Source organism: Paenibacillus radicis (ex Xue et al. 2023), from assembly GCF_024722015.1.
Classification (GTDB): Bacteria; Bacillota; Bacilli; order Paenibacillales; family NBRC-103111; genus Paenibacillus_S.
In genome coordinates this window covers 1-57,671 of sequence record NZ_JANQBD010000015.1, presented here as the reverse complement: position 1 = coordinate 57,671, position 57,671 = coordinate 1, and the positions used below count along the sequence as shown (strand labels likewise).

Genomic DNA, 57,671 nt, shown 5'->3' with positions numbered 1-57,671 from the left:
TATCGATCATTGCTGCAGATATTTTTGCAGTTCCTGCAATGAGCTGATTTGTGATAACTTGGCCAGAATAAATACCTGTTGGTCCGATGTAAGTAAGCATAGGTGAACTTGTTGCTAGTGCCCCCACATCAGCAGCCGAATTCGGTATATGAGGTTGACCTGTGACATTGTTCCAGGAGATATATGCGTTCGGCCCCATTTGTACATTGGAGCCTACTATTAAATTTTCAATCAGTGCTGATGAAATTTTAGCAACACCGGCTATAAGATTATCTGTTTTAACTTGGGCGAACTGCCCTAATATACCTACAATATATGGAGCAGCCACGCCGTCAGCGGTGATGGCTGCTTTGGCCGTTACTCCCCCATCTGTAGTAATAACAATGCCAGCTGAAGAAGCGATAACTTGCCGTAGGGCATTTGTCTTGTCCTGGTACACATGCCCTCGCTCGTCCCGTATGACTTCTGTTGATGACTTGTTTACGGCATCTATCGCGTATTTGGCAAACTCCTCGAAAGCATTCGTGTTCAATTGCTTGTTCGTTAGTAAACCTTCCCATTCCCGTTTTGATGCGTTAAGATCGGCAATGATATCGTTATAGTCCTTTAATAAATAGTTGGCCAGCGTAATTTGTGTATTTTTAGATGGGTCAAACGGGTATTCAGTGAGCTCCATGGCACGAGCCGTTATATTGTCCAACTCCATTAACTCGTCAACCAAATGAACGGTCTCCCCAAGCTGAGGCCGCACTTCCCGAGAATTAACTTTCCATAAGTCAGCTGGTTCGATTTGAATCTGAATTTCGGGAACCTCCGCCGCGGCAAGTTTTTTTCTGATTTCTTTTAATAAAAGGACTTTTCCGTCCACTGTATCAGCTTCAATGTCGGTTGATGAAAACTCGCCATCGAAAAAGGTGTTATCCGGAGTTGCCCAGGCTGTAGCATATTGGGATATTAAATAGGGAACTTTGATAATCCCCCCAACGATCGCTCCTGATATAACGTTAAGCCTGCTTAACTCGTCTGCTGTTAAATATGATGCCGGTAGATCGATAATGGTCAACGAATCCTTGGCAAGCCCGGTCATCCGGGTGACAAGGGTGTCTGTATTGGTTTCAAACGAGTGATTAATAATGTTTTTGGCATAGCGGTAATGAGCGCCATTGTCGATGTTAATTTTACGAAATATCTTGATGTGGTAATTGTCCGGTATAAATTCAGCCTCATATAGTGTAATGAGATCCTGCAAGCCTTTCAGACAATTGGAGTAGCCCCATTTATAAACGTCTTTGAGTTCTAGGCTGTCCATAATTTGGAAAGTGAACACGCCACCTGTCGCTGCAGAGAGAATGTTCGTAAACGTTTGGATGTTAGCACCAAAAGATTCGTCAATGGCTGAGGTGTAGGGTATACGTATGTCCATTAATCGACGCATTACATGAGGGCAAATGATTTCTACTAGCCTCCCTTGTCCATCTCTTCTGCGCTGCTTTTTCTTGATAATATAAGTGTGGCCTTCGCATTCGATTAGACCTTCACTTTCAATTAACGAATACTTGGGGGAGGAAATAGAGATAACGAATGATAACTCATACGTGCTATTTAGTCTCTTTTTAATCGTTACATCCGCAACCTCCGCATTGTTGCCGGATGTAAATAAGCCGCCGACCTTTTGCTTTTGGCGATTATATATCGTTAGCATAATTCCCATCCTTTCATAGGAAAAGGCCAGGAAACTTTTCCTGACCTTTTAAATGAGTTTACAGTATGCCTTCCTGTAACTTCTTTTGGAGGTATTTAGTTTGAACTATTCGTGTTTCGGCTTTCTTCTCGATCATCAGCGGCAGCTTGTAAGCCTGCAATGGGTCATCCATTGAATTGAAATCAATGGAGCTGTATTGCAAGGCTCCAGCCAAAACATCAAGCTTTTGTTGGATATCTTCTGTGATTTTATCGGGATCCACTAGCGTAAATAAATCTTTCACTAGGGAACCGATTAAATCCATTTGGTGTTCCACGTAAGCAATGGAAATAATCGCATCGGGCAGCATAGCTTTTGCAGTTTCCCGCAGTTCTTCTTCACGGTCCATCCTCTCACCTCATACCAGGAGCGCAAAAGAAAATAGGTCTATTCTTTTGTCGCTCGAATTTGTAAATCTCACGTACACTTCTGAAACCTGATCAGGGAAAGTGACTTCGTTACGAGCGTCAACGGGTATCAACTCCGATGCTAACACCCCGATTTCAGTCTCCAGCCCATCGCCTGATGTTTCTAGTCTCAATCCTATAGTTGCCGCGGCTTGTGGCAACTGCAGCTTTATTGTCCGGGCCGTTCCATCAGGAGGAAAGGATATCCGATCCGTCCATAAGTCAGCATTGTATCCGGATAGACTGTCAGAGAAAAGGTCTTCCATATTTTCAAACAACAATGCGATTGAATAGAACGTTTTGCGGATGAGCTGTCGTTCTTTGTGCTGTCTTATATCTTCAAAGTTAAATTCGCTCATATCTTCCTCGATCGTGACGGTCTTCGGTTGGATAAAATCTTCGAGAGCAACGTCTAAGCCTTCAACATAATCCAGATGGTTATTTGCAATCTCTAGTGGTGCAACGGGTACAAAAATGGTTTCTTCAATCTCTTTTTCTTGCCAGTAAATCAATTGACCTTGTTCATTTTTCTTCTGCTGTAGTTCCTCATGAGTTGTAAATAAAAGCAATGGCGGACCAATAGGGATTTCCTCTTCCCCGATGATACTGCCTTCCTCGTCTAAAACATCAACTTTCTGAATCGGTTGATACGATTTTTGTTTGCCATTTTCCATCAGTGGCACTTGAACCATAGATAGAATCATGCAGGGTTCGTTTGTCAATTCAGCGGACTCAGACCGGATAGTTTGAAAACTTTGCTCCTCCTGATCCGGCTGAGGCAGTAGATAAAGGGTGTTCCCTTCTTCGTCTCGCTTTGGTCTGCTTTCGTTAAGTTGGATTATCTTGGTAAGCCCGGCAGCATCTACATTTCTAATTTCAATTTCAAAAGGAAAAGGCGAGCGATTAAATCCGCTCACCTTCAGGCTATCTCTATTAAAAGTTACGTTTGGCATGTGTTATACTCCTTTCACAAGTGGTCTGCCCGGCAATTTGAATACATCAATTGCCTGTTGCGGATATCTGCTCTCGCTAATTTTATTAGTTGTTTCTGCGGTTGTAACAACCATAAACATTAATTCCCACGTTGAAATATCGGCTACTAATAAAGGTACGGCAGTAAGATGTGGCGCTGCCTTTGCCAAAACATTTGCTATTAAGAAGTTTTGATAAGCGTAGTAAGAGGTTGCAGATGTGTTAGGTTTAAACCCTCTAAAGGCAATTGATCCAGCTAGATTTGCAACGATTGTTACTAGATTTCCTACTGGGCTACCATATCGGTAACCATCTATGCCAATTCTTCTTATGTTTAGAACACCTTGTTCGACAATGTCAAAATCAGCAGCTGTGATTGCATCGTTTTTCAATATCATATCGTCTGCCACGAATAGGTAGTCGGCCAGTTGCGAAGGAAGATTTGGAATAATTGGTTTAGTTACAAATGGGACTGATGCAGCGTAAGGAGATATTTTCGCAGTCCCTAAAGATGTTAGATAAGCATCACCTAAACCAAGCACCTTGTATGTCTTGGACGCATCACCTAAGCCCTGATAAGGAACGTATCTATACCATAATGCTATTTGCTGCTCCGGTTGCCCTCCACCTAAGTATCGTCTCGATGTGGCAGGAAAGAATGTTTTGATTTCTTTTGTCTCAGGACGCACTTTGACGATGTTAGATGGCACATAGTCCATGTAATCAGCAAGTTCTACATCTAACTTAATGTAATCCGTATAAATCTCTGACTGTGAAGCAACTCCTGCTGGATAAGTTGAGTGAACAAGGATATAAAATTTCTGGTCTTTTGTTAACACTATTCCGCTATCGGCTGGGAAAGTGTAATGTGATGGCGAAGATACGGTAACTGTCGTAGGGGAGTTAGTGGTATTTGTATGAATTGCTCCTCCATTAGTCCATGTAGATGTATCGCTTCTCCACCATTTCAAAGTAGCACCGAAAGTAGCAACCCCTGCATTATCCCCTTTACCATAACCTGTCCACGAAACTGTAAATTTACGTAGAGCCTTCTTGAGTTCACTTAGAGACATTCCTAGTTGAGATAAATCAAATTCAAAAAGTTGTTGAGCATATTGTCCGATGCCAGTCCCTTGGTAATTTGCAAGCACTCCATCTTGCTTGGAAAGTGAAGTGTAGGACACGTTACCGAATTCGTACCAAGTGCCAGATATCGGATTCTGGAAGGTATCCAAAGCTCTTGCCAAAGTCCTGCTTGGGTTATTTGTAAGATTACCCTCCGACTTATTTAAGTAATTCAGTGTGACCTTCTTTTTGCGTCCTGCTGTCCAATCTGTAGCAAGTGTACCTTCTTGCGCTTTTACAGATTCGACATGGAAAGCAGCACCTGTAGCCTCGTACAAACGTAGAGAACTTTGCGCTGTCACTCCAACAAGGTTTGGCGTGTTGGAAATGTACTTCCGTTCACCTGATTTTAATAACCATGCCTTGTTCCCACCTCCACCGTGTGAAATGCTTATTGTAATATCTGTTGTGCCAGGATTGTAAACCACAGCGCTAACGGTATAGTATTTACCTGCTACCTGTGAAAAAGCTACGTCAAACTTATTCGTAGAGGAGTCAATTGCATTTGTAACCCTAATTGCTTGTCTCGGAGAATCTACAACAGACATAATGGCTGATCCAGTAACAATAAACGCCCCGGTATCAACAGGAAGAGCCTGATTCGCTGTCAGCAAGTTCTCACTCATTACAGGAAACGGATTTGTTGGCTGTAATACTGTATATCCTATCTCTGCCGTATTTAGCGTGAGGGACAATTCAACATAATCAGTATTAATCGTAGATGCTGTTGTTCCATTAGATGCATCGGCGTAGGCTAGGACATGGACGAAACCAGTTGCATCAATCATTTGTGACCAAGCATAGCTTGCTGAAAAACTTTGTGATATCAATGTTGGGGTTGATGCAGTATTGGTAGCTGTAGTCCCCCAAGACAGAGTTTGAGCATTCCATAGTGCTAATGTAGCCTTATTACCTGTTGGTGAAGAACCATAACCATGCCAACTGATAACTCTGCTGCTAACGTTATTTACCAACCACGCTACCTTTGCAGCTACTCCATCAGCAGGAATTTCTCCGTATTTGTCTTCTACTGCTCGAATAAGGTCGAAAGAGAAGATTGTTTGTGCTATATCTAAATTGACTGTGCTTGATACCATATAAGACGAACTGTTTAAGCTAGACACATTATCTTGTTGTGTTTGTGAAGGAGTCCCCCATGTTCCGGTAGGTGCTTGAAGCACAGGATTGCCTGAGGCTTTCATGATGTGAGGGACTAAATCCGTACTATTTATTACCTTACCAACATAATTAGCCTTCACACTCACCGTATTGCTTGGCTTTACTTCATCGTCATTAACTTCAGCTTTCAGAATATCAGTGGGCACGTAACTAAAGCCTTTTCCAGCAGGATAATTAACTGAATATTGCATTGAAATGTTGGCTTTATTGTCTGTTGGTGCTGTGCCGATCGTGTAGGTCGCAGCCTTTGTTCCCAAGTTTGTCCATGTTCCTACAATTCCTGCGGCTGTTACAGTAGGTATGGAAGATGATGTTGTGGTTTCAATCATATAAATCCATCCACCATCGAAAGCATTCTGTGTATAAACCACTCCAGTAAATGTTACTTGTTTTGTTGTGGTATCAATAGCAGTAATTGTTCCAACTTCTGGTGGAGTTTCAGCAAACCTTGACAGTTTGAAGGTGTCGTTAACTGCCAACTTTGAAACATCGTCAACGATAAAGACACTATCTGATACTCTACTTAAAATTTTTGCATATGCAGTATCCGAATCAATCAAACCTGCTACTACACCATCATTAGATGAAATGATGATTTTATCTCCAACTGCCCATTGACCTTCTACGGCTTGAATAACTTTGATATGTGATTGTGGCGTTTTTAGTGCTTCCACAATATCGAGTCTTGTCTCGCTTGTTTGTGCATCAGAGAAGATAGAACGTTGTGCAGTAAGTCGTCCACCATTCACGCCTTCATATCGATTGACGCAATTGTTCCCAAGGTGAGTATTGAAACCTTGGTAGTCCTTATCAAGATACCAGCGGCCATATGGGACAAATGGATTAATGGTTGAACCTATTTCTAATTGAATATTCTCATATCTTTTTGTTTGAACAGCAGCCGTACCCGTTGATCCATAAAAATATAATATCAACTCAGTTTCAATTCCTGTGTTAAATGTCACCGTTCTTTGTCCTGCTCCAACAACAGATGCATGTGGGGCAGAGTTACTTCCTTTTCTAATATCCACGGTTGGAATATCTACTCCGCTAACAGTAGTACCTATATAACTAAATGTGTAAGTAGTGTTAGGTAATACGGTATAACGTCTTGAACTAGCATAACTTGATGCAGTCGCAGTTGACGTGACCTCAACCGTTGAACTGTTAGGTTCTATGTACGATCCACCAACTGCGGTAAAACCTCCAGAATATAAATTCTCCACAAAGTTAGGCAACGAATCTACATAAGGGAACTTAGCCGCTATGTTGTCTCCACCTGTCCAATTTGGATCAACGTCTATAAGGTTATAGGTCGCTTGGTCAATTTCATAAATTCGTGCAGAATCAATATATGCATATTGTCCCGATCCCCCATTCACATCGAAAGCAAAGTTTTGGGTAGTCGTTCCAATATTTGAAGGTTGCAGTTTGATGTAAGCCTTTGAGAATGCGGCTGAAGATGTAGTAGTTACCGTCCCCACATTCGATGTTCCATTGTAGTAACGTGTTACAATATTCGTAGCGTTGCCGTTTTTCACATCAGCTATTAAAATATAATATTTCATATTATTGAGCTTGCCGCCTAGAATATAAGCAAAAGTCGAGTTGGATACCGTTGTTAGTTTTAATCCGTAATTACCTGTTGTTTTATTGTTAGGATCAAGTGTTGCCGTTGCATTAGCGGATACTGAAAGTTTTGATGCATCTTCGCAACTCCCATCTGTGCCTAACAAATTAACCAAATCAACATTCGTACCATCTGCACGTTTAATCGTTGTTGATTGTAATTGCTGTGACAATCCAAGTGGAGCACGTTTCAGTCCATACGTTTCTTTGATGGATGTTTTCGTATCCTTTGTGGTCAAATCTCCGCGCAGCAATCTATCAAAATTTTCTTCAAGAGATTGTTGATAATTCACACCTGTTAGTGAAACCTTGTGACGTAGATCAATAATGTCGGATGCGTCAATAATGTTGGAGTATAGTCCGTCTGGTCTATGATTCACCACAGGAACAACGAATTGCGTCCAATTTGATGGGTTATAGGAAAATGAAAGCCCTTTGTCCAACATAATAGTTGTTCCGTTCACTGAAGTGATTACATAGGAAATTGCATCTACCATTATCTTATCGCCAACATATAAATTGGTTAAGGTTGTAGCTGTCATTGATGTTGATCCTATAGTCATTCCAGCTGTAGCCTGTGTTTTGCCAGTAAAGTCAAGGGTGTAATAATCCCTAGCCCCATTTAAGTTATCCTTGCGATATCCTCCACTATTCCTACGTTTGATGCGGAACAATGGAATAGCGTATACGTAGCCATCTGCTGTGAGCAGTGTGGATTTTGATGTTGCATCACCTGTACCGGCAATATAAAGTCCTACATCGCTCTGTAAGCCAAGAAGATCAGCCCGATTAAAAGTAAGATAAGTGGTTGGTGTCATTGGCACAGAAGATTGACCACCCTGTGCTAAGACTGCGCTGTTTCTCCCGCCTGTTCCCGCGGAGAAACCATCCATGTGCCATATATTAAAATCCACTCCAGCAACCGTTCTGATTCTCCAACTGAGCTGCCCCTTTGTCCCTGTCTGTGGAAACCACGCTTCGAGGAAAACTAAGTCCTCACGTGTTCCATAGGTTGGAGGCTCTGGTAGAATTAAATCGGAAACATCAAGCCCATTTGAATCCTTTCCCGTTGTGGCTACATGTAGTTTGTAACCATTAATAAAGGCGTTAAATCCACCAATAAGGATCTTATTTGATGATTTAGAAGCCGAATTCGTATAAAAGGCTATACCACCGTTACTGTAATCAGAAAAAGGAGCATTGTTAGCATTGTTAGAGATTTTGGTGGAATAGTCATTCACTCCACTATGAGCCTGTAGTCTAATTAAATCAGCTCTGGCAATATCAACAGCTGTTAGGTACCCTAGTTCAGCATCCTCACGCGCTTTAAGGGTAGGATAGGTTACGCCTGCATTATCTTGTCTTGCATCAACTACTTCCTGAGAGCCACCACCAGTCCCGGCAATGATGTTAGATACGCGAGTGTTAACCTCTTTGATTGCCGCGCCTGCCTTTGCAGAAGAAAGGCCGCTTGTGCCTGGAGTAAAGGTGATACTATCAGCATCATGCGCGCTTGTACTGGTAGCATGCGCATTGTCAGCAGCGAGACGAGCTGCAGCTTCCGTTGCATCACCCCCGGATCGGGCAGCGGCTTCAACGGAATCAGCATTGATTCTGGCCTGCGCCTCGGCATCAACCGCGGCTATACGCTCCGACTTTTCCGTGCTGTCTGCTGCGATACGGGCGGTAGCCTCGGCCTGATCCGCCGCTATACGGGCTTGCTGCTCCGTTTGAACAGCAGCTGTACGCGCCTGAACCTCCGCATCAATGTTGGTTTGCTTTTGAATTATTCCAGCCTCGATTGCATTTAAGGCAGCGTCAGCCTGGGACCAATTCGTATTGTGCTTGGCTAACTCCGTCAACGATGCTTCCGGCCCTATGGTTTGAAATCGATTATTTGCCATGTCTAAGCCCCTTTCCTAATATAAGTACCTGTGTCTAAAGGGAGTAAATGAAACGGTAAAATTAACCACACCGGAGGCTGTGAAAGTGAATGTGGTTGTACCTCTTGGGAGGCTAAAGAAGACAGCGTTCGTTTGGGAATAAATATTTTGGGTGCCGTTTAAATACACGGTGCCTTCCTCGCAGTCGATTTCAATCGTATCGTTGACTCCATTCGCCCTGGTAATCGTCATCACATGACCGCGTCCATCATTCAGGCTGAGGTTGGTAAACTGTCCGGTGATTTTAATCTTAGGCGGCAGCGGCGCTGTCCCGGCGTGGTAAATCGTAAAGGTTGTTCCACTTACCGTAACTGCTTTACTGTAAGTGTCCCCGAATCGTAGCCCCATTCCGTAGGTGTAACCTTCGCCATAGCTCCAACCGTTTGCAACATCCGTAACAGTTTCTGTAAAAGGAAAATAGCAGACCAACGGAACCGTTAGCCTGCCATCAAAGATCATCTTTTCCAAATTCATTTGCCCGGTGTATTCACCAAGGAATCGTTTGCCGGGGATATCCCCAAAAATCCAATACTCAGGGCCACCAATGGAATCTAACAACCACGCTAATTCCGCGACTTTGGATTGATAATCAATCGTGGCATCATCGGCCATCAGCAGCAGCTCCAAGTCGAATGTACGCTCTTTGTACTGCGACCCCATACGGACCTTTCCGGCTTTTCCCGGTATTTGGAACGTATAATCCTCCTTTTCCGGCAGCGGAGGGATGTTGTGCTTGATAAGCGCAATGCCGTATTGTTCTAAATCATAGGTCATGCCGTTTTTGATGATATTACATGATATCGGCATCTTATCTCACCTTCTCCCCTAATGAACGTTGCCGTTCGATTAACCCGGTTCGTTGATCATAGAGTCCGGAAACGCCGTTTGTGCCGGTCAACGCAACCTCACCGATTGAATTATCAAACGAATAGTAATGGTTTACGGTCTTTTTTGTCCCGGATACAGCTACATCAGGCATCTGAATTTGCGGCATGCTGACATTCAACAGCTTAAATAAGTTTGCCTGCTGCCCTTCGTTCAAAAATAGTTCTCCACCATGAGCCACTACCGGTACGGCTTCATTGCGGAGGCCGCGAACGATGCCGCCTTGTTTGAAATGCTGTAGCTTGCCGCTATCTTCCGGTATGTTGTATTTCCTTCGTATTTCCTCGTTCCGCTTGTTATACATTTCCATTCGCAGTGCATTGCCATCCGCTTTTGCTTGTTCCCATAAGTCTTTATTCCGGTTGTATTCTTCGAGGTCCAATTCTTGCTGGCTTTTCGTTGGGCTACCTTGTCCTACTGAAATGCTGCTGGAGGTCGTGTTGATTCGAGACATTTTTTCTTGATACTTGGCAATAAAGGCATCCAGATTCGATAAAATTTCCGTATTTTTCTCGGATTCTTTTAAAATTTGAAGCTGCTTTAAGGCTTCTGCCCGACCTTCCACATCATTTTTAAACGTATCCAGTGGTACGAGAAGATCATTGTAATGCTTCTCTGCCGCCTTTTTCTGTTCATCAAATGCTTTGGACCGTTCACTTTTTTCGTTTTGCAGTGCTTCCTTCTGTGATTCGAGGCCGCGTTTACGAAGCGTGCGGTTATGGTCCTCCTGCAGCTTGGCGATTTCCTTCAGAAGGTCGCTACGTTCCTTTTTGCCATCTGCACCAACAGAACTTTCCAATACCTTAACGCGAGCCTGCTTCTCAGCCAGTTGTTTTTCATAATCCTGATCCTCGTTAGCGGTCTGCTCTGCCTTTAGCAAATCTTCAATAGCTTGTATCTTTGCATCCTGGGCACTAATAAAGGCATCTTTTGCCGCTGTAATGGCATCGATTTCTTTCTTTTTGGCCTGATCGATATATTCCTTTTGCTTCTTGAACAGCTCATCAATGTTCTTTTCATCCTCTTGAATGGTTGCTTTCTTGAGGGCGTACAGCTGTTCTTCAGCTTTCATTCGTTGATCAGTGCCTTCTAAGTAACGACCTTGAACGCGTTCCCATGCTGCGATCTCCTGCTCAAGGGAGAGCTGACCTATCGCCTTTTGATGCGCAATCCATTTCTCGGAATTGGACATGTCTTCATTTGTGAGGGCTTTTCGTGCTGCATAAACCTGCTCATCGGCTTGTTTCCTCAGCTCTGTACCTTCCATATAGCGATCTTGGATTCGCTGCCATGCTTCCAGTTCTTCCAAGACGGACATTTCCCGGATCGCTTTTTCATGGGCAATCCATTTTTGCGAGAAGGAGAATGTATCCTGCAGGGCTTTGTCTTTTGCATCCTTGATGGCTTTGGCATCGTTCCACCAAGCTACAGCATTGCGATTGATTTCATCGGTAAATGATTTGATGCGGCTCTGTACATCTTCCGTACTTTTGTTGTATTCATCCGTTGTGATCTGGCCAGTCGCATAGAGTTCGTTTAAGATGCTCTGTTTAGTGGCAAGCGTTTCAACCGAAGTGCGTAAGAGTTTGTTGCCTTCTTCCAGCTTGATTTGATGGGTCGCATATAACCCGGTTTTTTCGGATAATGTTTCTGTGCTGTCACCTAACGAAAATTCCTTTGCTGTAAACTCGTCAATGAGAACGGAGATTTCGGAAAGCATCTGCTCCACTTTGATTTTTTGGGTATCAATATCATTCAAAGGAAACTTGAATGCATCCTTACCCCCCATGCCCTTGGCATTCACTTTCTTTCCAGAACTTGTCCGGTAAATATCCTCATCAATACTATATAAGTCTTGAGCATTTAAATCCTTGAATTGATTTCGGATTTCATTCAATTTGACCAGTTGATCGGATGCATTCGTGTAACCGGCAGATTCGATATTGACTAAATGCCGGAATTCCGACATCCGTTCCTCAAAGGCTTGTTTTCTTTCCTTGTACTGATCTTCAATATCACTTTCGGTTAGACTACCGGCATGTGTCTTTTCACCTTTTGGATGCGAAGGACCAAGCATGGGCTGCAAGATGTTAAGGGCGTTTTGCTTTTTGGTTTCTAGTTTCTGCCTTTCATCCAGATCCTTGACAAGCTGATCCTCGATCCGCCCTCTCTCATGATCCATAATTTTTCTTTCTTTGATTCCCCAACCGTTATTCAATGATAGGGTTCCGGTTTCAATTGCTTTGGTGCCTGTCTGGATACGCTTATCTACATCGGTGATGCCCTCGTTAGCTTCGCGTAAGTCACGTTCTGCAATAGCACTTAGTGCGGCTTGTGAAGCTTCACGCAACTTATCGTATTTGGCAATATTCACATCCAGGGCTTTTCCATGCTCATCCCATTTTGAAATGATGCTCGGCATAACCGTCTTCATGTTTTGCATAACACCTTGAAGCTCAGTTTCAGCCTTTTTGCGCTCATCCGCTGACGTTGTATTATCATCGATTTTGGTTTTAAGTTCCTTGTACTTATCCCCCAAAGTAATGATTTGCTGCTGATTTTGGGCGCTCTCCACTCGGGATTCATTGACCGTCCCATTATAGTAGGACCATGCAAGTGTCGCGGCACCTAATATGACCGATAATGCGGTAAGCGTTGCGCCGATTGGCGTAGCAATAAACGCTTTCTGTGCTACATTGGCTGTTGTAGTGGCAACGGCCACCCCGGTCATAGCTCTTGATGCTGAAACCAGTCCTGCGACCATAGCAACTAGCGATTGACCGGTTAGAAGCCGCATGCCCGTATTTAATGCGGCAATAGCTGTTCCAAGGCCAAGGGTGACAACGATGGTGTTTCGTATAGGCGCAGGCAGCGAGTTAAATCCATCCACTAATAGTTTGGATTCATGCACGATGGCCTTGAGGACGGCTAACAGGCCGCTTTCTCCGATGGAAATCATCAGACCTTCCCAAGATGCTTTTAGCTGCTCGGTTTGCTTGCTTAAGGTCGTCATGGCTTGTGCATTTTCTCGCTGGGCTGAGCCTAACGAGTTTTCAGATGTTGTCGCTACTTTTAGCACTTTATCGTAATTATCCATCATGGCGATAAACCGGGATGCTTGGTCGCCTCGGGCTACCGCTTGGGTGACTTCAGCACGTTGCACATCGGAAAGGGTTTTCCACTTCGCTGCAATCTTATCCATGATTTCAGAGAACGGCATCATTTCACCGGTTGCTTTTTTAATCGTCCCCACGTAGGCTTCGAGTTTATCAATCGCAATATCGCGGCTGGAGAAGGAAATAAAAGATTTGATTGCATTACCGGCGACTGATCCTGAGAAGCCTGCTTCATTCAATACAGTTAAATAGCCGATGAGCTTATCGATCGGTACATTCGCGTTTTTAGCGGCAGCACCTACCCGATTAAAACCTTGCAACAACTTGTTTGAGTCCGTTGCATAGTCATTGGACACTTGATTGAGGCTGTCGAGTAGCCGCTCGGAATCTTGGGCAGCTAGTCCATAGTTGAGTATCGCACCGGTTAATAGTTGCTGTGCTTGTTCAGCATCTTTGAATGAGGATTCCACGTTCTTGGCCATGAGTGCTGTTTTTGCAAGAGCAGCTGTATCCTTTTCATTAAAACCTTGTTGTGCGATTTGGACATAGACAGCACCTACATCCTTGAGTGCATAACCGTAGTCTTTGGCATCCTGAATGATCGATTTTTCGACAAATTTTATATCTGCCCCGGCATCCATGACGCGCTTTACATTGACGATACTATCTTCAAATTCTTTGATGACTTGAATCGCTTGTTTGGCTCCGTTGACCGTGGAGTAATACAGGCTGCCAGCCATTAAATATTGCGAAGCATTACCAAGTACGTTGCGGTTGCTGAAATTATCTTGGTATCGTTTCATCATGGCTGAATGACGTTCCGCTTCCATCTCAAGCCGTATGTCACCGTTTTTCATTATTTGAAATTCACGGTCAATCTTGGCTTGCATCAAGTTTTCTTGTCCGCTTGCCGCCGCTGTTTTCTGTTCGAGCGTTGCCATGCGCTGCTGATGTTCTTTCTCCTGCTGTTCGATAGCATCTTCTCTTTTTTTGACGATCGCTTGCTGCGCCTGCAGTTTTGCATCCACGATCTGGTTGGTTGCATCTAAAGCGTTCTTTTTGGCATTTAGCAGCTGCGTGGTCGCTATCCGTTGGGCAACCAGGGCGTTGGATTCGGCTAATATCTTTTGCCGCCGTTCTTCGGAAGTGAGCGCGACCTTGTCCATCGTTTTAGACATTTTATCAATCGATCGTTCCGTTGAGGTTATTTCTCTGTTCAGGGTCTCGAAGGTTTCCTTAACGAGTTTGGCGGAGTGATCAATTTCCTTAAATGCTGGCAATATTTTAGATGCGTCTAACTGTAGCCTCGCGGCGACAACGTCTTTACTTTCATCGGACATAGTGTATGCTTCACCCCTTTTCTACGGGTAAGGGAGTCCTTGCCTCGGGATTGTTTATAATGCAAAAAAGAGGCATTTCAACGTTTGTTGAAACACCCCATAATTTCCGCGATTGCCGAACGCGTCAGCTTTTTCGGTTCTTCGACTTCTCCACCGTGTAAGCGGATTTGTTCTTTCATTTCTTCTTGCATATCCTCAAAGATGGCATCCAGTTCAAAATAGTTGTGGTCATACCATGCTTTGAGAAGCGCCCTCCTGGAGAGTCGCCCGAAGATTTGGGCTAACGCCAGTGGTTTGCTTTCGGCGGCACTCTTATTCTTCTTCTCCGGCCCTTGGCTAACTAAAAAGAAATCGTTCGACAGCGTCTTCCATTTGCTCCGGGAGGCTGTCGTTAAACTCCTCTCGCGTAAAGCCCTCGATAAAGATGAGGTTCAAGAGTTCCACCCAAGCAGTAATGGCCGTTTCTTCACCTTTAAAAATGGCATGCTTGGGACGGATTAAGTTGTTTTTGTACAAACTTCCGACATCTTGTAACTGTTTGACGGTTCCAATACGTAGGGTTTTGGTTAGGCCATCAGCCAGGGCGTGCTCGGGGCCAATGCCTAGAATTCGGTTCATATCGTTATTTTCCAATGGAGTCACTCCTTCTTAAAAAGAGGAGGAGCAAGCCCCTCCAACTTTTCCTTATGACGCTATAATATCGATAACCTTTCCATCCGGACGGCCTGCATCCAAAACGGCTAAATCCATGGTGTTCGTGGTTGCACTTTTCCGCTGCAAGTCAATCGAGAAGGTTCCTAGCATCTGCGTTTTATAAATGATGATCGTTACATCGAAATACGTATTCAATTCATCATCAAACGCTTTGCCATAGGCGACAAATTTATATGGTTTGTTCTTTGTTGTGGTAACAACAGACGCTGTCTCTGCCGTTGCTGAGGTGTAATCATAGAACACTCGGATATCTTTACCCACCAGCGTTGCATCACCCAATACAACGACACCAGAAGCCGAAATGGTGTACTGCTGTGCGGTAGGGGCTGAGGCTACCTTAGATAGTTGGGTGCCGGAATTGGCAAGGCCCTTTGTTGCAACAAGGATTTTTTCGGATCCGGATACGAAACTTGCTCCTCTCGACAACGTGACCGTTGCACCGGTCAGTACTGTTAATTTCTCTTGGGTGGGGACACTCGTTGAACCAGTGGTAATGGATGCCCCTGTAGCAGCAACCAACTGATTATAGTCCATGACCGCATTTTCAATCTGTACGCCGGATTCGGAATCCTGCTCGGTCAAGTGAAAGGCAAACTTACTCGTCCCGCCATACTCACGCTGCTGCTTAGCATCAACAGTAATGGTCATTTTTTTAAGCTTTTCAAAAAAGGCGACCGGATCATTGGTAGTTAGATCAAACAAAGCAGCATTTGCGATGTCATCGACGACCCACTTTTTGGTTGATTGTGACAATAATAAAACCTCCTTGATGAAAGTAGATTTAGTTAACTTAACGCATTGAAAAAAAGCACTTAGCCGACTACAATCTCGGTTAAGCGCCTGTCAATGTCTCGTATGCGGTTGAATTCCTTGGTTTCCTCGTAGCCTTCGATGGGCTCAAACCGACCCCATATGCCCAGCTTTTCCGCTAGTTTCTTCTTTTCTTGCTCCAGCTTTTGTTGTTCGCCTTGGGGTTCATTTTCTTGCTCTGACATGTTGCCTACCTCCTGTCGGGATTCGTTCGTATGTAATCAACATCGAACATAGCGGTGTATCCCTTAATCCCCGTTATCCCCGTTGCCATATCTGCATCATAAGCAAGGGTACAACGGAAGGAATGAAAACCAGCTGCTTGAATGTTGTCATCATGGAATAGTGCAAATGATCGTTCAAACAATTGTTTGACCTGATACGATGTTTTGCCATAAAAGTCGAGACAAAACTTACCTTCGAAAACCAGGTGATTCCTTCCAAAACGCCCTGGCTTCACGTACATACAAATTTGGGGGGCTGTCTTTTCGGTTATCGGTTTATGCGGTTCAATCCCCCTGTGTAACCGGGCAACAAGATGATCATCGGATGAAGAAGGATTCAATCCCAAGAGCGCAAGTAAAGCTGGATCATCGGATAAAACCGTAAATACCGCATCGATTAAGTTTGCGCTCATGACTTCGTCCCCCCGATGAAATATTTGTGATAAGGAAAGTTTGTAATAATCGCTTGCAAACCGGTCAGAATACGATTTTTGTTCGCTTGTAATGCCACTCGCAAAAAGAAAGTGGGAGGCGTAGGGCCAAAGCGCCGATCGATATCTCTACGTGCTGCAAGCTCCTCCAAATCAACGCCTGCATAGGAACCGCCTGATCTTCGGACCGTTCCGTCAATACTTGTATATTCGCCTTTCGTACGACCAACTACGACTTTGTGCCCCTTAGATCGTAATTGATTCCATAGAGGGGAAGTCATATACTGCTGCAAGCCGGGATTTTCATTTGCGCCGGCCATTAACGACCCTTTACCGAATTGCTCTAACCATGCTTCCCAGAAATCGGCCTGTACTTCACCGACAATGATCTTGTTGGCCAGCATGAATATAGACCGTTCCAGATGGTTTTTCACTTCCGGATAATGCCGTACATTGGATTTTGCTGTTTCCAAAACCAAACCGATAAGCCCGGCTGCCTCTTTAGCCAACAGATTCTCCAAGTCACGTGCTGCGCGTTCAGCATCATATCCGGTTATCATCGGACATCCTCCGACAATTGCAATTGCAGTAGATTTGGGTACTTGACACGGTTCACATCATTGACCTGGTAGGCGACACCACCTAATAGGATACGGTCTAGGGAGGTCGTTTCCGCCTCTTGAGGCGTTTTTACATCAACAGTCACAGGAATAATAAGTACGTAAGATGTGGTCGGTAATAACCCCATATCTTCCATCCGCATACGTGCCGTCACATGCTGGGCAAAAGCTGGGATACCTGTTTGCACCGGTGTAAATGCTCGGTCAATAATGTTTTTGTTTTCTCCGTATATATTGGAGTACCTTTGAAGCTCTGCTTCGATATTGGTTTTAATTAATGAGCAATACTTATCTTCAGATGTTGTAAGGCGTAGGGTCTGAACAAAAAAAGTGTCAGCTGTCTTGATGATGGAACCTCGGGTTACGGCAGAAACAGGAGAGAACACGGCGTTGTACAAGTATTCTCTTGAAATGATCGAAGTGCTTTTGCTATCCCTTGATAAAATCACCTTTCCAGGTGAACCGTCCACGGTGCAATCCGAATGTCGGTGTGAGAATTCCTTAAACATGAGAATCACCATTACTCTTACATCCTTGCTCTCCTGAAGCAATCGCTCTTGTAGGACCTGACAATCCAAAAATCGGTATATTAACCTCAGTTTGAATAGAGATCATGTCAATCATGGAATAGGCCTCATCTACCAATTCAGTCGCTCTTGCTGTCCAATTCACGGATTGGTTTTCATAGGAGAAATCAAAGTCCTTTTTAGATTTCTTAATTCTTCCTGGCATAGTTGGCGCTAATATAGCGGCTACCATACAAATAGCAGCCGCGTATAAGTAAGTTACATCATCAGCAGTAAGATCGGCGTATTTCGGAACGCTTGCAATAATCTTGGCTTCAGCAATTGGCATAACAGAAAGAGCGTCTATATCGGAATTGGATACAGTGTCATCTCCAACACCTAAACGCCCTCTTATTTCCTCGTGGTATGTCTCGGAAGTGAGGATCTTATTTGTCATCACCAGCACCACCGGCAGCTTCGATAGCTGTTTTAAGCTCATCGGCACTCATTTTGGTATACCCTGCAATCTTCAACGCCTTTGCAGTAGTTTTTAGTCCACTCAGTACTTCATCCGGCTCATCCTTTTCTGCCAATTGCGCAAGCAGTTCAGCCTCTCTGTTTTTGGCGTATTCGAGTTGTGTCAATAACTCTTGTTCCCGCACTTTCCACTCTACTGGATCGTGCTCTTTAAATTCTTCGTCCACGATCTGAGCCAGTAGTTGCCCCGTAGCTGCGTTTCTTGTTCCGAACAAAGCGATACCAATAAGACCTGCAGGGGCATCTTTTACGATGTCCCCCGCATTGTAATCCCCAACTGCATCAACAAGAACTCTTACTGTTGTCATAATTAGGCGACCCCTTTCTTAGGCTACAGTAGCGTAGATATGCCAATTTACATATTTCATTTTCGGCAACACAGTAATACCGTTGATGATTTGCCATTGATCTGGATCGCCAACAATCAATTTAGCTAATGCAAACTTTCCAACATGGCCCTTGAAGATATTTTCATAGTTGTTTGGAGATGTGATCAGGTCCATCATAGTTCCTGTCATACCTTCACCTACAATGATACAAACATTGTCAGGAATGAAAGGATAGAACGTTCCCGAGTCGTCAATATATCCTGCGTCATAGACCTCATATTCTAAACCATCCAGTTGTGCTTTCATTACAAAGGCAAGAGAGTCAGCAGATAATACATCACGGCCATATGTGGTCTTTAATAAATCGCGGATTTTCGCGTTTGCTTTCAGCATATTGTCTACTTTTTGGTTTACTATGATCTTTCTAGCACGTGCGCCTGATCCTCGGAACTTTAACTTCCAACCATCGATATCAGCAAGTGGATCTGCATTTGCCGTATCACTCCATAAAGTGGCCGCTGTCGGTTTGTTAGCTGCAGGAACGCCGTAATCGATTGTGACTGCTGGCTTTGTTGCAGTTGCTGGTACAGTCAATGTTCCAGATAACGGCTTCCAGCGCATCCATTCAGTTCTTGTTTGCAATCGCTGATCGAGGTTGACCATCATATCGTTGATGTATTGTTCGCCCCAACGTTTTTCTAAATCTGTTCCAGGGGCACGAAGTAGATCGATCTTTTCCCGGTCGATGATTGATTTTTCTCTCCATTCTTGGTTGGTAAACGACATGTGTTTAACAATTGGAGCTGCGTGAATAGGTGAAGGATCATTCAGTCCAGTAGGTGGAGTCATTCCAGTGTCGTCGTACGTTACATCGTATTCGATGGTCATCCCAAGGGCTGGCTTTATATCAGCCCCGCCTGTAAGCAATTGTGCTCCTCGAAAGGATTTCGTATCGGTACGAATATTTTCTACAACTTCGGTCAAGTAATATGGATCAAGTAAATTAGCCAATGTTAAAACCCCCTTATACGAAATAGCAAAGCTTCAACGCCGTTTTTGCAGCAGCGTCAAGCCCTGTCAGTTTAGATGTATCAAAAATACCAGCAATCCACGCCGATGCGCCTATGTCCTCATCCGTTGTATCTTTGTCATTATCAAGAATACAAACGGCGGATTGAGAACCATCGACTGCAGATGACGAGTAAGGTTTGTATTTCCCCGTTGCCGTAACCTTGCCAAGAACTGTCCCTTTTGCAACTACACCATTTCCTTGCGCTAACAAAACGCCACCGGGAAGTTTAGCCTGTAATTCAGTGGATGCGAGTACTTCTTTAAACTCTTGTGTGTAAATAGGACCCGGTCCTGGCTTACCACCATAATTTAATCTCTGCATGATTATTTATCTCCTTTCAGTAAATCTCCATGGCCGGTTCTTGCTAGGGAGGCGCGAGCTTCCTCTTTTGCAGCTGCTCGTAGTTGTTCTGGCGTTTTCTCTAACCCTTCGGCATTGGGATTTCCTGGAGCCACTCCACTCAATGCTCCAGCGGGTAGTTTAACTTCCTCACCTTGCGTATGCCTTCCGCCCCCGCCTAATACAACCTTAGCCTGTGCTTCATAAGAGGCTGAAATCTTCTCAATCTCTGCTACTGGCAGATTCGAAAGTGAAAGCTTCATGACTTCCACATTGAAGGCTTCTCCCATTGCTCTTACACCAGCTCCACATGCTTCTTCGGTAATTTTTGTCTTGTAGGTTTCACCATCTTTAGCCTGAGCAGATAAAGCAGTAATCTTGGCAAGGATACCTTCATTCGAAGTAGCTCCCAATGCTGCTGTGATTTGAGCTAGTAAACCATTTGAAACATTAAGAGCTGACTGAGCTTGTTGCAAATCTAGCTCTACTTGTTTTTGTGCATCTGACATGCTTTCATCTCCTTTGGTCAATGCTTTGACCTCTTCATTTGTTTGCTGCTTTTGAACAAATGCTGACATTCCATTTTTGTTGCTAAAAAAGTAAAAGACACTTCCATCACTTGGTAGTGATTTTGTGTCTAGTGAAAGTGGTTCGTATTCATTTTCAACTTCTCTTTCGACTTTTTTGGTAATACTCAAGCTCCCCCGAGTAAATCCTGCCCCTTCATAACCTCCATCGAATACAATAGAGTTTTCCATGATGTAGCCATCATCAGCCAAGATGATGCATTCTTTACCATCATAGAAGTTACCGCGGACATGAGAGCAATCAGGATTGCCAAAGTAGTTTCCGCTACAAATACCACAGATGTGCTTTTTAGTTACAAATCCAGCAGATGTATCGAAAATCGTGCCTGAGTCGATCCCCAAAGCAAGCTTGTCAGTTGAAATTCCGTCCGCTTCCTGCCCCTTCACCATGTAGTGATCGCCATACAATTCGAGTTCGCCACCTTCTTCAACTATGCGGCTGTCGAATGTCCTTCCATAAGGAAAAGATACAGCTTCCCATTTCATCCATGGATGGTCAACCAGTAATGCTACTCCCTCTCTGACCTGATCGGCCATCTTTCGGAGAAAGTTAGGAGTGATTTTCATTTTATACTTTTCAATTCGCTTCGTGCCGATGACACGAGCCTGAAATACGTGGACTTGCTCCTCGGTCATAGGCACTAATGCAAGACGATTGATCTTTCCGAGTTGTTCAGTTGTCGGTGCTGCCATAGCGTTTATTCACCTCCTTTCAAGCCAAGGAAATTTTTCCTCACCTTACTAATTGTTTGGTCTATTAGGTACAACCTCATTTGGATCGGGCTCATGCTTTTTCTCCAGTTTAGGCAACAGTTCCACTGGAATCTTTGGATCAAGTCCAAGTGTCCATCTCACTTCCGCTGCTGCCTCTTCTGGGGTGATGTAGAAATTACTCTCCGACATGACGTAATTGCTAATCTTTGCCTTACGATCTTTTTCGACTTCATTCTCTGTTCGAAGATCTATAGGATTGTAATCTGCCTCCACATTGGTTTGCGTTCCCTTTACCCTTGCAGACAAAGAAAAAGCCCGTTTCCAAAAGCGTTTGGTTACACTTCGGGCGGACTCTACATTCTTTATATATATTTGGGTATCAATAGAGCTATACGTCTCGGTCGATCCTTGATGCCTTGAAAGTAAGGTGAGCAGTGTCTTCAATGACGTTGCCATTTGTGTATCTATAATGTCGATGAGTTTCTTCACATCGATCATTGGGCCGCTGTTACCGCCTTTGAGATATTCGACCTTTACACTATCCCAGTGGAACATGGAATCATCAGGATTCAATGATTCAAAATGCTTCTGGGCTTCTTGCATTCGTTGAATCAAATACTCTTTTTGCTTGACCGGATCAGCTGCTATGTTCCTTGGCATGTTTTTAATCATGATTTCTTCCAGCATCGAAACATCTAAGCGTGGATAGCCTTGGTTGTGAACGACTGCCTTTAGATCCTGCAATACCTGCATATGAAAGAATACAACTTGTAACACTGGTAGGAAAGGTGTTCGTCCGTAAGGGTCATCGACCATTGGATCAAACTCTTCATACAGAAAAGTTGGCGAGTCGATCTGTTTATATTGACCGAACCAAGTTTCTCCCTGTCTCATTCGTGGGTTCTTTACATACTGCCAAGGAGTTAGACGGTTCGTATCTGGCTCTCGCCTAAACCATATGAGCGCTGGATCAACTGGCACAATGTCTACTACCTCGTTGCAGCGTTCGTTCAGGACAACCTCTCCAGCACAAGCACCACGCACCATAACCATTAGCCTTTGTACCGTGTCCAGCTTGTCCAATGAACGTCCATGCTGGTAGCCTGGTGATGACAGCGGTGTATTAAGCAAGGCTTTTATTTCATCCAGCACCTTTTGTCCATTCTTATCATCGTTGCCATTAGGCTTTTTGGCTGTAAAGGTCAACCCGGTGTCACCCATTCGTAGATAGGTATAAATCGCATAGGATACGTCAGGATGAACGGATATTAGCAGTTCGAGCAATTCCTCCGCTGTATAGCTTTGTAGTTTCGTCAGATCTATATTGTGAGCCTGCTGATACTTCTTTGGAAGCCAACTGAAGTAGTTCCATGGGTTTGCATTCTTAGGAACCGTAGCCCTTCCTACTCCCATCATTTGCCGTTTTACTGCTGCTGGAAGGACTGCATTTGCTAATGAATATACGGCTTTATGATACCATTTCAAGTTTTCACCGCCTTTTTACGACAAAATAAAAAGCACCTTTTATGGTGCTCTATTAAACTTACCGAACATATACATAATCAAAATAATAATTCTCGTTTTCATTTTTAAAATTTAATTTTATTAATGTATTAGCTTCGTTACTATCTTTTCCTAGTTTTACTGATGCAAATTCATATTCATCCAAAGTATGATTTTCAAGAAATTCTTTAGCTTGAATCTTTCCTTCTTTAATCGCCTCTTCTTCCGACTTCTCTCCAAAAGGGACTGTATCATAAAAATGTTTTGTCACAAAATAGCTGATTATTTCTTTTTCATTAAGTCTCTTAACTTTAGTCGTTTCTTTATAGACTAGGCTATACTTATCACAAATAACGGGTCTCAAAAACAACCTAAATGCCGTATATTGCATTATTTCCTTCTCATCTTGATCATAAATCCCAATATATGACTTTGGATTTTCTAAAATAGCTTGCTCTAACATGTAATACTTTTCATCTAAAAAATTGATAGGATATTCATCTCTCGGGGTCACAATCAACAAAACATGTCTTTTTCCAGTACCTTCCAATTTGTCTAAATAAGTATTAATCAAAATACTCGCCCTCCTTTTGTACTTATTTAAACATTCGGCAAATATTGGGAGATTTCCTGCGTCTAAAAAGCGCTTGACTTATTTGTCAGCGCTCATTCTTATCCATCTATAGAATAACATTTTGTTTGTACGTGATTACTACGGATTTCTTAATGCCAACCCAACCTATTTATAAGTTCTAAGTATTTATTGGAAATAAGCTTGAATCTTTCATAAGAACCTCCAAACAACCCAGCTTTAATTGGAGGCCATTCAGCCTTCTGTATCTCTGCTTCTTTTATTAATAAAATTAATGGACTGTCGTCGAAAGAAGTATGCTTCCAAGCGAACCGCCCTGGAGGTCCCCAAATATGATTCGCTGATGGATCATTAAAATCGGCATAGACAAGTGCCAATAATAACTCAAAACGATCAAAGAGCGTCTCGTAACTCTTACCCAAAAACAGTAAGTCATCTAATCTAGGCTGGAGCGTTTTAAATAAATACTCACTTCTAGGAACATGGTTTCTCTCGTGTCCTGGAATAACCTTGAAAACATCATTAGTATCTTTTATTTCCGACATAGTTGCAATTACAAGTTCCTGAGTTTTTTGTCGACGATCATTCTGTACTCTTAACGTAAGTAAGGTAGTGAGCATATCGTATTTCCCGCTTGCAATCGCGCTTATCCCACCGAAGTATAACAGTAACATTACTGGATACCAGCGCATTTGTAACCAAACAACTAATCCACCTGTTATTTCGTTTTGTTCTGCAAGACGACTTAGTATCTTTTTCATTGATGATAATTGTTTCTCATTTCCCCAATGAGCTATAGATGATATTATGACCTGAATATTTTCTATGATCTTTTCATAGTCTTTAATTCTTTGGATAAATGCTTCTGGGGTGAAAGTTTCATTTGCAGAAAAGTTCTCTTGCAATAGCGACATTGTTTGCCTTAATTCTTTATTAATTAACTCATCCAACTTAATAAAGTGACGATCTTCAGATAAATATTCTTTTACTTTATCAATTACTTGATCTTGATCACTTCTATTTTGTCCGTTATACATTAATGGAAGTACAATCAGTTTATCTTGATCGACAGTTTCACTATCCAAAGATTCCAGTCCCGGCGCTTTGAATATAAAATCACCATCACCTTCAAAATACCCGAAGTGAGGGGTTTGTCGTGAATATATGTCCTTTGATACCTTTTCGCATACATATGACATAACACCATTTGCAGTAATCGTCCCATCACCTTGTGCAGCTTTTCCCATAAGAGCTTCGATGAAGTGACCTGTAAATATTGAATGCCCAGGAATTGGTCCTCCAGCATCAGCTACAGTTTCGTTTGCTTTCCCAGCAGTTAGCACTTGGCGAGTGTACCTTCTAAGCATATCTTTGAGAAAACGGGTGCTACCTGGTTGAAGTGACCTGGTTATTGCAAGACCGCCATAACATGCATCCATAACAAATAGAACATGCTTGGCAAGGAACAACTCAGCATTTCTTGTTAATTCATCCCAGCGGATAAATGTAGATATATCATCAATCGTTCCATCTACAGGTATAAGAAAGCCAATTTCACCGCGGTTACCAGTTATGGTGTGTCCATGTCCGGCATAGAAGACAACCAGTCGATCATCTGCTCCTGTATTACCGTTTGCGTGTTTTAAAAAGTGCCTCATGATATTTGCTTTTGTTGCATCAGCATCGAGGAGAAGTGTGACGTTTTCAGCAGGAAAATTAAAATCATTAATTAGCAAATCAGCTATTGCTTGAGCATCGTTGCATGCATACCCTAGCCGTCCAACATGTGTATATTCATTAATTCCTATCACGATAGCCCAACTATTTTTATACTTTGGTTGATAGATAACTGTGGTCAATGAACATCACTCTCCATAAATAGAAAAACAACTGCTTTAATACTTCAACTATACTGTAATAATCTGTAATTAATTATATCACGTTCTGTTTATCGTTACACTACCAATCATAGGTTAATATGCTTAGTGCTTGGAGGTCGACTCAATCTCATTTGATGATCTATTCAATTACGTGATCATCACTGCACCTCGTTTGCCCTTGGAAGGCACTTTGGTTTCCCTTTACAAAGGGCTCGCATACTAATTCTCTATCCCTTTTGAACACCTCTGAATTTGATAAAATGCTATTGTTTAAATACAAAAATAAGTGTTCGACTAACAACTGCTGCTACAACAAAAATTACACAAAGTTTTGTTTGTCCAGAATAATATAAGGCAATTGCGGCTGAGCCAAAGACAATGATCTCAATAGCTAACTTTGCCAGTTCACCTACATTGTATGTTGCTTTTGGTGAAACAAATAAGCCCCAAACAACTGCAGCAAGTACCGGAGTACCAATGCCAAAAATAGTCTTTGCAATCCATCCATTTCCGGTTTTGAAACCCCAGTAGCCCAGCGCTGCAAGAGCACTCAATTCCAATATGAATCGTAAAACCAAATTTGCTAATTTGATGACCTCCAATGCCATCCCACCTTTTCATTTCCTTGATTATCCCACTCACTTTGGAATACAAAAAGCGCCAACTAATTGTCAGCGCTCATTTTATCATCTAAACTATAACATTATAAAAATACAGGTTTGCTACGGATTTTTACTATCAGGCAATAATCTAAAAACAGTATATTTTTCGTCATATTCGCCCTCAGTCATTATTACTAGCTTCCCATCATTCTCGAGCTTCTTTAGTCTATCTTCTAAATCTTGAATCGATATACTAATCCCTCTACTATATAATAGAGACCATAATTCTTGAACGAGGACTACAGAATTCCCATAAACCTCTTTAATCAAATTAATTAACGCTATATTTCCAAATATGGTAACACCAATCTGCAGTTCATTATTATAAATACTTTTAACTTTGTTAATATAGTTATTTTGTAGTTCCTTCACTTCCTTTACTACATCTTCTGTGCCGATTTTATAATCTTGTATATCCAAACTTTTTACGTTTTCAGTGAAATCAAGTGTGAATTTCTCGACTTGTTTTATCTTTGCAAATTGTTTTTCGTTTTGTTTAAGGAGATTATGGCTTATTACATTTAAAGACTCGATTTTACTTGTTACTTGTGAAAATTTATCAACCATTTCTATGCTTTGTCTTGAACTATCGGATGATTGAACAAAGGAAAAGATAATTGCAATGACTGCTAATACAATAGATAATAACGTTCCACCAAGAGATAACTGATTAGCTAACATACCAGGATCGCCAGTACGCCAAGTAGAAATCACTACAATAAAAATTGACAAGATTATTATCCAGTAGGTCATGTCCTTCTTGTCAGGAAACCCCTTGAACCTTTTTAACATCTATTTAGTCCTCTCTCTTTTATATTAATTCCTCTATATAATAACACCTCCAATAGAAGGGAACATTCATTTGCAGCATCTTCTAATCCAATATGGAAGATTCTCTCAAGTTCGTTTTACCACTACACTACCTATCATAGGTGTCATAATACTCTCTTTACCTCTGAAACCGAAAAATCATCTGAGGCCGGCCAGTATGATAAGCGGGGGATTTTTTATTTCCAGTTTGCACAGTTTCAATGACTTAGTGTTTCATTGCAGCCGCTTGGATAGTTTGCACATCCATAAAAATAACCATTAATACCTGTACGGAGAACCATTTTAATCCCACACCTACATTTGGGCATTCTTTCGATTGGGGCGAAATTAGACATCAACCTCTTTGTCCCAATTGGTTCTGAGAAAGCAATTTGTATTTCTTGATTCTCTCCTTCACCAATTGCATTAATTACAATACCTTTGCCCCATTTACGATGAAAAAGTCTCTCTCCTATTTCAAAATTAATAAAATTTTGTTTTATTGGTTCTAATATCTGATCATTTGTATGAATGATATAATCTTTGAAATCACTTAAGTCAAGTTCTTCAAAATTTAAATTCGAATTCGATTCCTTTAAATCTTGAACTTCTCGAATTGCCTCTTCGTCTACTTTTTGCATAAGGAAGTTTTGAGCAAATTCTATAAAGCGATACGATTCATACATATAGAATTTTTGATTCGTTACAAATGCAAACTCATCGATTAACTCATAACGAGGTCCAATAGTTTTACCGTGTTCTCTTTGCCACCAATCGTCTTTAGTATCGTCAGTAATAAAAATAATAGATTTATTTGCTTCTCTTGCTTTATCCATAATCTGTTTCCAAACTAATAAATCGCCATATTGGTCCTCAATAACCAATCCACGATAATACCTACGTTTCTCCTTTTTATCTGATGCATCCTTATATCCAGGAGGGTATTTCTCTTTAAACCTCTTCTCTCCCTCTTCAAAAATACTTTTAAGCACGTTTGCATCATATGGTAATCCTATTTTGCCTGTTAACTCATCTTCAAGAAATCTTCTAACAATGTCATCATTTATATAATCATGATGATTTCTTTCATCATCTAAAAGCTCTTCATTGATTGTTTTTAAAAAAATATCAATTCTAGTTGTTATTGAATTTACTTCAATTACAGGATGTCTTCTTTTGTAAGACTTTAATTCAGTTTCTAAATGTGTTAACAAATCAGTAGAAGCCTTATTTATGCTTTGCCTTACCCGATTGTAAGCATCTAATTGCTCGTAAATTACGCCGACTCTATTAGCTTGATATTCGAGAGCTGCTTGATGTGGTATCCAAATACGATTAGATAATGCTTTTATTATATCCATAAAAGTTTCTGTTGTTTTATTTGAATACCTGTATAGATTCAACAAAACATTTGCATCGAAAACAATGATACTTTCATTCCACAATTGATTGAACTCATCTGGGTCTGGTGTGTAATACGTTTCAAATAATTTTTTCAATGTCGAATTACCTCCTAAATGGATATTAGGTTATTCGACAATAAGGAAACATTTCCCTTTATTTTTTTCAAGCATAAACATCTATCTTTTTATCGTTACACTACCTATTGAAGGTATCATAATATGCTTAGTACTTGGTGGACGGCGTAATCTCATTTGATGAGCAATACCATAACCTAATACACGGTCATCTTTACATCCCCCGAGTGTTCCTTTACCCATAGCCTGTGGCTTGCCGGCTTTATTCCTTACGAATGTTTTCATTTCCCCGATAAGATTAACATCGTTGATTCGCCATACCCCTTCACGTATTCCCTCAATGAGCGAATCAACCAATATAGGGCGAGTAACAACTGTTGTTGGCCAGCCTGGTTTGGCTTCATTCTTGCCAGCTTCAGCGTTATAAGAGTCGTGATGGTATAGGTTTGGATAAAAGGTTACATTCAATAGTGTATTTATAACACTATGCCCAACGTTATTAGATTCAACACCAAGAAGCGCATCACCAAACATGCGCCCAATATAGTCTAACTGTTTGGCGTAGATATCAAGATCCATTTGTCCGTAGAGAGCCGCTGCATCCTCTCCAGTATCTGCGTCTATGATATAGGCAGCAGATCCATCTCCGCCTTCCAAGCCCTCAGCTACGTCAGCCCCTATGCAATATTCCTTATCAGGATCGAACTCATTAAATATTTCGAGTTCCCCACGTTCGTCCTCAATGAATCTTACAGTTGTCCAGTCATAACCTACACCTTCAAGAGATGGGGGGATTACAATAGAATACCTTTTACCTTTTATTGTGTGTTTGGACATCGCATCAAGTTTATCCTGATTAAATACTGTTCGACCTGTAACAAGGAATGCTTCTTCTGGAGTGGAAGGATATTCCTGTCGGAACAACTTCTCATCACCTTCAAAGTCATTTCGTATCGTGTAACGCCGCCATTCAAGTTGTTCATCATTAAGATTGAACTTTTCTTTGAGTTCGATTTCTTCCTTAGTAAGATCAAAGTCTGCCGGTACTTTCATGCGATAATCGGGCATTTCAAACCACGGGAAGAACAATGGAATGTAATCATTCTTACCAGCTACTGCGTTATCCCACATTTCCTTATATATCTCAATACCGTTCGCCGTTGATTCAATAATACCAACGGTTCTCGGTTCTTTGGAAAGTGCTGCAAACAAAGAGGCTAAATGTTTCTTCTTACGGTTCTCAGGCCAGAACGCTAATTCAGATATGTGGAGATAATGAATTGTCTCTGAACGTGCCAGTACCCTGTTCTCTGCGGACTGTACGGTAATCTTCGACTTGAGACCAGGTTCTTTCTTACGCTCAACATCTTTCAACGCTGGGTTCTCGAATGTAAGTCTGCGGCTATTGTTCCGCTTACGCATTGGCTTTATATTTTCGGGAATGTAGTCATAATATAATCGAAACATATCATAGAGGTTTTCTGAGGCGCTTGAATCTTGAGCAACAATAAAGGCGTTTTTCGCTTCTTGGAGAGAGGACAGATAGTAAATAATTGCTTCTGTCGTTGTAGAGAAACCCATTTGTCTTGCTTTAAGAATGATGATCCGTACCGGCTTGCCTTTTTTGATCTGGTCGAATACAGTCCAAGCAAGCTTTTTCTGAGCGTTATTCAGCGTTAATGGTACAATGTCCCCAGTTTTAGTCTTAATGCGGAGGTATTCAAAACAAAAAGCTTCGAAGTTATCAAGGTTGCCCTTGAATTTCTTCAAAGCTTTTGAATCATCACGAAATTCGGCTTTTAGTTTCCGGTTTATCTCCCCAGCCAATTCAATATACTTTAATTCCGATTCTTCGCTCACATTTATGGCTTCAGCAGCTTTTCGAATCTGTTCATGTATCTTATGCAGCACATCATTCACCTCCACCCGTGTATAGCTTTTGTTGATCTGCCAGTTGTTTCATTCGTGGGTTAGAAGCAATGCGGACAATTGATCGTTCGTAGGCTCCATCTTTTGATTCTTCTTGAAAAATCTCCATGAACAACCCAATGTATTCTTGAACCAACTCAAACTGGAATGCCTTTTCACGAAGGGCTACCAGGAACTTCATGTTCTCACGGACTTCACGGTTGAGAGTCGTTATTTCCAACACCTTTCTGCGAAGCTCAACTTCGAACTTCATCTGCCATCCTTCAATGTATGCTACATAGTTTAGTTCAGCTGTTCCCTCACTCAGAAGCCGGTCCATCATCTCGTCCATATTTTCCTTGAACATCTTTGGAAGGTCGTCTACCATCTCGAAGCGTTCTATTAAGCGTTTTGTAGCATCCAAGTTGGTTTGGATTATATCTATTTCTTGATGTACGGTTTTAAGCACGCGGCGACGATCCGCAATAATCGCTTCTTTTTTCGTTGCCTGTTCTGCGCTTTCTCGATCTTTTATAAACTTCGCGACAGCTGTATGGGATATGCTTTCCTTCGCCCACTCTGAACAATCTTTTGCGATATCTCTCATAGACCGTCCATTTCTAACGCCTGCCCATACTATATCTTGACATTGATAAACATCTATCTTTGACGGTTTAGGCATTATAACGTTACACCCCTCTTTTGTAACGCTTGTAATGGTATTCGTAACGTTACAAACGCAACAGATTGTTAATGTATCTAATGAAATCTCTTTTGTATTAAGGTTTTAAACTGTATCGTTTTGTAACGTTACAGCACAGAATATTTTTATAGGTAAGGAAAAATTTCCTGAACGATATGATAATTATGAATTTTGTTCCATATTTAACGTTCATACGTAATAATAGAAAAGAAAGGGGTGCATCTAATGAGGAAAAAGATATGGACTTGGGTAAAGGTAATTTCTCTTTTGATAAGTGGGTTATTTGTAATTTTAATGATTACATTTTTAGCTTTCCTAATTTCAAGCACAATTTCTGACAAAGAAGCAATAGTTGACAGTGTCCACATAAACAGATTGGCGCTAATCTTAGGTGGATTATCTCTTCCTGGAGTACTAATTTCTTTTACTTCTCTAGTTGATTTAAATTCAAAGAAAAAATTCATAGTAACTATGCCTTGCCCAAAGTGTAAGCACCTTGTTGATATCAAGCTAATTGAAGAATAATTACATAAAAATAGGGAGATGAGACATTTGTCTCATTCCCCCGACATTTTTATCTTTTCGTAAGTTTAGAGAAGTTCTAGATACCTTTTAAATTGCTTTTCAAATTTCTCCCTATGTTCTAATAATCTATTGTGATACTGCTTAATTTCTTTTGAAATAACTAATCCGTACTTCTGTCTTTCACTTTCTGAGCATTCAGATAAACTGTCAGTATATTCATCTTCATATGAATTGTATTTGTCTGCATGTAACTCAGCAATGTAACCATTGATTTTGTATTTTAATGAAGAGGCCTCTGTATAAACAATTCCATCTACCTCTATCGAATGTCTAATTAATTCATTTATCAATTCTTTCAAATATAAATTTTGTCCCTGGTAACGAGCTTCAATTCTTCCGGAAAATAGATAAATTCTCATATTTAATATTTTCGAAATATCTTGAATAGACGAATCGAGGTTATTAATCTTATTCGGATATTTTTCAACAAAACCTTCTGCCTTTTGCTTATCTATAGTCCACTTAACACCGATTAATGTCAATGCTCCACCAATTATTGAACCGAATGCCCCAATAAAAGCTATTGTAATTTCGCGTTGAAAACCAATAGTTTCTTCAATCCAAAACAGTATGGTAATTAACAATATTATACTTATCGATGATATACACATAAATATTTTGATATTATCTATTGTTTTACTATTCAAAAAATCCACTCCATTTTCTTTAATTTCTACATTTACAGTCGTTATTCGACATAAGGAAGGAATTTCCTGCAATTTGTCGAATCAGAGAACCAGGGAGGTGTCCGATGTACCCAAGAAACCAAATTCTAAAAACAACTGCTGACTTTGATAATGCCATACTATTTTCACTTAAAATTGAAGTATGGCAAGATGGACGCATAATTGATTATGCTGGTGTTATTGAATCTCACACAAATGACTCTGTCACATTTATGAATGAGTCGAAGTTTTTAAAAGCCGTTTGTGAATTTAAGGTTCGCTGATATTATCGTATTCTTAAGCTATTCTTCATTGATCATTAAGGATATCTTAATGATGGTTTGTTATTCTGTATTTACCCACCCATAAAATTAATGATTAGACCTACATCAATATCTGATGTAGGTCTAATTAGCATATATGGTATCACTGTGAGAGTGCCTTTGTTTTCCCATTTCGGTAAAAGGCATAAACCGTGTGATAGTCTCTATGACTAACAACTGAGGCCGTTGCAAGGTTTCTTTAGGAAGACTAACAAGAACGACAAAGGCAAAAGTCTCACACTGACACCATAACGGGGCATCCCACCCCACCTCATATCATACCCTTGACGACCAGCGTCTAAGGTCTTTAAACCCACAGCATGACCGAGTGCCTACCACGATAAGGGGATTTAGGCATTACCCGAAGCTTGTTAACTGCTTCTATAATGCCATTGTAATTGTAAACAACTATGAGTATACTACGACTTTAATCTATCAATTGAGCAGTTTATTTCGGTTTATTTGATTTATTTCTATATTCTTTTTTAAGTGATCAACATCCGAGAGTCCTTCTGTTTTCATGATGTTAATAATTTCATCCAAGGTAATTTCTATCTTCCCTTTCACCGGCTCACATGCCTCCGCATATATTTCATAATCAATTTCGAAGATGTTATCAGTAAAGGAAAGGCTGTAAAAATCTGTCATACTCATAAACGTACTTTTTCTTTCAAAAATAGCCACTTCTATAAAAGTTCCTGGATGAATTACATCATTAACACCTCCAGTAAAAAAATACCCATATTTTTGGTTGCTAATAGAGGTTTGTTTCAACGGTGTAAGTACCCAATTTCGATTACCATCTACGCCATACCCACTTAAAATTATATCACGGTAACCCTTTACTCTTATTGCAGGATAATTTGCAACATATCTTCCACTGTTTTGAATTCCGATAATCAGAGACAATTGAACTGTATTACTAAGTATAGTGCCTCTCGCTTCTACTCTTGATATGACATCTAATTTTGGTCGTTGACGTCTTCCAAAAGTATCCGCTAACATATGATGTTCCATAATTAGAAAACTATCTCCAACTCTAGTAATATAATTGTTTACTTTTAGCATAGCCCTGTGAGGTGGTAAATCACTTTCTGGAACATATGTAATAATAAAACCAACATCCGTCTCTCCTGGAATTACCAAAAATATGTTTTGGATTCCATTATTGGTAGGAATTAAAGCATCACTAATTAACGAATTCAAATCTGTGAGCATTTTCTTCAAATGAGATATTGGCTTTTTCTCACTAGCTGCATCCGGTTGATCTTTTTCCCTCTTGGTACTGACTCCCCAAACGATTATGCCTCCAGATGAGTTAGAGAATCCAGAGAGTGCTTTTGCATAATTTCTTTTATCATCATCAGAAAGCCCTGGGCGAGATGAATCGCTCTTTTCTTTAAAATCAAGGAATAAATGCTCTTCTTGTTTCTCATTAATCATTTTTTCGATTAAATCATAACCTTCTAATTGAAACTTTTCGAATAATAAATCTGCATTATTCAAAATATCAGCCCCTACTCATATTTATAACTGGTCATATATGATGCAATGTTGGAAGCTTAAGACCAAGTTCACCTTCTTTACTGCGCCCACGTCCAAAATCTATTATAACAAAATCCAAGGTTTTATTGATCTTTAAACTATTCGATATGTTTCTTATAACTCGCCGACGCTTTTCCGCAAATGTTGTGGCTTGGATTGGGTGGATGTCTTTTTTATAACCTTTTTCAAGGTATGCTTGAGCTTTGAGATATTTCATTCCTTCAAGAAAAAGTAGTTTTGCAATTAACCCCTCATGAGGATCTCGAACGTTGTTGACTACTCCTTTAATGATATTTGTTAGAACTACATAGAACTTATAATTAGTGTGCCTTTGATCCTTCATGATCACTGCATTTGCTGGAATATTCGCATATAATTCTTCAGTGGATGATCTCTTAGCTATGGAACTTTCGGCGCTAAGGAGTTCGTAAGCAGATAATCCGTTTTCCATTTCTTTCTGTGCAATTTCATAGTTTTTTATGACATCGATCATGTCGGTGTATCGGTTCAATAACCAGATGGTTTTACGGATATCTTCTTCTGTTACCTCGTCAAAGAAAGTAAGTTGCATAATCTTATTGAGTTCATCCTGTTCACCAGGGGATGACGCTATCCTTGTTACTCCCATCTGTACATCCTCCTTATTAACCTGTAAGGATAACTTACATGTTGAATTGTTCAGTATTACCGAATAATTCCTTATTGTGTTTACAAATCCATATCATGAATAAGAATTCATTTGTTTCAAATATTAACCATCGAAAAATCCAAATGGAGGTAAATAAGTTTATGAAACATATTGTCACTAAGCAAGTAGCTGACGAAGCCGGTATCACAGAGCCACAGACAGAGAAGGCAGTTTATGCGTTGATTGGTTCTTCAAAACAAGGCTCCCTGTCGAAACCAATAACGAAATTCAAAGTCTGATTATAGGTGAAGATGAACTGCGTTAACTCTCTGCAAAGAGAGTTTTTTATTTGTAATGGGTGTTTAATATGGTACTACTCAAAATTATTACTTTCGCCATCAACCTAAATTTGGTAAGTTAAAGTTCGGAGGTGGCTCAATTGGATATTCCTTGGTATTGGATAGTTATATTGATTTTCCAACATTTTTTTTCTGTTCCAGGTCTTATTTTAGTGCTTGTTTTTCTTGCATGTCTTGTATGGTTAATGGTGTCCTCTTCCAAAAACAAAGCATAAGTAAGAGTTGTTCGGCTAGGTGAGGTCGGCTCGATGGCCTTCAGCCTCCAATTTGCTTCTAATGTCTTCCATCCCAGTTCCATAATCCTTGCTGTCCCTTGGCTGGCACTGGATCATATATCATTTTTATATCTGCAAGCTCCCACGCATACCTTCCACGATCATACCAACCAAAGGAGTAATCGTTTCCGGTCACGGCTCTTTTACAAGATCCACTTTCAACTATTGCAGAATTTCCTTGCGTATTTCCTACCATCCAACAATCATTCAATTTACATGTAGCCAATATCATCCCTGTTGGGAGATTGTCCGCCGTATAACCATGCTTCGCAAGCACACTATGGAACGGCTCTTCCTTGCAAACTTCTTTATTCACCTTCTTGCCTGCATGGATGGCGATAAGCCCCCGGTGCTTCGTGGGCCAACTGCGTGTTTCAAATTTCTTCTCTCCAAGAGAAATAAGCGTGGCCCAAGGTTGAATGATCGTTATGGCTTTCATTCGGTTGTTCCTCCATCCCAATTCCATAATCCTTGCTGACCTCTGGCTAAAGTAGGGAAGGGAAGTATTCGTACATTAGTTAATCCCCACGCAAAGCGACCGTCATCATACCATCCAAAATTAAATTCGTTTGAATCTTTTCCCACCCATACAGCAGGCACGTTACCACTTATCAAAACTGCGTCTCCTGTATGATCGATGTGTACTTCGTACCATTCCGATAAATTAGCAACCGCCACAACCACCCCAGTCGACAGGTTGTCCGCAGTGTAACCGTGCTTTTCCAAGATTGTTTTAAAAGGTTCTTGTCGGCATATCTCCTTATCTACTTTCTTGCCTGCATGGATCGCCAGCGGACCACGGTATTTAGTCGCCCAACTGCGCGTCTCAAATCGCTTCTCTCCCAGAGCTATAAGTGTTGCCCACGGTTGATGTATGGTTAGAGCCTTCATTAGGTTGTTCCTCCATCCTTGTCTACAATTGAGGTATACGAGTACGACAAGTGGAGCATGACCCTATACGTGCTTCTGCAATTGACGCAATAAATTTCGCCTTCAGCTTCATCTATCCATCCATCCCTTCCAAATGTTTCTCCGTCTACATAATCCTTTGTTTTACCACAATTAGGGCAAACCGGATCGTCCTGGCCTTCAACATCAAATCCAATGCCGTTACATCCCCAGCAAACCTCACCATCTTGGATCTTCTCTCCATCACATATTCCACAAAGATAAACTTTTTCTGTTTGGCTCAACCTCGTTCCCCTCCATTCATGGCTATATCCTTTATTGGGACAGGCTGGTTTATTCTCTTTTCAGTAGTTCGGGGTTGTCGAATCGATTTCCAACGATTCGCATATTTTCAACACCGTAATTATCTAAACTCCATATCCGGCCATTTTTCTTAATTCCGAACCCTGCTGCTTCGTAATCCCATACAATTTCATAAATTCCATCGCCATGCGTGCAACCGTATTCGCTGTCACAATCGCAAGCTATTGCCATAATGTCGCCTTCAAAAAAGTTCAGTCCGAAATATCCATTAAACTGCCCCACTGTTACCGGATAGACTTTCAGCCAAAATTCTGTACAAAAATATTCGCTGTCCCACTCTACGATATTTCCAACTATTATATCGTTACCGATCAAACTTCCGTGTACCCATTCACCATTGTCGAATCGCTTACCCCTGAATTTCTTCACCGGCTGCATATCCTTTATATCTGTGCTCATACTAAGCCTCCTCTACCCTTATTTCGAACGCATGTTTCACGCATAAAAATTGATGAGGCGGCAGATTATCGCCATGATATTCTATTGCTGGTTGTCCGCATGCACACCATAAACCCGAAAGATTGTCTCGCAATTGCATCGTTTTCTGATTAGGCGAGAACTGTAATGTGATTGGACCATGTCCCATTTCCGGTATATTCATTCCTTATATCCCCCTATGTAGAGTGTTGTTAGGTTTAAAAACCTGATACGGTCTCAGCTGCGCTGATTAAGAAGAAACGAAGAAGTGAAAGTACTATTTAAATTTAGTACTATCAATAACATCCCAAATTTGATAATTTAAGTTTAAGATTTTCTCAAGAAAGTATGTGATGGGATATGTTTAGTGGAGAAGAATCATGGATATTTAACTCTCTATTATCATTTTTTCTAATTGGAATAGGAATCATTTTAGTAATCGCATTAGTTTCTTATTTAATCTGGGACACGATTAAAAATTATAAGAATAGAGATGACGGGTAACAGTTCTCACTTTTAATGATGGATGTGATCCAATGTTTAATCGCGAAGATGAATGGATCGAGGTGATTGTTTCATATCTTCTTATCAAATTAGGAATTCTTTTAGCAATCGGTATGGTACTTGCCCTAGTATCATTTTTCACCTGGGGAACAATTAAAAAAATACGAGAGAAAAGAAACCAAGGATTAAAACCTATACAGCTGCTGTTATATTCATTTGTATCTTTTTTCATGGATGTAATTAAATGCTTGGTAGTCAAGAGGCTTGGGTTGAAGAAATTTATTATTAGATTTTTGGTTATAGGAATTGTAATTATTGTTATTATCTTTTTGTTTAATTTATAGAAATTCTAGATATCAAATAGGCAGCAGTATAAGGGCTTCCCTTATAGATGGCTAATCATTAAAGTGTCCGTACCCTAACGGCTTCTCAACAGCCAATGCCGCACCGACAACATCCTGCATAAGCTTGGCGAAGATAACCATTTCCTTATCATCCATACCATCTAACAGACGCATTTCCTTGGCTATCAGTGTTCTGCCCGCAGCAGCGGATAATAGGTCTACTATAGGCTCTATGCGTTTTACACGTTGCTGTTTGTCTTGCTCAGCTGCATTCGCTGCGGTCTGCTTAAGATAGTGTTCCTCCCAATCTTGTTCATCAAAATAGAAGTTAGCTCCATATTTACGTTCCCATTCAGACATCCAATACTGCAGTTCTTCCTCATTCGTTTGGATCCTGTCATGGCAAACCCAATTTAATCGCATACCATTTGTTTTTACGCCCCGCCCACTCCGTCCACGAGGCCTTACATGATGTGTTGTTTCAGCTGGAAGTCGTCCGCAGCACTGGCACAAACCGTTAGATTCTGCAATTAATTCTTCAATTACATTCCTTGGAAAATCCGCTCGATCTGCTCTACTTGGACTTGAGTTGTGATGAGAGAGGATACTTTTCTTCCATTCAGGAACTTCTTTCTTAGATTTTGTACCTGATCTCCATTGCTTCTTTTCTTTGACTACCTTCTCAGGTTTCCAAAATGTTTGATGTGCCATATCCTCTCTCGCCTCCTCTTACCCTGATTAATAACACGACCTATACATACTTTTCAGATTGCTTACTCTGGGACTTCTTCATTTGATAACCGTTTTGTATTCTTAGTTAATTCTAGTTTAATCACTATTAACTGCGGAGTTACTACGGAATTTAAAGGTGTCAATGTACCCCGCCTGTGTTATATCCCACTGTTGCTCCACCAATGCCGCCGAACAGGACTGCATACGTTTTGTATTCGCAATTGTCGATAATATTAAATGCTGCTCCCATAACTCAATCTCCCATAAATGCCGGGACTACAGCGACATTATTATCTATATCCATAGTTACTTGATTAGGATCAGCTGCAATTCCGTGTTCAGCTAATTCTTGTTCAGTAGCCTTGCGGATAATGTATTTTTCTTGACCCAATGTAAAAATCAAACCTTTTGTTCTTAGATCTCTCAGTTCTTGCCTCATATATCTTCAGTCCTTTCGTACTCAATAATCACTTCCATATGTGGATTTTTTCTATCCACTTCCCCGAGTACAGCCTTTAAATCAACATGTTTGAAGGTATCATTTGCGATAATTCCGATTTTTCGCAAACCATCCAAGGTCCATTTTCCATTATAGTTATCTGGATCCCGACCTCTGTTATCTATGAAATGATAGATCAGTCTGACCTTACATTTCTGAATAGCCTGATTGGGGATAATCTTTTGAAGCTTTGCTTCCCATCCGACTAACGATTCCCATTCATCTTTGGCCTTCTGACGTTTGAAACGATACATTCTTTCAATTACATTAAGGGATGGGGGAATGCTATTGATTTTTAATACGATCCTTTCCAAGGATTACCACCCTCTCCTTTATGAAATTCTGTATGGAAGCAACAATTGTGTCTCATTATGGTTATTTAATCCACTAATGACGAACGGGTCCAACGGACTTTTAAGTTTAATGATGACTTCATTCTCATCTATTGCCTTTAAAGCATCCTGCATGTATTTTACATTTACTGCTAAAGTAAATTTTTCTCCATCAATAGTTATGCACTCAACAAAATCGACAACCTTTTTTGATCCTTCAGGCTTAGAATTTATTTCCAATTCATCTCCAATCACTAAATTGGCTCTCTTCACTTTTCCATCTTCCTGCTCTGCAATAATTCCAACAAGTTCGAAAGCTTTCAATAATTCGTTCCTATTGACCTTTATAGTAGTGTTGAATTTATTAGGAATCATTTTTTGTATGTCTGGATATACCCCTTCTAAAAGTCTTGAATATAGGGTAAATTCCTTTGATTTTGCCACAAACCATTCCATTGAAAGAGACAATTCAATATTTGTATCAACATCTAAGATTTTCATTAATTTATCTAAGTTCTCGATTGATGCAGATACTTCCCTTTCGCATTCAACTTCCGCTAACACCTGAGCCATGCGGTGACGGTTCGTAGCAGTTAAATTAATTTGGTTAGGAGAAAATTGAAAATGAATTCCGTTTAAAATTCTATAGTCATCCTTGTTATATACCGCAAAAAATGTCTTAGCTATCATCGTTTTTAATAAAATGCTACTCACAGAAATCGTTCCATTCGGAACTTCAGGAGCTATCGGAAACTCTTCTGGATCAACACCTGAAAGTTCAAAACATGATCTCCCACTTTGAATTGATACTTGAAATCCCTTGGCCTTAACCGTTACGTCACTGCCAATTTTTTTTATGATATCCATGATTAATTTTCCGGTCACAGCTAATTTGCCAGCGGACACAAACTCAAAATATTCAGGCTCTACATGAGCTTGTATAAATAAATTTCCATCCCCAGCTAGAAGAGTTAAACCCGATTCATTAACTTCAAACATGATATTTGTCAGTATAGGAATAGGGGGCTTATTGGGAACGGCTTTTAGCACTTCTTCTAATGGTTTTAATAGATGTTTCTTGTCGATAGAAAACTCCACATTAATTCCTCCCGGAGCGCTTTGCTCTACGTGTTTGGTTATGAATTCTCAGATAATCTTCATCTTCTTTTTCAACAACAGCTGCAGCTAAATTTTTTACTTTAATTTGGATATACGGTAAGTAAAGCGCTTGTGATATGCCGCAGGCAGACATTTCATTACACATCTTTCGAGACAATGCATCCAGTTGTTCTAGCCGTTCCCTGAGCAGCCATTCAAAACTTTGGTATATGTTCTCCATTTCTGTTTGTTTGCTCATGGCTCTATCACCTTTTTAAGAAGATGGTGTATTTCCGTAGAGTATGGACCTAAATGGTCTTTCTTGACCTTTTCGAAATATTGCTCCGTTTCCCAACCGCTGCTTTCTCCAAGGATTAGTACCAATTTCAATCCTTCCACCGAAGGTTTGAGCATGGTGCCTGCGCTTCTAGTTGTCCATAAAAGGCGCTGAAGCTTCATGCCGACCTGTTGTTTATCGTCCAAAGTGGAAACGAGCCTTAAAAGCTTATTCCAGTGGTTAGTGTCTTGTTTTATTTCTGGTCTTGGGTCAGAGAAAAGATATTCAAGACTCATCTATAGTCCTCCATAGCCATCAATACATCCTGATGCATTTGACTATATTCCCATTCAATCTCATCTTTTATTTCTTGGCATATGGCATCGTAGTCAATATCATTTGATTCCATTCTCAATCACCACCAAGTCGCATAAATCGATGATCGAACACTTTTATTGGGTCCATACCTTCTTCAATTTCTTTTTTTGTTAACCTGAACCAAACAAGCATATCTTTTTGTGCATCCGTTGGATGTTTGCAACGTTCGATCATCCGACCAGCAAAGCTACGGTCCATGCTCATAAGTTCTGCCGGTGACCATTCAGTGCTATAAGCAGTTGGTAAGTCAAATTGATTCCGATGATTAATAATGTCCCAAGATGCATCGGCTTCCCAATCCGCAATATCTCGCTGGCCATTCTTATCTTTTTTCTTTGTCTTGAACAGATCGTCCCAAAGCAAAATTCCTCGAATTTCTCTTAACCGCTTGTATAATCCATTGTCATCGAAGCTATTGTTTTTAATTTTGTTGAATTCTTCTCTATGTTGGAAATAAAGGACTGGTACCTTCCTTGCAAGAAGCGCATTTCCCACGGCAAAGATCAGTGTTGTCTTTCCGCTTCCAGGCTCCCCGCAAAGAATCAATCCATTCCCCCTTGTCCGTTCTTTCTGACGAATCCTTGAGAAATAATCATTGGCGGCAATGCTTACATACTCCAGACTCTTTCGACGAGCTACTTCAAAGAGGTAATGTTTTCCTTGTGTAAGATAATCCGAAAAGGTGACCCTTTGGAACTCTTCTGCAATACCACTGCTTTGTAACCGCCTTCTTGCTTTCTTCCATTCTTCGCATTCGCAGATTACTTCAACCCATTGCTGTTGCTTGATTTCTGTGTATCCAGTGATAACATTGCATGGACCATAAACAGGTCGCATTTCAACAACTTGTTCCCCTGTCTCAGAATCAATGATTGGTATTAATTTAGATTGAGGAGTGTCTTTGCATATCTCGCACTCATACGGTTTACTGACCGATCCCAAAGCTGTCGAAGTGTTCCTCTGTGATCCTTCTGCTGCCCGTCTGGCTCGTTCCTTTGCCCCTTCCAGCCATTTGAGGAAGATCGGTTCCTGAAGGGTTTCCTCCATGCTTAGAAAGTCCGGCTCCGGCTTGTTGATATTCGTTGAGGACATTTGGCATTATCCCTCGCTTTCGTTCATCTTGTGTCCGCCGAATAATACCGCGGGTATAATCCTCCTTCTTCCCGGCCTTGTGTTTTTCTCGATGTAACCAGAGGGAGGCTAGAACTAAATCCTTATCAAACCTTTCCCAATAATCCATTTCCTTTTCAATAATCCCTTCTGCCAGTTTTCCGCTTGACCTTGTATGCTTAAGCATTTGAAAGTACTCAAATATCTGTTCAAGCTCTTCGATGTCATACCGACACTCCGGAGACTTTGACCAAAAATCAGGATAGATCGAGTCATATAAAGACCATAATTTATTTATATTTATTTCTTTTTTATTTAAGGGCTCGGAAACCCTTGCCGCTCTAAGGATTGAAGGCCATCGCATTAGGGATTTTCCCCACCAAGAGTAGGGAATTTCCCTAGTATCGTTAGGGATTTCCCCTAGCGCCATTGCCGATGATTGCCGAAGACTTCCAACAGTTGCCGAAGATTTTCCTTGATAGGTAATTTCCCTATCTGAGTTGGTGTTTTCCCTAGTTTCATCATCTTTATTAGGTGTTTCACCTATTGCGCTAGGATTTTCTCCTAATAAATATCCTTTTTTTGAGTTTGCATTTTCCCTAAAAGAGTGGGGATTATCCCTAGTAGACTTGGTGTTTTCCCTAGTCTTTTTTGTCGCAAGCGCGTTCAGATCCCAGGATTCATAATCCTTATTGAACCTGTAGTAATCCCAATGCCTACGTATTACCTTAGCTTCGACAAGTGCATTAATCGTCTTGCACACATCAGATATATGCAGTTTTGTTTTATTAGAAAGTTCCTTTGGCTTTATTGGGCGGCGCGTTATCTTATACTTTCTCCCGTGCCTCCTATCCAACCAAGACCACGACTCATCTATTATGGCGAACACGATCTGAAACTGCGTTTTCGTGAGCTTACCGGTCATGAAAACTTGCCGGATCAATTCATTCGCAATTGAGGTGGTACCGTGCTCAGGTTGTACATTTGCCACTCACCTCACCCCACTGGAACATATACATACCGCCTATCTTGCCACTCAATTACACGGGGTACATCCATATGCGACTCTATCACCCGAACCTCAGACGCTGGCTTTTTAATTGATATGACTTCTAACGTCCTAGCGGATGAAGGGACACGCCGAACAAGACCATCATTCTCAAGCCTCCCTATGTACCCCGAAACGGTCGCTGATGATCTCAAGCCTACTGCATCACCGATTTCCCGAATGGTCGGTGAATAGCCTCTCTCTTTGTTGTGACTGGTTATAAAGTCCAATATTGCCTGCTGCCTACTCATATTCCTGGTACCTTGTAAAACGCTTCTTTTTCCTCTTCTGTGTGCCTGTGAATGACTAGTAATCGATCAGATAGAACTTTACTAACAAGCCACATTGAGGAATCTATTTGGTTTTTATGCATTATTTCTTTTTGTTTTACTGTAAGCCGTTTTCCATTCTTCATTTGATAGTCCTCCAAATCTATTAAAGTAGTTTGGGCTGTATAACAGCAGTCCGGCGTTTCTGTATATCGATGTAGTCAGGATTAATATCAATCAGTGTACATTTTCGATTGTTCTCCAATGCCACTTTCCTTGCTGTACCGATGCCACCGAATGGGTCCAACACGTGACCACCTACGGGACAACCTGCTAAGATACAAGGTTCGATTAGCTTCTCTGGGAACGCAGCAAAGTGTGCCTCTTTCGTTTGAGCTGTGGCTACTTTCCAAACAGAACGCTTATTTCTTGTTGAACCTTCCCATGGAATAGTGCCCCCAAGGTGAGATTCAGGTCTGCCACGTTCATCACCATATTTTCGCTTCGTGTTGCCACTACGTTTTCTGGATTGTTCAGGACCAAAAGCCCCCTTTGAACCACCGACAGCCTTCATTGAACCGTTCGTTTTACCTTCACCATTGGCACGAGTCGATCCAGCTTGTTGCTCGAGATCCTGAGATAACCTAGCAATACTTGATTCAGTCAGAGGCTCCTTTATCGCTTCGGAATCGTAATAATACCGACTGTTCTTGCTCAACAGAAACATGTACTCATGCGCCTTTGTCGGCCGATCAGTCACACTCTCTGGCATGCAGTTAGGTTTGCTCCAGATGTTATCCATTCTGAGATACCATCCATCTGCCTGCAGTGCGAATGCTACACGCCAAGGAATTCCTATTAAGTCCTTTGGTTTCAAATATTTTGCTTTGTGTTCCTTAGGAATGATAGTTCCGGCAAACTGCCCACGATGCTGTTTGTGCATTCCACCCGGGTTCCCTGCACCATCGGCATTCCGTCCCTTCATGCTGCCTTCATACGTATCACCGAAGTTCAGCCAGAGCGTTCCGTCATCTCGCAATACCCGCCATACTTCGCGGAATACGAGAACAATGTGGCCAACAAACATTTCGACAGTTGGCTCCAGTCCGAGGCATCCAGTCCAATCCGGAACGGTAATCGGCGGCAGCCCTGCCATCTGCGTATAAGCAACTGAAGGCCATTCGCTCGGCGGAACACCATAATCACGAACCCATAAATAAGGGGGGCTAGTAACACAGCAGTTAAAGAACTCCGCTGGCAGGTTTTGCATTACTAACCTACAATCACCGTGAAGCATTGGACTGCCCTCTAATGTTTGATAATCCACTTTCTATCACCCCCTTAATACGTGTTACCTAACTCCATTAGCTGGATTCTGATATTCAGCCAACAATACTTTTAGACTGTATTTCAACGAATTAATAACCTCTCCGTTTGATTCGAATGCATGTGACCAACGGACTTTATCAGCTTCTAGATCCGCTTCTTGCATCCGTAAATCAGTAACCGCCAGCTCTGCATGTTGAGCCTTGTCCTTTGTCGCAGCGAGATACGCCTCTGCATAATGCCTCTTCCGTTGTGCATAGGTTCGCTTGTATTCCCTTACGGCCTCTGCAGCTTTTCTTCCCAAAAGAACTTGAACTTCCGTTAAGATTTCAATCTTTTTAGCCAATGTAACCGGATAATCATGGCTGCACTGGTCCGCTAGTCTATACAGTTGCCCGATTGAGTATTGTTCTTGCAGAGCCATATGCAGCCACCTTTCTATTCACTTAAATCAAAATATCTTAGTATCTCTCATGACCAATTCTGGGTCGTAGCAAGAAAAATGCCCCAGAGTTGTGCCTTTAATCGCCTTTTTCAAATCCGAAACAGGTACTTTTCCGCGTACATAGTTTTTATCTTGACCTTCAACAATAATATAAGCTCCGTCCAGGTATGCTCTCATGCCGTGCGTTTTATCAACAGCTTCGATGAATTTTTTAACGCTAACCGCCTTCCTTGTTGCAACTAATATGCCATATTTCACAAAACCAACGCTTATATTAGGAATCACAGAATAACACTCTCCTTCATTTCATTGATAAACCGGCTAGGCTCGGTCGATTCGACCTTTCCCCAATTATTTGCTGTTCTAGTTGAAGAAACATTCAATTTAAACTTTGCCCTAGTTACGGCCACAAATCCAAGCCGCCGCTCTTCCTCCATATTCTTAGTGTTCCGATTCGGAAACGTCCCTTCATTCATTCCGATCAGGAACACCTCTGGGAATTCCAAACCCTTACTGCCGTGAATCGTCATGAGTTTTACCGCATCCCGGTCCTCCATCAGCTTTTCTTGGATATCGCGAATCTTGACCCATTTTAAGAATGCAGTGGGGCTATGATCCTCCCCCGCCTTCTGCTGCCGTTCGGTCCAGTACAAGATATAAGTAATGACTCGTTCGATATCTGCTATCCTATTTGCCAAGGATCTCTCTGCATAAAATTCCTTCAATTTAAGCTGTTGAACAAGCCTAACGAACGCATCGGAAGCAAAGTAAGTATCCCTTACACCTTCAGCCAATTGATTAAGATTGCTTGCAAACTGGAATACTTTGTTTTCAAAAGAACGAATCATTGCTTTCCATAATGGAATTGATTCATCGATCGCAATTTGTTCGGCCTGCTGGAGTTGAATATCTGTAAAGGTACGTTCTGGAAAATGGATGATTCTCTTGAAGTTTGTTTCATCTTTCGGATTGAAAATCCAATCCAGATATGAAAGTAATGATTTAACGTCCTGCTGTTTGAGTGGATCATCCGAACCACTTATGATCACACAGGGAATGCCTGCGCTCTTTAACGATCTGTATACATGATCAATTTGCGCATTCGTTCTGGCTAATACAGCAAAATCAGAGTAATGTTTGCCAGCGGGCTTATCTGCAATTGCTTTGACTATGGCGTTTGCTTCAGCATCAGCATCCTGATATGTTGAGAATTTAACAGGATCTCCATCTCGGTCTGAGAATAGGTTCTTTCGCGTTTGATTGACGTTATATCTTATTAGGTTGTTGGCAGCTTCGATGATTTGCCTTGTTGAGCGATAATTCGTTTCAAGTTTAATGATTTCGGTGCCCGGAAACTCCAAAGGAAACTCCAAAATATTCTCCACTCTAGCTCCATTGAAGGTGTAGATGGTTTGAAAATCATCACCAATACCGAATAAGTTAGTTGGATCAAGTAGTTTGATTGACTGCAACTGCTCGTTGTTCGTATCCTGGAATTCGTCCACGAAAACATATTTCCAGACCTTTCGATAGTATTGTGCAACATCAGGATGCTTTGTGAACAACTCATTGACCTTCAGGATGAGGAAGTCCAGATCAACCGCATTAAAGCGCTTAAGCTGCCATTGATACTCGTTCCAAACGGCTTGTTCCTGAGTGTTTTTCTTGAAGTTCCATTTCATATCTTTCATTCTGCCGTGTGTCGTATGATATACAGCACTCGATATGATTGATTTAATAACCTCTTCCCGGTCCTCTTGGCTATAGATGGTGAACTGTTTGTCCAACCCTAGCCGATGGCCCCATTCTTGCAATATACGAACGGCGAGAGCGTGGAACGTGCAACATATCAATTTCTTTGCCTCAGTACCGATCAGAGGAATCAGGCGTTCTTTCATTTCCTTAGCGGCTGCTCGGGTAAATGTAATGGCTATAATAGAAGAAGTACTTACTCGACAGTTTAGATTTAGATGAGCCAGACGATGGGTTAGAGTGCGGGTTTTACCCGTCCCTGCCCCGGCTAACATAAGGATTCGCTGTGATTCCGACATTACGGCCTGAGCTTGTTCGGCATTTAGTCCCTCAGTTAGATTCATTTAACCAATCACTCTCGGTATTTGGAGTCAGATCCCAGAAGGTCCAGCCTTCTATTTCCATAGGATCAACTACACCTGCAATAATGATGTTATCCAACTTGTGAGATAAGGCAGCAAGGCCATTAAGAACATTCAGGAAATTATTTTTATCAAGATTCTGGATTTCATCTAAAGCCAGTACTTTGAGTGGAGGATCTGCTCGTTCTAATAAGGTGACTAGGAATGCAGAAAGGAACATCAGTTTCTCGCCTTTGGACAGAACATTGAAGTTAATTCGACGTTCGCCCTTGATCCAGCCAAAACGGAATACTTCCTTGCCCGTTTCCGATTCGGTTGAGAAGTAAGCAGGATAGTTTATGCCCATAAGCTGTAGGTTCTCATTCACTGCAGCTTCTATAGGTCCAAGAATGCTCTTAACAAGCTCCCCTTGTATTCCTTTGGCCCCCAATGCTTCTGATATTTTCTTGCAGCCTGTAAAGTAGTACTGGGCTTTGCTTGCACTGAGAATTGCTGCTTGCTTATTGGAAAGGGTGACCTTGGCTTTTTCTTTTTCTTTTTCTTCCAGTACTCTTTCAGCTTCCGATATTTGGTTAGTCAAAGCCTCTAATTGAGGCTCCAATAAATCCAATGGCGCGAACGTTGGCATCTTTTCACCGACAAGTCGATTCAATTCTTCTTGCAACGAAGCTTGCTTGTTTACTTTGTCTTGACGCTCTTGTAGCGCTATTTGCTCTGTTTTTCTAATGGTTTCAATATCGCTGCGTAAACGCTCATTTAATTTAGATTCATCAGTAAACGTCTGATACAGCAAGCGTTTTTTAGTCTCTAAATCATCCGATTGAGAATATAGCGACCGTCCTTCTTCTAATAAAGCTTTTCGATCTTCGTTCAATGCGTGAATCTTGATTTTAATCTTAGCTCCGTTATCTATTGCAAAATGAATGAATCCCGAAAAATCCTTGTCACAGCCAATGTTTTCGCTCAAAACACACATGCCAATGCCTTTTTCTTGAATATTTTTAGTAACAGTATCGTATGTGCGAAGTTCGCTTTCCAGTTTGTTGATTTCTTGATTTATTTTGTTAGAAGCATCTTCGTTTTCGCTTTTCAGAAAGTGAAAGGCATTGATCTGTTTTTGAATTTCTTCCGATTCAACCGCAATATCCGTTTGTTTAATGCGTTCCTTAATGGTATTAACCTGTGCTTCATAATCCGTTTCATCCGGAACACGGAGTAATGAAATCAATTGTTCGATTCCAATCTTCAGTTCGTTTATACGTTCCTGCTTGTTGTCCCATTGCCGCTTTATCTCACAACCGGCTGTTATCTGTCCGTGAACATCGGTATGATCAACCCGTAGCTTCTGCAGTTCTTTTTTCTTGGCAACGATATCCCGATCCGTTTCCTCAAGCTGATTTTTCATTTCATTCAGTTCGCGGACCGCACCGGTTGCATCGCTTTTCTTTTTGTTCCAATCCTTCTGTTGGCTTTCAACCCAAGCAATCACCGCCTGCAGTCCGGACGTTAGATCGTAATCCGAAGGCCACATTTCCATGCAATCAGCTATCAATTCTTGAGTTGCCTCATATATTTCAGGAGTATTTGCTTTCAACACTTCGGTAAGAATCGTTTTATTCAAATGCTCAGAAACCCTCGCCTTATTCCAAGAATCGTTTGTTATTGGGGATAAAGAATACATGTGATCTCTTTTTTTGGCATCTGATAATTCCGTAAATAGAGCGAAGTCAAACACCATGGGGAAGCTGCCGATTTCACTGGCTATCCGGGCTTCCAGTTGGGCAACGGTCTTTTCACCCTTGTTTGGCGATACTGTAAGTGATTCGCTGTACTTGATATCGTTTTTACCATCGCTATTGAGCTTCGATGTCCTTTTAATGACACGATCAAATGAGAATTTCTCAGTTTGAAGCCCCGCGGACATTTCATCTCCGCTGCTTAATTCAAATGTTTCTTGTATTTTCTTGCCTTCACCAGGTACATATCCAAGCATTGAAAAACCAATCGCCTGCTGTATGGTCGATTTACCAGATCCATTAGGACCGATAAATATATCTTTGCCGGTGAGTTGCTGAGTAAAGGATTTATCTTTAATATTTTTGATTCGAATCGATTTGATCATTAGAACCTCATCCCTCCATCGGACAACAATTTAAAATCTTCAGTATCGCGCTCTTTGGATATGTCTCCAATTGTTTCAGATACGTCCGCACCTGAGACAGTTCCTGTTTCGGTGTACTCGCGGATCATAGCTACTATATCCTTCTCTTCAAAGTCGGATTTGTAAGCTGCTACAAGGACTTTAGCGAAGCCATTCAAAGCTCTTGTTTTGGGTGGAGGCATACACGGTTGGCGCTGCAAGGATGTTTTAAGGGCCATCGTCCATGCCTTCTTGTCGCCGTATCGCTTATTATTGATGAAGTTTTGGACTGCAGCTACAACTTCGGGATAGGTTCTATCTCCATAGATACCCATATCTCCATCGAAGAGTATGTACATGCCGGACTTCAACTCATCCTTGCTGAGAGTCCCAGCCATGTAGTAGCGTCCAGCATCCTTATTTTTTTCGATTGCCCTTGACAGTTCTTCTGCAAAGGCTATTTTTGCATCCAACAGAATAGTGACTGATATTATAGAAGGCATTCCAGAAGAGTTCTTTCCAATTGTGATATGACGCGCCCAAAACCTATGTGCAGTTCCGGTTGCTTGATCAAATTCGACGTAAGGGTTGCTAACAGTTTTACCGTCTGGAAGCAGCAGGGAATCAGGTGAGATACATTGGACTCCAGCCACTTTATTGCAAGCTTTGTACCCATCAGTGGTAATAAGCCATTCCCCGGTTTCTTCTATTTGATAAATATGGTTGTCTATGCTGTTAAGTTGAACAACTCCAGCAACTTGCTCTACATTGATGAATAACTGTCCACCCTGAGTGTTAGCCGGTATCCAGTTATGTGGATCTTGTATTTCAACAACCTCACTCATTCCCATTTCCTCCGAAATCGTTTATAATTGGAGGCAAGCATCTCTTTAGTCGGTAGATACTTGGCCTAAAAACTTACGTAAAACTTTCGAGAAATCAGCTTTTGCAGAGCTGGTTTTTCTCTTTTTCAAGGAAGCTTTTTCCTTGAATCGATTTCTTTGATCAGGCGAGAGATACGTTCCTTCAACTTTAATGCTCATGCTTTACTCCGCAATTGAGACATGCACTGTTCGTATTTATATCGAGCAAACCGTTTTACTGCTCCCTCATTGGCAGCCTCCTCGAATTGGAGCCAATTTAACGCCTTACGGATGATCGCCTTTTTATTCATTCTTTTGCCCTCCCTTCTCTTACTGGAGCATTCTGAACATGTTGGGTATTCGCCCAGCCTAAGAGTGATGCCACATTCAATGCATTCATGTTGTTCTAGCGGTTCCAGTATTCCGGCAGTAAATCTGCCCCTACTATTGGTAATGCCATCATTCGTGATAATCACAGCATTCACTCCTTGTCCGCAGGCAACTTGCTTGAATATTTATTCTTGATATTCCTAGCATAATAAGACCCAACCGATTCGGATTCCATCATGGCTTCAAACTCACCAACCGGTACACCTTGATAGATATAAATCGTTTCCTTACCTTTGAATTGGATGTGAAGGATATTCTGGATATTGTCATAGCCCACGGCAGCGATGTTACTTGAAATAACAGGAGTAAGTTCCATTAGATATAATCCTCCGGTCTAAAGCTTTGAACAAATTCAATGGATTCTTGATAATCAATGCGCCGAACATGAGAATACTTTGCAACCTCGAAACGATCTTTAAGCTTACTCCAGATCATCCGACGATGACGACCAACAACGGCATTGAATTTTTCGTCAGAATCTTTGAAACGATCCTTTGTCAATTCAACGGACTTGGCGTGAACAGCCGCTCTAACCATAAAGGCTTCGTGATCATTCAGGACAACACTATCCCTCACTTCCTGAACCATGATCTGGACTTCCTCGACCTTTTCATTCACATCGTCACGCATTTGTCTGATTCCTTCGAATAGTGAACGGAGAACAGCGCCTTGTTGTTCCGACATTTGCAATTGCTTCTCAATCATCGGGAGGTAATCCGGTGTTGCCGGTTCATTCATTAATGACATATCCTCTAAACCACCTTCCTGCCGTTAATGGCTGGTTTTAATTGATCGATGAAGGATTGGAGCATATCCAAACTTTCCGCCAAACGTTTTTTTTCACTGCTACTCGCTTCCGCTACCGCTCCAAGCATAAATGAGGTGATCCCGACTTTTTGAAGGAACTGCTTAACGTGAATGCTGACCTGAATTGTGTTGTTATCTGCTTCAAACCGCAGCTTCTTCATTTGAACAGCCGCCATCTGTTCGTCAAAGTCATCAGGTTGCCGGAGTTTCAATGCCTCTAACTCCTCATTAACCCGTTGATAACCTGATTTTAATTGCTCGATCTTAACCCTTTCTTGTTGGAGTGCTTCATCCATATTGTCTTTGAAGAGTTTTTCTTGCTGCTTCAACCTCGCTTCGGCTTCTTTTTCCTTCTTTCGTATGAATACCGCCGTTTCCTCTTGATTCCGTTCAACTGCAACGGCAACAGCTTCTTCAACTTGATCAGCTGGGACGGCATTTTTGTATTGGCGCTGTAACGCTAGTAGATCATGTTCAGCTTGCTCAGCACGTTCTACCGCTTCCAGTTTTTCTGCTTCGAGGCGTTCTTTTGTTTCAATAAAAGCTTTATGAGTGCTTATTAAGCCAGCATCCAGCTGTTGAATAATTTCAGGAGTTGCATTATCGGCAATAAATTTTGCTTTGTCATATTGTTTGCCACTTCCGAACCCTGCCTGATCAGCAACAATATCCCGAACTTGTCCAGTTACAAGGTCTGGTAAATTTTCCTTACCTTGCCCCATTCGTTCCTTAGCCTTAAGCTTTTCGACTTGTTCCAATCGCTTGGCCCATTCAACACGTTCGCTAAAGGAAAATTCTTTTCGGTGCTCATTTTCTGAAATTTCAAGTCGCAGCTGATGTTCATAGTCACTAATTTCCATAACTCTTACAGGTACTTCTTGTTGGTTAAGGAACTGATGTGCTCTCAATCTGCGTTCTCCAGCAATCAGCTGGTTATCTGGAGTAATCACAATTGGATTTATAAGGCCATTTTCTCTGATGTCCGCCGCCAATTCTTCTATATTGCCGAAGTCCTTGCGTATACGGTCATTGACTTTGATTTTTTTTATATCGATTAACAATTCTTTTGCTCCTTTCTAAAGGTTATTTTTCCTATCTTGTCGAATATTGGAATTTGTTCAGAATCACCAAATACGTGCAAATAGGAGGTGTTGTATATGTTATTGGATGAAAAGCAGATTGCGAAGGAACTAACTATCGCGATTTTAGAAAAACTCAATTTCTCATTTTTTAAGGATGATGATTCAAGCTATCATGGAGAAGAACTTTATCAAAAGGCAGGGCAAGAAGTATCTAATCTGTATAAAATGATGTGTCAAGCAGTTAGTGAGGGAAAAGGAACAGATTAATCAATATACTTTTCTGAAGCTTTAATAAATTCTGATCCTGCTGCAATTATCTCCGGTAAATCACTTAAAGTTGTTTTACCGGAGGAAAGTTCACATTTTTTCTGAATTAATTCGCAAAGAGAAACAATTGTCTTATTAATTACTATTGCTGTATTCCCCATTTATTTATCTCAGTTCCTTTCTAAGCGATTGGTCAGGACTAACCCCAAATCTTTTCCTCATTAAACTTAGACCCATCACCGAATCTTGGAGGGGTTTTATCATTGTTGATATCGAGAGTAATTCGATCAGCCATCGTTCCAGCGGTGGCTCCTCTCTTTTGTTCATTCAAATTCTCCTCGAATTGATTAGCGAGTTCCAATATTTCTCTGACAATTGATTCATTGATTTTTTTCATCTCCTTTCTTATTAGTTCAGTTTTCAAAGAATTGAATCATTATTCCCAGGCACTACAATTTGCCTTTTCCTGTTCGCGATTCCACGCATCCAATGATGCGGTACTGAATAATATTCGGGGCCTCCTTGACCCTTGTTCACCAGCACGGCGGTGCGGAATCAGTTTTTGTTGGCACATTTTATAAAGTACCTTTTCAGAAATCCGTGTGTACTCTGCCGCCTCATCAATGTATAGCGTACGCTCCGGCTGAACCGTCATCTCAGCCCGAAGTTCCTCCAGTAATTCTTTTCTGAGTTCAGCTTTCATAGCATTGAAAGCCTCGATAAACATTTTTTCATGAAGCATGTATAACCTCCAGACGATTTGATAATATTATTATCATTGGGCACAAAAAAATATCTATGAATTAAAAAAAGCGATTGACGATAAAAATATTATCGCATATACTAACTAATAGATAATATTTTTATCAATACGAGCGTGTTTAAACAACCTGATCTTTACCAAAATAATCAGGAAATAACTTTTCTAAAGGCTCATTAAAATATTCAGCTAATTTGAACATTAAATCCCTGCCAGGTGTAAATGTTCCGTTTTCGATCATCCTAAGATAAACTGTTGAAATTTTAATCTCTACAGCTACTTTTTTCTGAGTGCCTTTTGTCTTTCTGCAAAGCGAGAAGTATTCTCTTTTTTTCGACATTCAGTTCATCACCTCCCCCTGTGTAGTTCTCATTATATTTGATAATATTATTATCGTCAACATATTTTGATAATTTTTTTATCTTTTTTTTTGAAGGAGCTTATTTTTTATGAAAATCGGTAAAGTTTTAACTGAGTTAAGGAGCAAGAAAAATTTAACCCAAGATCAAATGGCAGATGCACTGGGTGTCAAAAGACCGCGCTATAATGCCTGGGAAAATGACATTTCCAAGCCTGATCTGCAAATGATCGATAAGATAGCTGAGTATCACAAAATTACAGTAGATTATATACTTGGCCGTGAATCAAATCTTGGCACCCCAGTACCGACTTGGGCAACCTCAAGAGATAAAAGAGACTTCAAGCAATTACTTGAAGAGGATCCGGAAATCATGTTTGATGGGGTTCCCTTGGATCAAGAAGACAGAGAGAAGGTATTAAAAGTTATGGAAGCAATATTCTGGGATGCAAAAAAGAAAAACAAAAGAAAGCCAATCCAAGAGTAACTGCGAGGGATTCCGGTGGACAATTTAATAATAAGGTTAGTTAGAAAACATCAAACTAATTGTCCTTTTAGCTTGGCTTGCAATCTTAATATAACTGTGATGTATGCAGATCTAGGGAAAATTACAAGGGGCTTTTTTCATAGGAGATTACGAAGAAATTACATTGTCTTACATGAGGCCCTACTTTATAACGAACAACGTTTTACATGTGCTCATGAGCTCGGTCATTACTTCTATGACAGAGGAACCTCATACTTCATGATAGAACAAAATACCTTACAACTGCCAGGTAAATTCGAACGTCGAGCAAATCAATTCGCTGTACGTTTACTTTGTGCCGGAAGTGAGATTTATCCGGATGAAACTATTAGCGATATCTGTTTCAAAAACGGAATACCCGAGGAGATGCATACCTTTTATTGAAATATACTTCCTTCGCCCTCCTTCTAACCTACGGCAATATCCATAGCCGCGAGGTCATTTTACATACCCATTTAACCGAACGTACATTCTTGTTCAAGGAGTGATTTAATTGGCAAGTATTGAACCGCGTGGAAAAAACACTTGGCGATTGACTGTTGAAGTAGGATATGGTCCAAACCAAAAACGTCTTCGGGAAAGGGATACAGTTGAAGTAACCGATCCAAAGATTCTCAAATCACCAAAGAAGTTACAAGATTATTTAGACGAGGAATTGCTTAAGTTTAAAATTAAGGTAGAAGCCGGCAATTACATATCACCCGAAAAGATGAGATTCTCTGATTTCGTTGAAGAATGGCGACAGAAATATGCATCTGATCCTAACAACCTCTCCCCTTCCACTTTAAATACTTATGAGGACCATATTAGGAGCCGCCTAATACCCATGTTCGGCCACATGAGAATCGATCAGATATCAGCGATGCACATTGTTACTTTTCTGAAAGAGTTAGAGAAGCCAGGGTCACGTCTAGACGGTAGAAACGATCCCCTTGATTCCGGAACAATTGGGTATATCTATCGAGTGCTAAAAAACATCCTAACTCGTGCTGTTGAATGGAAGCTTATCAGTAAAAACCCGATGGAAAAAATAAAGAAGCCAGCTCCTAAAGATGCAAAAAAGAAGATGCTCGAACAACGTGCCAATCCACAGTACTACGATGAAAAAGAAGCTCAACTAGTAGTAGACGCTTTATATAAAGAGTCAAGAAAATGGCGCCTATTAATTTTGGGATCTATGATCGGCGGTTGCCGCCGCGGCGAATTACTCGGATTAGAGCTTATTAATGTTAACTTCGAAGATTACACAATAACTGTGGAGAACAACATACCCCTTTCTAAAAAAGGTGTTGCTATTGAAAAAGGACCAAAGTCACTCGCCTCATATCGAGTCATAGATATGCCAGAATGGTATATGGAAGAACTTGAAGCTTATTTCCGAGAGTGGGACCTTGAACGCAAACATTTAGGTAGTAAGTGGCTTGGAGGAAAACGTGAATATTTATTTCATAACGGCACTGGTAAACCCTACTACTATCAGCATCCATCCAAGTGGTGGTTACGGTTTTGCAAACGTCACGAACTACGCTATATTAAGTTCCATGGGCTACGCCACAGTTCAGGCACTTTACTTTTAGAGGATGAAGACGAAGCGTATTTCGATTCAATCTTAATTGCAATCCAAAGAAGACTAGGACATTCTAGATTATCCACGACATCTGATACTTATGTACACGTGACCAAAAAAGTGAAGAAGCGCACGGCTGGAAAATTCGATAAATTCGCACGATAATCCGGGGACGAACTGGGGACGGAATGGGGACGGAATGTATTCTAAAGAGGGTCAAATAAGGGTGAATGAGAACAAATACGAACAGAATAAACCCTTGTTTTATAAGGCTTTAATGAGTTCAGGGTAATACATGGAATGTACGGATTGACTTTGACAGGGTAGGGGTCAGTGGTTCGAGCCCACTACAGGTCATAACCAAAAGAGTTCGAGAATCCTTGATTCTACGGGCTTTTTTTATTTTTAGACACACTCCACCACATCAAAATAGCGCCCTCTCAGTTAAATTGGCATCATTTTGGCATCATTTCCTCTCTAGTTTTATTTAATGCTTGTTAATGAATCGAATTTGAAAAAAAGTGGCATCACATTTATGCTGCCAATAATTACGCGTTATGATAAAACATATTTCCAAACTTACTCGCTGTTTCTTTTTGCATATTAGGCAAGACATGACTATACCTGTCCATCATTCAACTATCTTTATGCCCGACTCTCTCTGCAACCTTCTTTGGATGAACATCCATTCCAAGTAACATCGTGCAATGAGTATGTCTCAAATCATGAAATCTTATTTTCTTAACTTTTGATTTTTCAAGAGTTGAATAGAAAGTACGCAATAGGTTTCTTGGAGTAAGTGGCGTACCTACACCCGTACAAATTACTAGTCCTTTATCTGTATATTCGCCTTCCTTCCCTGCCATTTTCTCTTTCTTGCAACGTAATTGTAATCTTTTTAGTTCTTCTAATGTTGATACGTCTAAAGCGACAGACCTCACACCTGCTTTAGTTTTCGCTCCATCGATAAGTTCTTTGCCATCATGACTTAATATTTGTGTTATGGCTACATTACTTCGATTGAAATCAACATCTTCCCATTTAAGTCCTAAAATTTCTCCTTGTCTCATACCTGTTGTTATTGCAAGTAGAAAAACCATATATAATAACCACGTTTTCTTGCTTCATTTAGAAACATGTGAGATTCATCCAAATCCCAAACTTCAACTTTCTTTCTCCTTACTTTAGGTCTATCAACTAATTGAGCAACATTACGATTAATCACTTTCCATTTAATTGCCAATTGAAGCGAACTGTTTATTAAAGTGTGTACTTTTTGAATGTTTTCATCTGATAATATCTTATTATCACTCAACTTGTAATACAATCTTACTAACATTTCTGGTTCGAGTTCAGTTATTTTATTACTTCCCAGATCTGGAATTACATGATCCTTAATAAGCCAAGAATTAGATCTAGAATAAAAAGTGGACACCTCATAAGAGAATGCAGATAATTAAATTACAAAGAGGAAGAGGTGTCCGGTGTGGGTGAGATGAGACAGAGGTTCAGTGATGAGTTTAAAGAAAAGACAGTAAAGTACATTCAAGAACAGACAAAGAGCGTTCCGCAGATTGCAGAAGAGTTAAACATCCCAGCAGGAACGTTAC

At 41.0% G+C, this 57,671-nt stretch carries 65 protein-coding genes (1 of these 65 running past the window's edge); 8 read left to right on the top strand and 57 right to left on the bottom strand.

Translation table 11 applies throughout. The features are described 5' to 3' along the window. From NV381_RS20140 to NV381_RS20020, 25 genes are all read right to left on the bottom strand, one after another. Positions 1-1,702, bottom strand: partial view of a phage tail spike protein gene (locus NV381_RS20140; protein WP_258215076.1) — the 5' portion only. The gene continues 428 nt to the left of window position 1, outside the view; the window shows 1,702 of its 2,130 coding nt (coding positions 1-1,702); it begins with the start codon at positions 1,700-1,702; the stop codon falls past the left edge of the window. A gap of 58 nt (positions 1,703-1,760) precedes the next feature. Beyond that, complete coding sequence (locus NV381_RS20135) at positions 1,761-2,090, bottom strand: hypothetical protein (RefSeq protein ID WP_258215075.1); 330 nt, start codon at positions 2,088-2,090, stop codon at positions 1,761-1,763. Between the two features lie 9 nt (positions 2,091-2,099). Then, complete coding sequence (locus NV381_RS20130) at positions 2,100-3,101, bottom strand: hypothetical protein (RefSeq protein WP_258215074.1); 1,002 nt, start codon at positions 3,099-3,101, stop codon at positions 2,100-2,102. A gap of 3 nt (positions 3,102-3,104) precedes the next feature. Then, positions 3,105-8,957, bottom strand: a complete 5,853-nt coding sequence (locus NV381_RS20125) for a hypothetical protein (RefSeq protein WP_258215073.1) — start codon at positions 8,955-8,957, stop codon at positions 3,105-3,107. Positions 8,958-8,972: 15 nt separating this feature from the next. Then, on the bottom strand, positions 8,973-9,803 hold the full coding sequence (locus tag NV381_RS20120; RefSeq protein ID WP_258215072.1) for a phage tail family protein: 831 nt from the start codon (positions 9,801-9,803) through the stop codon (positions 8,973-8,975). A 1-nt stretch (position 9,804) separates the two neighbouring features. Beyond that, entirely contained in the window at positions 9,805-14,337 is a 4,533-nt protein-coding gene (locus NV381_RS20115; protein ID WP_258215071.1) for a phage tail tape measure protein, read from the bottom strand. Between the two features lie 336 nt (positions 14,338-14,673). After that, positions 14,674-14,970: a hypothetical protein gene (locus NV381_RS20110; RefSeq protein ID WP_258215070.1), complete on the bottom strand. Its 297-nt coding sequence runs from the start codon at positions 14,968-14,970 to the stop codon at positions 14,674-14,676. Between the two features lie 51 nt (positions 14,971-15,021). Then, the gene (locus NV381_RS20105; RefSeq protein WP_258215069.1) at positions 15,022-15,804 is read right to left on the bottom strand and encodes a hypothetical protein; all 783 of its coding nucleotides are present in this window, start codon (positions 15,802-15,804) and stop codon (positions 15,022-15,024) included. Positions 15,805-15,863: 59 nt separating this feature from the next. Then, positions 15,864-16,046 (bottom strand): hypothetical protein, encoded by a 183-nt coding sequence (locus NV381_RS20100; RefSeq protein ID WP_258215068.1) that lies wholly within the window; start codon positions 16,044-16,046, stop codon positions 15,864-15,866. Positions 16,047-16,051: 5 nt separating this feature from the next. Continuing rightward, entirely contained in the window at positions 16,052-16,498 is a 447-nt protein-coding gene (locus NV381_RS20095; protein ID WP_258215067.1) for a hypothetical protein, read from the bottom strand. Beyond that, complete coding sequence (locus NV381_RS20090; RefSeq protein ID WP_258215066.1) at positions 16,495-17,076, bottom strand: hypothetical protein; 582 nt, start codon at positions 17,074-17,076, stop codon at positions 16,495-16,497. Before NV381_RS20090 ends, NV381_RS20095 begins: the two co-directional genes overlap by 4 nt. Beyond that, positions 17,073-17,657 (bottom strand): hypothetical protein, encoded by a 585-nt coding sequence (locus tag NV381_RS20085; protein ID WP_258215065.1) that lies wholly within the window; start codon positions 17,655-17,657, stop codon positions 17,073-17,075. The genes NV381_RS20090 and NV381_RS20085 overlap by 4 nt, the downstream gene beginning before the upstream one ends. Next, positions 17,638-18,099, bottom strand: a complete 462-nt coding sequence (locus NV381_RS20080) for a hypothetical protein (RefSeq protein ID WP_258215064.1) — start codon at positions 18,097-18,099, stop codon at positions 17,638-17,640. The genes NV381_RS20085 and NV381_RS20080 overlap by 20 nt, the downstream gene beginning before the upstream one ends. Further along, entirely contained in the window at positions 18,089-18,487 is a 399-nt protein-coding gene (locus NV381_RS20075; protein WP_258215063.1) for a hypothetical protein, read from the bottom strand. The genes NV381_RS20080 and NV381_RS20075 overlap by 11 nt, the downstream gene beginning before the upstream one ends. Before the next feature lie 18 nt (positions 18,488-18,505). Beyond that, positions 18,506-19,519: a major capsid protein gene (locus tag NV381_RS20070; RefSeq protein WP_258215062.1), complete on the bottom strand. Its 1,014-nt coding sequence runs from the start codon at positions 19,517-19,519 to the stop codon at positions 18,506-18,508. Positions 19,520-19,532: 13 nt separating this feature from the next. Beyond that, positions 19,533-19,901: a head decoration protein gene (locus NV381_RS20065; RefSeq protein WP_258215061.1), complete on the bottom strand. Its 369-nt coding sequence runs from the start codon at positions 19,899-19,901 to the stop codon at positions 19,533-19,535. Positions 19,902-19,903: 2 nt separating this feature from the next. Then, positions 19,904-21,199, bottom strand: a complete 1,296-nt coding sequence (locus NV381_RS20060) for a hypothetical protein (RefSeq protein ID WP_258215060.1) — start codon at positions 21,197-21,199, stop codon at positions 19,904-19,906. A 48-nt stretch (positions 21,200-21,247) separates the two neighbouring features. After that, positions 21,248-22,705 carry a hypothetical protein gene (locus NV381_RS20055; RefSeq protein WP_258215059.1) on the bottom strand — a complete coding sequence of 486 codons (1,458 nt, stop codon included), beginning with the start codon at positions 22,703-22,705 and terminating at the stop codon, positions 21,248-21,250. A 58-nt stretch (positions 22,706-22,763) separates the two neighbouring features. Next, complete coding sequence (locus NV381_RS20050; RefSeq protein WP_258215058.1) at positions 22,764-23,297, bottom strand: hypothetical protein; 534 nt, start codon at positions 23,295-23,297, stop codon at positions 22,764-22,766. A 149-nt stretch (positions 23,298-23,446) separates the two neighbouring features. Continuing rightward, positions 23,447-25,174, bottom strand: a complete 1,728-nt coding sequence (locus NV381_RS20045; RefSeq protein WP_258215057.1) for a caspase family protein — start codon at positions 25,172-25,174, stop codon at positions 23,447-23,449. 284 nt (positions 25,175-25,458) lie between these two features. Continuing rightward, positions 25,459-25,797 (bottom strand): YrdB family protein, encoded by a 339-nt coding sequence (locus tag NV381_RS20040; protein WP_258215056.1) that lies wholly within the window; start codon positions 25,795-25,797, stop codon positions 25,459-25,461. Between the two features lie 120 nt (positions 25,798-25,917). Next, positions 25,918-26,649, bottom strand: coding sequence for a hypothetical protein (locus NV381_RS20035; protein ID WP_258215055.1), 732 nt, complete (start codon positions 26,647-26,649; stop codon positions 25,918-25,920). A gap of 236 nt (positions 26,650-26,885) precedes the next feature. Next, positions 26,886-28,166, bottom strand: a complete 1,281-nt coding sequence (locus tag NV381_RS20030; RefSeq protein WP_258215054.1) for a PIN-like domain-containing protein — start codon at positions 28,164-28,166, stop codon at positions 26,886-26,888. Positions 28,167-28,247: 81 nt separating this feature from the next. Then, positions 28,248-30,056 (bottom strand): terminase large subunit domain-containing protein, encoded by a 1,809-nt coding sequence (locus tag NV381_RS20025; RefSeq protein ID WP_258215053.1) that lies wholly within the window; start codon positions 30,054-30,056, stop codon positions 28,248-28,250. 1 nt (position 30,057) lies between these two features. Further along, positions 30,058-30,735 carry a hypothetical protein gene (locus NV381_RS20020; protein ID WP_258215052.1) on the bottom strand — a complete coding sequence of 226 codons (678 nt, stop codon included), beginning with the start codon at positions 30,733-30,735 and terminating at the stop codon, positions 30,058-30,060. Positions 30,736-30,981: 246 nt separating this feature from the next. On the opposite strand from NV381_RS20020, the gene NV381_RS20015 reads away from it, so the two are divergent. Continuing rightward, positions 30,982-31,281, top strand: a complete 300-nt coding sequence (locus NV381_RS20015) for a hypothetical protein (protein WP_258215051.1) — start codon at positions 30,982-30,984, stop codon at positions 31,279-31,281. Positions 31,282-31,346: 65 nt separating this feature from the next. Here NV381_RS20015 and NV381_RS20010 read toward each other — a convergent pair whose 3' ends face one another. Further along, complete coding sequence (locus NV381_RS20010; RefSeq protein WP_258215050.1) at positions 31,347-31,988, bottom strand: hypothetical protein; 642 nt, start codon at positions 31,986-31,988, stop codon at positions 31,347-31,349. 104 nt (positions 31,989-32,092) lie between these two features. On the opposite strand from NV381_RS20010, the gene NV381_RS20005 reads away from it, so the two are divergent. Further along, a complete protein-coding gene (locus NV381_RS20005; RefSeq protein ID WP_258215049.1) occupies positions 32,093-32,290 on the top strand; it encodes a hypothetical protein in 198 nt (65 codons plus the stop codon). A gap of 474 nt (positions 32,291-32,764) precedes the next feature. On the opposite strand, the gene NV381_RS20000 is transcribed toward NV381_RS20005, so the two are convergent. Together NV381_RS20000 and NV381_RS19995 are read right to left on the bottom strand one after the other, a co-directional pair. Next, complete coding sequence (locus tag NV381_RS20000; protein ID WP_258215048.1) at positions 32,765-33,835, bottom strand: helix-turn-helix domain-containing protein; 1,071 nt, start codon at positions 33,833-33,835, stop codon at positions 32,765-32,767. Between the two features lie 31 nt (positions 33,836-33,866). Then, positions 33,867-34,502, bottom strand: a complete 636-nt coding sequence (locus NV381_RS19995) for a hypothetical protein (protein ID WP_258215047.1) — start codon at positions 34,500-34,502, stop codon at positions 33,867-33,869. 161 nt (positions 34,503-34,663) lie between these two features. Here NV381_RS19995 and NV381_RS19990 point away from each other — a divergent pair, with 161 nt between their 5' ends. After that, positions 34,664-34,801, top strand: a complete 138-nt coding sequence (locus NV381_RS19990) for a hypothetical protein (RefSeq protein WP_258215046.1) — start codon at positions 34,664-34,666, stop codon at positions 34,799-34,801. A 333-nt stretch (positions 34,802-35,134) separates the two neighbouring features. Here NV381_RS19990 and NV381_RS19985 read toward each other — a convergent pair whose 3' ends face one another. The 24 genes from NV381_RS19985 to NV381_RS19875 form a co-directional block, all read right to left on the bottom strand. After that, positions 35,135-35,575, bottom strand: coding sequence for an ASCH domain-containing protein (locus NV381_RS19985; RefSeq protein ID WP_258215045.1), 441 nt, complete (start codon positions 35,573-35,575; stop codon positions 35,135-35,137). Further along, on the bottom strand, positions 35,572-36,027 hold the full coding sequence (locus tag NV381_RS19980; protein ID WP_258215044.1) for an ASCH domain-containing protein: 456 nt from the start codon (positions 36,025-36,027) through the stop codon (positions 35,572-35,574). Before NV381_RS19980 ends, NV381_RS19985 begins: the two co-directional genes overlap by 4 nt. Then, a complete protein-coding gene (locus tag NV381_RS19975) occupies positions 36,027-36,329 on the bottom strand; it encodes a hypothetical protein (protein WP_258215043.1) in 303 nt (100 codons plus the stop codon). Before NV381_RS19975 ends, NV381_RS19980 begins: the two co-directional genes overlap by 1 nt. 49 nt (positions 36,330-36,378) lie before the next feature. Beyond that, entirely contained in the window at positions 36,379-36,807 is a 429-nt protein-coding gene (locus tag NV381_RS19970; protein ID WP_258215042.1) for a YopX family protein, read from the bottom strand. 917 nt (positions 36,808-37,724) lie between these two features. Beyond that, on the bottom strand, positions 37,725-38,384 hold the full coding sequence (locus tag NV381_RS19965; RefSeq protein ID WP_258215041.1) for an HNH endonuclease: 660 nt from the start codon (positions 38,382-38,384) through the stop codon (positions 37,725-37,727). 274 nt (positions 38,385-38,658) lie between these two features. Beyond that, the gene (locus NV381_RS19960) at positions 38,659-38,844 is read right to left on the bottom strand and encodes a hypothetical protein (protein ID WP_258215040.1); all 186 of its coding nucleotides are present in this window, start codon (positions 38,842-38,844) and stop codon (positions 38,659-38,661) included. Continuing rightward, entirely contained in the window at positions 38,841-39,218 is a 378-nt protein-coding gene (locus NV381_RS19955; RefSeq protein WP_258215039.1) for a hypothetical protein, read from the bottom strand. The genes NV381_RS19960 and NV381_RS19955 overlap by 4 nt, the downstream gene beginning before the upstream one ends. Positions 39,219-39,236: 18 nt before the next feature. After that, on the bottom strand, positions 39,237-40,334 hold the full coding sequence (dnaN, locus tag NV381_RS19950; RefSeq protein WP_258215038.1) for a DNA polymerase III subunit beta: 1,098 nt from the start codon (positions 40,332-40,334) through the stop codon (positions 39,237-39,239). Position 40,335: 1 nt separating this feature from the next. Continuing rightward, complete coding sequence (locus tag NV381_RS19945) at positions 40,336-40,593, bottom strand: hypothetical protein (protein WP_258215037.1); 258 nt, start codon at positions 40,591-40,593, stop codon at positions 40,336-40,338. Then, entirely contained in the window at positions 40,590-40,907 is a 318-nt protein-coding gene (locus tag NV381_RS19940) for a hypothetical protein (RefSeq protein WP_258215036.1), read from the bottom strand. The genes NV381_RS19945 and NV381_RS19940 overlap by 4 nt, the downstream gene beginning before the upstream one ends. Positions 40,908-41,022: 115 nt before the next feature. Beyond that, positions 41,023-41,826, bottom strand: coding sequence for a hypothetical protein (locus NV381_RS19935; protein WP_258215035.1), 804 nt, complete (start codon positions 41,824-41,826; stop codon positions 41,023-41,025). A gap of 88 nt (positions 41,827-41,914) precedes the next feature. Continuing rightward, the gene (locus NV381_RS19930) at positions 41,915-43,090 is read right to left on the bottom strand and encodes a replication protein (RefSeq protein WP_258215034.1); all 1,176 of its coding nucleotides are present in this window, start codon (positions 43,088-43,090) and stop codon (positions 41,915-41,917) included. Between the two features lie 5 nt (positions 43,091-43,095). Beyond that, on the bottom strand, positions 43,096-43,398 hold the full coding sequence (locus NV381_RS38495; protein WP_419182284.1) for a hypothetical protein: 303 nt from the start codon (positions 43,396-43,398) through the stop codon (positions 43,096-43,098). Beyond that, a complete protein-coding gene (locus NV381_RS19925; protein ID WP_258215033.1) occupies positions 43,395-43,562 on the bottom strand; it encodes a DUF6906 family protein in 168 nt (55 codons plus the stop codon). Before NV381_RS19925 ends, NV381_RS38495 begins: the two co-directional genes overlap by 4 nt. Positions 43,563-43,582: 20 nt before the next feature. Next, positions 43,583-44,713 (bottom strand): DNA-methyltransferase, encoded by a 1,131-nt coding sequence (locus NV381_RS19920; protein WP_419182286.1) that lies wholly within the window; start codon positions 44,711-44,713, stop codon positions 43,583-43,585. A 54-nt stretch (positions 44,714-44,767) separates the two neighbouring features. After that, positions 44,768-45,166, bottom strand: a complete 399-nt coding sequence (locus NV381_RS19915) for a hypothetical protein (protein ID WP_258215032.1) — start codon at positions 45,164-45,166, stop codon at positions 44,768-44,770. A gap of 27 nt (positions 45,167-45,193) precedes the next feature. Further along, on the bottom strand, positions 45,194-45,472 hold the full coding sequence (locus NV381_RS19910) for a hypothetical protein (protein WP_258215031.1): 279 nt from the start codon (positions 45,470-45,472) through the stop codon (positions 45,194-45,196). After that, positions 45,469-47,283 (bottom strand): ATP-dependent helicase, encoded by a 1,815-nt coding sequence (locus tag NV381_RS19905; RefSeq protein WP_258215030.1) that lies wholly within the window; start codon positions 47,281-47,283, stop codon positions 45,469-45,471. Before NV381_RS19905 ends, NV381_RS19910 begins: the two co-directional genes overlap by 4 nt. Continuing rightward, the gene (locus tag NV381_RS19900; protein WP_258215029.1) at positions 47,270-49,423 is read right to left on the bottom strand and encodes a hypothetical protein; all 2,154 of its coding nucleotides are present in this window, start codon (positions 49,421-49,423) and stop codon (positions 47,270-47,272) included. Before NV381_RS19900 ends, NV381_RS19905 begins: the two co-directional genes overlap by 14 nt. Next, positions 49,423-50,286 (bottom strand): hypothetical protein, encoded by an 864-nt coding sequence (locus NV381_RS19895; RefSeq protein WP_258215028.1) that lies wholly within the window; start codon positions 50,284-50,286, stop codon positions 49,423-49,425. Before NV381_RS19895 ends, NV381_RS19900 begins: the two co-directional genes overlap by 1 nt. Positions 50,287-50,480: 194 nt before the next feature. After that, the gene (locus NV381_RS19890; RefSeq protein WP_258215027.1) at positions 50,481-50,615 is read right to left on the bottom strand and encodes a hypothetical protein; all 135 of its coding nucleotides are present in this window, start codon (positions 50,613-50,615) and stop codon (positions 50,481-50,483) included. A 170-nt stretch (positions 50,616-50,785) separates the two neighbouring features. Continuing rightward, complete coding sequence (locus NV381_RS19885) at positions 50,786-51,010, bottom strand: KTSC domain-containing protein (protein ID WP_258215026.1); 225 nt, start codon at positions 51,008-51,010, stop codon at positions 50,786-50,788. After that, the gene (locus NV381_RS19880; RefSeq protein WP_258215025.1) at positions 51,010-51,441 is read right to left on the bottom strand and encodes an ORF6C domain-containing protein; all 432 of its coding nucleotides are present in this window, start codon (positions 51,439-51,441) and stop codon (positions 51,010-51,012) included. Before NV381_RS19880 ends, NV381_RS19885 begins: the two co-directional genes overlap by 1 nt. 5 nt (positions 51,442-51,446) lie before the next feature. Beyond that, entirely contained in the window at positions 51,447-52,562 is a 1,116-nt protein-coding gene (locus NV381_RS19875; RefSeq protein WP_258215024.1) for a ParB N-terminal domain-containing protein, read from the bottom strand. Positions 52,563-52,658: 96 nt separating this feature from the next. Between NV381_RS19875 and NV381_RS19870 the strand changes: the two genes are divergently transcribed. After that, entirely contained in the window at positions 52,659-52,850 is a 192-nt protein-coding gene (locus tag NV381_RS19870; protein WP_258215023.1) for a hypothetical protein, read from the top strand. On the opposite strand, the gene NV381_RS19865 is transcribed toward NV381_RS19870, so the two are convergent. From NV381_RS19865 to NV381_RS19850, 4 genes are all read right to left on the bottom strand, one after another. Next, a complete protein-coding gene (locus tag NV381_RS19865; RefSeq protein ID WP_258215022.1) occupies positions 52,847-53,011 on the bottom strand; it encodes a hypothetical protein in 165 nt (54 codons plus the stop codon). The two genes, NV381_RS19870 and NV381_RS19865, sit on opposite strands and share 4 nt — an antisense overlap. 38 nt (positions 53,012-53,049) lie before the next feature. Further along, positions 53,050-53,247, bottom strand: coding sequence for a hypothetical protein (locus NV381_RS19860; protein WP_258215021.1), 198 nt, complete (start codon positions 53,245-53,247; stop codon positions 53,050-53,052). Between the two features lie 39 nt (positions 53,248-53,286). Continuing rightward, a complete protein-coding gene (locus NV381_RS19855; protein ID WP_258215020.1) occupies positions 53,287-53,592 on the bottom strand; it encodes a helix-turn-helix domain-containing protein in 306 nt (101 codons plus the stop codon). 139 nt (positions 53,593-53,731) lie between these two features. Further along, a complete protein-coding gene (locus tag NV381_RS19850) occupies positions 53,732-53,950 on the bottom strand; it encodes a helix-turn-helix transcriptional regulator (protein WP_258215019.1) in 219 nt (72 codons plus the stop codon). Positions 53,951-54,059: 109 nt separating this feature from the next. On the opposite strand from NV381_RS19850, the gene NV381_RS19845 reads away from it, so the two are divergent. The 3 genes from NV381_RS19845 (at position 54,060) to NV381_RS19835 (ending at position 56,226) form a co-directional block, all read left to right on the top strand. Beyond that, on the top strand, positions 54,060-54,455 hold the full coding sequence (locus tag NV381_RS19845; RefSeq protein ID WP_258215018.1) for a helix-turn-helix domain-containing protein: 396 nt from the start codon (positions 54,060-54,062) through the stop codon (positions 54,453-54,455). A gap of 15 nt (positions 54,456-54,470) precedes the next feature. Then, entirely contained in the window at positions 54,471-54,878 is a 408-nt protein-coding gene (locus tag NV381_RS19840) for an ImmA/IrrE family metallo-endopeptidase (RefSeq protein ID WP_308862056.1), read from the top strand. Positions 54,879-54,987: 109 nt separating this feature from the next. Continuing rightward, positions 54,988-56,226 carry a tyrosine-type recombinase/integrase gene (locus NV381_RS19835; RefSeq protein ID WP_258215017.1) on the top strand — a complete coding sequence of 413 codons (1,239 nt, stop codon included), beginning with the start codon at positions 54,988-54,990 and terminating at the stop codon, positions 56,224-56,226. 470 nt (positions 56,227-56,696) lie between these two features. Here the strand turns inward: NV381_RS19835 and NV381_RS19830 are convergent, their stop codons facing one another. Next, positions 56,697-57,161: a site-specific integrase gene (locus tag NV381_RS19830; RefSeq protein WP_258215016.1), complete on the bottom strand. Its 465-nt coding sequence runs from the start codon at positions 57,159-57,161 to the stop codon at positions 56,697-56,699. Between the two features lie 395 nt (positions 57,162-57,556). On the opposite strand from NV381_RS19830, the gene NV381_RS19825 reads away from it, so the two are divergent. Then, on the top strand, positions 57,557-57,671 hold a 115-nt coding region (locus NV381_RS19825; RefSeq protein WP_258212789.1), incomplete at its 3' end, for a transposase.

Coding starts and splice junctions, on each gene's coding strand:
- NV381_RS20135 (WP_258215075.1), bottom strand. CDS start 2,090: ATGGACCGTGAAGAAGAACTGCGGGAAACTGCAAAAGCTATGCTGCCC.
- NV381_RS20130 (WP_258215074.1), bottom strand. CDS start 3,101: ATGCCAAACGTAACTTTTAATAGAGATAGCCTGAAGGTGAGCGGATTT.
- NV381_RS20125 (WP_258215073.1), bottom strand. CDS start 8,957: ATGGCAAATAATCGATTTCAAACCATAGGGCCGGAAGCATCGTTGACG.
- NV381_RS20120 (WP_258215072.1), bottom strand. CDS start 9,803: ATGCCGATATCATGTAATATCATCAAAAACGGCATGACCTATGATTTA.
- NV381_RS20115 (WP_258215071.1), bottom strand. CDS start 14,337: ATGTCCGATGAAAGTAAAGACGTTGTCGCCGCGAGGCTACAGTTAGAC.
- NV381_RS20100 (WP_258215068.1), bottom strand. CDS start 16,046: ATGTCAGAGCAAGAAAATGAACCCCAAGGCGAACAACAAAAGCTGGAG.
- NV381_RS20095 (WP_258215067.1), bottom strand. CDS start 16,498: ATGAGCGCAAACTTAATCGATGCGGTATTTACGGTTTTATCCGATGAT.
- NV381_RS20090 (WP_258215066.1), bottom strand. CDS start 17,076: ATGATAACCGGATATGATGCTGAACGCGCAGCACGTGACTTGGAGAAT.
- NV381_RS20085 (WP_258215065.1), bottom strand. CDS start 17,657: ATGGTGATTCTCATGTTTAAGGAATTCTCACACCGACATTCGGATTGC.
- NV381_RS20080 (WP_258215064.1), bottom strand. CDS start 18,099: ATGACAAATAAGATCCTCACTTCCGAGACATACCACGAGGAAATAAGA.
- NV381_RS20075 (WP_258215063.1), bottom strand. CDS start 18,487: ATGACAACAGTAAGAGTTCTTGTTGATGCAGTTGGGGATTACAATGCG.
- NV381_RS20065 (WP_258215061.1), bottom strand. CDS start 19,901: ATGCAGAGATTAAATTATGGTGGTAAGCCAGGACCGGGTCCTATTTAC.
- NV381_RS20060 (WP_258215060.1), bottom strand. CDS start 21,199: ATGGCAGCACCGACAACTGAACAACTCGGAAAGATCAATCGTCTTGCA.
- NV381_RS20035 (WP_258215055.1), bottom strand. CDS start 26,649: ATGTTAAAAAGGTTCAAGGGGTTTCCTGACAAGAAGGACATGACCTAC.
- NV381_RS20020 (WP_258215052.1), bottom strand. CDS start 30,735: ATGCCTAAACCGTCAAAGATAGATGTTTATCAATGTCAAGATATAGTA.
- NV381_RS20015 (WP_258215051.1), top strand. CDS start 30,982: ATGAGGAAAAAGATATGGACTTGGGTAAAGGTAATTTCTCTTTTGATA.
- NV381_RS20005 (WP_258215049.1), top strand. CDS start 32,093: ATGTACCCAAGAAACCAAATTCTAAAAACAACTGCTGACTTTGATAAT.
- NV381_RS19995 (WP_258215047.1), bottom strand. CDS start 34,502: ATGGGAGTAACAAGGATAGCGTCATCCCCTGGTGAACAGGATGAACTC.
- NV381_RS19990 (WP_258215046.1), top strand. CDS start 34,664: ATGAAACATATTGTCACTAAGCAAGTAGCTGACGAAGCCGGTATCACA.
- NV381_RS19985 (WP_258215045.1), bottom strand. CDS start 35,575: ATGAAAGCCATAACGATCATTCAACCTTGGGCCACGCTTATTTCTCTT.
- NV381_RS19980 (WP_258215044.1), bottom strand. CDS start 36,027: ATGAAGGCTCTAACCATACATCAACCGTGGGCAACACTTATAGCTCTG.
- NV381_RS19970 (WP_258215042.1), bottom strand. CDS start 36,807: ATGAGCACAGATATAAAGGATATGCAGCCGGTGAAGAAATTCAGGGGT.
- NV381_RS19965 (WP_258215041.1), bottom strand. CDS start 38,384: ATGGCACATCAAACATTTTGGAAACCTGAGAAGGTAGTCAAAGAAAAG.
- NV381_RS19960 (WP_258215040.1), bottom strand. CDS start 38,844: ATGAGGCAAGAACTGAGAGATCTAAGAACAAAAGGTTTGATTTTTACA.
- NV381_RS19945 (WP_258215037.1), bottom strand. CDS start 40,593: ATGAGCAAACAAACAGAAATGGAGAACATATACCAAAGTTTTGAATGG.
- NV381_RS19940 (WP_258215036.1), bottom strand. CDS start 40,907: ATGAGTCTTGAATATCTTTTCTCTGACCCAAGACCAGAAATAAAACAA.
- NV381_RS19935 (WP_258215035.1), bottom strand. CDS start 41,826: ATGCGACCTGTTTATGGTCCATGCAATGTTATCACTGGATACACAGAA.
- NV381_RS38495 (WP_419182284.1), bottom strand. CDS start 43,398: ATGAGTAGGCAGCAGGCAATATTGGACTTTATAACCAGTCACAACAAA.
- NV381_RS19925 (WP_258215033.1), bottom strand. CDS start 43,562: ATGAAGAATGGAAAACGGCTTACAGTAAAACAAAAAGAAATAATGCAT.
- NV381_RS19920 (WP_419182286.1), bottom strand. CDS start 44,713: ATGCTTCACGGTGATTGTAGGTTAGTAATGCAAAACCTGCCAGCGGAG.
- NV381_RS19915 (WP_258215032.1), bottom strand. CDS start 45,166: ATGGCTCTGCAAGAACAATACTCAATCGGGCAACTGTATAGACTAGCG.
- NV381_RS19905 (WP_258215030.1), bottom strand. CDS start 47,283: ATGAATCTAACTGAGGGACTAAATGCCGAACAAGCTCAGGCCGTAATG.
- NV381_RS19900 (WP_258215029.1), bottom strand. CDS start 49,423: ATGATCAAATCGATTCGAATCAAAAATATTAAAGATAAATCCTTTACT.
- NV381_RS19895 (WP_258215028.1), bottom strand. CDS start 50,286: ATGAGTGAGGTTGTTGAAATACAAGATCCACATAACTGGATACCGGCT.
- NV381_RS19890 (WP_258215027.1), bottom strand. CDS start 50,615: ATGAATAAAAAGGCGATCATCCGTAAGGCGTTAAATTGGCTCCAATTC.
- NV381_RS19885 (WP_258215026.1), bottom strand. CDS start 51,010: ATGGAACTTACTCCTGTTATTTCAAGTAACATCGCTGCCGTGGGCTAT.
- NV381_RS19880 (WP_258215025.1), bottom strand. CDS start 51,441: ATGTCATTAATGAATGAACCGGCAACACCGGATTACCTCCCGATGATT.
- NV381_RS19870 (WP_258215023.1), top strand. CDS start 52,659: ATGTTATTGGATGAAAAGCAGATTGCGAAGGAACTAACTATCGCGATT.
- NV381_RS19865 (WP_258215022.1), bottom strand. CDS start 53,011: ATGGGGAATACAGCAATAGTAATTAATAAGACAATTGTTTCTCTTTGC.
- NV381_RS19860 (WP_258215021.1), bottom strand. CDS start 53,247: ATGAAAAAAATCAATGAATCAATTGTCAGAGAAATATTGGAACTCGCT.
- NV381_RS19855 (WP_258215020.1), bottom strand. CDS start 53,592: ATGCTTCATGAAAAAATGTTTATCGAGGCTTTCAATGCTATGAAAGCT.
- NV381_RS19850 (WP_258215019.1), bottom strand. CDS start 53,950: ATGTCGAAAAAAAGAGAATACTTCTCGCTTTGCAGAAAGACAAAAGGC.
- NV381_RS19845 (WP_258215018.1), top strand. CDS start 54,060: ATGAAAATCGGTAAAGTTTTAACTGAGTTAAGGAGCAAGAAAAATTTA.
- NV381_RS19830 (WP_258215016.1), bottom strand. CDS start 57,161: ATGGTTTTTCTACTTGCAATAACAACAGGTATGAGACAAGGAGAAATT.